This is a genomic window from Comamonas sp. BIGb0152 (genome assembly GCF_024809975.1).
In the GTDB taxonomy this organism is placed as follows: domain Bacteria; phylum Pseudomonadota; class Gammaproteobacteria; order Burkholderiales; family Burkholderiaceae_C; genus Comamonas.
Map to the genome: position 1 here is coordinate 57282 of NZ_JANUDY010000006.1, position 56057 is coordinate 113338.

Below are 56057 nucleotides of genomic sequence, written 5' to 3' on the forward strand. Positions count from 1 at the left end.
GAGAAGAACACCGCCGAGAACATGCTCGTCAAAATACCAATGCAGTGCACCACCGCAAAGCCGCGCACCGGGCCAGAGCCAAAAGCCAGCAAGGCCAGGCCCACGATCAAGGTGGTGACGTTGGAGTCCAGAATGGTGTGCCAGGCATGCTCATAGCCGGCATGGATCGCCGTTTGCGGCGATGCACCGGCACGCAATTCCTCGCGCACCCGTTCATTGATCAGCACGTTGGAGTCAATGGCCACCCCGATGGCCAGCGCCATAGCGGCAATACCCGGCAAGGTGAGCGTGGCCTGCAGCATCGACAAGATGGCCAGCAGCAGCAGCACGTTCACCGCCAGCGCGATGGTCGAGACCACGCCGAAGATCATGTAGTAGATGCACATGAACACGGCAATCGCGATAAAGCCGCCGACGATGCTCTTGATACCGGCTTCGACGTTCTCTTTGCCCATGCTGGGGCCGATGGTGTATTCCTCGATGATTTCCATCGGCGCGGCCAGCGAGCCGGCGCGCAGCAGCAGCGAGGTATCGCTGGCTTCCTTGGTGCTCATGCTGCCCGAGATCTGCACCCGGCCGCCACCGATTTCGGAGCGGATCACCGGGGCGGTGACCACCTGGCCCTTGCCCTTTTCAAACAGCAAGATGGCCATGCGCTTGCCGATGTTCTCGCGCGTGACTTCCTTGAAGATGTTCGCGCCCTTGCCGTCCAGGGTCAGGTTCACGGTGGCTTCATGGGTCTGGCTGTCAAAACCAGGCTGGGCGTCGTTCAGGTTCTCGCCGGTCAGGATGACCTGCTTTTTCACCACAATCGACTGGCCATGCGGGTCGCTGTACTTTTCAGAGCCAAAGGGCACCGGGCCGGAGCCTATTTCTGCGGCGCGCGCGTCCGAGCTTTCGTCGACCATGCGCACTTCCAGCGTTGCCGTGCGGCCCAGGATGTCCTTGGCCTGTGCCGGGTCCTGCACGCCGGGCAGCTGTACCACAATACGGTCAGAGCCTTGCTGCTGGATCACCGGCTCGGCCACGCCCAGCTCATTGATCCGGTTGTGCAAGGTGGTGATGTTTTGCTTGAGCGCCTGCTCCTGCACGCTGCGCAGCGATTCAGGCTTGATGCTGGCGCGCACCACATAGGCGCCGCCGCCGGAGCTGACCACATTGGCTTGCAGGTCCGGCATGGTGTCCACAATCAGGTTGCGCACGGTCGTGGCCGTGGCCTCATCCTGCAGGCGCACTTCCAGTGACTGGCCTTCGCGGTTCACACCGCCGTGGCGGATCTTTTTGTCGCGCAGCGCCAGACGCACATCGCTGGTCAGCGCCTCGGTGCGCTTGGTCAGCGCAGCCTGCATGTCCACCTGCAAGGTGAAGTGCACGCCACCGCGCAAGTCCAGACCCAGGTACATGGGCTTGGCATGCAAGGCGGTGAGCCAGGCAGGCGAGCGCGAGATCAGGTTCAGCGCCACCACATAGGAGGGGTCGCTGCTGTCAGGGATCAGAACGCGCTCCAGCACGCCCTTGGCCTTGAGCTGTTCGTCTTCCTTGTCAAAGCGGGCACGGATCGAGCCGTTTTCCAGCGCGATGCTCAGCGGTTTGACGTCGGCATCGGCCAGCGCCGTTTCCACACGCTGCTGCAATGCGGAATCGACCGTGACAGTGGCCTTGACCGAGGCAACCTGCACGGCAGGCGCCTCACCAAAAAAGTTGGGCAGGGTGTAAACAACCCCTACCAGAAGCGCGATCACAATGATCGCGTACTTCCAGACCGGATAACGGTTCATGATCGCGCTCTTACCTTACGCAAAATAGAAGGCGCAGCTACGCTGCGCCAATTGCTGATCCAATGAAGAATTACTTCAGCGTGCCCTTGGGCAGCACTTGCACCACAGCGCCGCGCTGCATTTGCACCACCACGCCCTGGGCCAGTTCCACTTGCAGGAACTGCTCGTCCAAACCAACCACGCGACCCACCAGGCCACCATTGGTCGCCACTTCGTCACCCTTGGCCAGCGCATCGATCATGGCACGGGCTTCCTTTTGGCGCTTCATCTGGGGGCGAATCATCAGGAAATACAGCACCACAAACATCAGCACCAAAGGCAGCATGCTGGTCAGGGTAGAGGTCATGCCGCCGGAGGCAGCAGCAGCCGGTGCGGTCTGGGCAAAAGCAGAAGAGATAAACAAATGAAGCTCCCAACGTGGATGCAGGCCTTGCCAGGTTTTCCTAAACCAAGGCCCAAAGAGAAGCATTGTATGCGTGGCCCCTGGCAGACACGCAGCCAATACCTTGGATGCCTCTGGTTTTTCCGGTTGTTTTCATGGAATTAAGCAGCTTTCATGCCAGGGCATTGGTAGAAGCCACTATAGGCAATAAGTTCGATTGGCTGTTGTTTCCATTCCCAAATACCCGACTGGCAGATGCTGAATGGCGAAATATGACAATTTTGTCACCCCGCCCAGGCTGGAGCGATGACAAAAAAGCCGCTTGGCACGGTGACCAAGCGGCTTGGAGTAATCGGCATTGCGCGCCCTGGAAGCGCAGCGCTGTCAGACCTGCGCGGCAGCTGGCACTGGGGCTGGCGCAGGAGATGCAGCCACAGCCTCCGGCGCGCGCCAGCGCAGCATCAGCTGCTGCCACTTGCTGCGGGCCGCCTTCAGATGGCGCTCCTTGACATGGCCGTAGCCCCGGATGTCTTCGGGAATGCTGGCGATCTCGACCGCCAGCGCCAGGCGCTCAGTGCTAAGGCCCTGCAGCAGCTCATCGATGCAAGCGCGGTACTCCACGATCAGCGCACGCTCGGTGCGGCGCTCTTCAGTGCGGCCAAAGATATCGAAGCTACCGCCACGCAGGCCCTTGAGCCCGGCCATCACGCCAAAGGCCTTGCGCATCCAGCCGCCATAAGCCTGCTTGACCAGCTCGCCCTTGTCGTTGCGCTTGGCCGTGATGGGCGGCGCCAGGTGGTGCACGATCTTGTAGTCGCCCTCGAACATGCTGGCAATCTTCTCGCTGAACTCGGCCGTGGTGTGCAGGCGCGCCACCTCGTACTCGTCCTTGTAGGCCATCAGTTTGAACAGGTAACGCGCCACCGCCTGCGACAGGCGGGTGCCGGTGCCCAGCTGGGCCTCAGCGGCATGCACCTTGTTCACAAAGGCCTGGTAGTCGGCCGCGTAGGCGCTGTCCTGGTAGTCGGTCAGGAAAGCCACGCGCTTGGCCAGCAGCTCTTGCAAGGATGGCTTTTTCACCAGCTGGATGACCTGCTGGGCCGCAAACATCGATTGCACCTGGGGCAGATTGGCCGCGCACTGGCGGCCCCATTCAAAGGCCGCCTTGTTGTTGTCCACCTGCACGCCGTTGAGCTCCATCGCACGCATCAGCGCCGCATGGGACAGCGGCACCCGGCCCTTTTGCCAGGCATAGCCCAGGATCAGCGGGTTGGTGTAGATGCTGTCGCCCAGCGCCTGGGTCGCAATGTGCTCGGCATCGAACATGCCCACGCCCTCTTGGCCCACGGCCGCCAGAATCGCCGATTCGCAACCCGCTTCGGGGAATTGCCAGTCCGGGTTGTGCACAAAGGCCGCCGTAGGCGCGCCATGGGTGTTGAGCGCCACAAAAGTGCGGCCCTGCTGCATGGCAGCCAGGGTGGTCTTGTTGGCCGCCACAATGGGGTCGCAGCCAATGATCAGGTCAGCCTTGGCCGTGTCCACCTTGGTGGTGTAGATGGCATCGGGCGAATTGGCGATCTGGATATGGCTCCAGGTCGAGCCGCCCTTTTGCGCGAGACCTGCCGCATCCTGCGTGACCACGCCCTTGCCTTCCAGGTGGGCGGCCATGCCCAGCAGCGAGCCGATGGTGATCACACCGGTACCGCCGACACCGGCCACCACAATGCCCCAGGCCTGGGTGGCCACGGGCAATACCGGATCGGGCAAGGCGGGCAGCTTGGCCATGTCGCCCTTTTTCTCCTTCTTGGCTTTTTTGAGCTGGCCGCCTTCAATGGTGACAAAGCTTGGGCAAAAGCCTTTGACGCAGGAGAAATCCTTGTTGCAGGTGCTTTGGTTGATCTTGCGCTTGCGGCCAAAATCGGTCTCCACCGGCTCGACCGACAGGCAGTTGGACTGCACCGAGCAGTCACCGCAGCCCTCGCAGACCGCCTCGTTGATGATGACGGTCTTGGCCGGCGTGGCCAGGGTGCCGCGTTTGCGGCGGCGGCGCTTTTCGGTCGCGCAGGTCTGGTCGTAGATGATGGCGGTGGTGCCCTTGAGCTCGCGAAACTCGCGCTGGATGCGGTCGAGTTCGTCACGGTGGTGCACAGTCACACCGGCACCCAGTTGCACGCCGTCGTATTTTTCCGGCTCGTCGGTCACGATCACCAGCTTCTTGACCCCTTCGGACAACAGGCTGTTCATGATCTGCAGCACCGAATGGCCTTCGGGGCGCTCGCCCACGCGCTGGCCACCGGTCATGGCCACGGCATCGTTGTAGAGCACCTTGTAGGTGATGTTCACGCCCGAGGCAATGCTCTGGCGGATGGCCAGCAGACCGCTGTGGAAGTAGGTGCCATCACCCAGGTTCGAGAAAATATGCTGGTCGGTGGTGAAAGGTGCCTGGCCCACCCAGGTCACCCCTTCGCCGCCCATCTGCGTGAAGGTACTGGTGTTGCGGTCGGGCATCCAGTTGACCATGTAGTGGCAGCCAATGCCGGCCACCGCGCGGCTGCCCTCGGGCACGCGGGTGCTGGTGTTGTGCGGGCAGCCGCTGCAAAACCAGGGCAGGCGGTCCACCGATTCCTGCTTGCTGTCCTTCAGACCCTGCTCACGCGCGGCAATCACCTGCAGGCGTGCATCCATGCGGCGCACGATGTCATCGGGCACGCCCAGCTTCTTGAGGCGCTTGGCCAGGGCCTGGGCAATCAGCGCCGGGGTCAGGTCGGCCTTGGGGCGCAGCAGCCAGTGGTCGCTGGGGTTGGGCACCGACCACTCGCCACCCGAATGGTCGCCATCGGTCTCGTCGAACTTGCCCAACACATGGGGGCGCACATCCGAGCGCCAGTTGTACAGCTCTTCCTTGAGCTGGTACTCGATCATCTGGCGCTTTTCCTCAATTACCAGAATCTCCTGCAGACCCATCGCAAAGTCGCGGGTGATGGAGGCTTCCAGCGGCCAGACCACGTTGACCTTGTGCAGTCGGATGCCCAGTTGGCGGCAGGTGTCGTCGTCCAGACCCAGGTCGATCAGCGCCTGGCGCGTGTCGTTGAAGGCCTTGCCACTGGCGATGATGCCAAAGCGGTCATTGGGGGTGGAGATAACGTTGTAGTTGAGCTTGTTGGCGCGGATATAGGCCAGGGCCGCATACCACTTGTAGTCCATCAGGCGTGCTTCCTGCTCCAGCGGCGCATCGGGCCAGCGGATGTGCAGGCCGCCGGGCGGCATCACAAAGTCATCGGGGGTGATGATGTTCACCCGGTCCGGGTCCACCGACACGCTGGCCGACGATTCCACGATCTCCTGGATGGTCTTCATGCCCGACCAGACGCCGGAGAAACGGCTCAGCGCAAAGGCATGCAGGCCCATGTCCAGGATGTCCTGCACGCTGGAGGGAAAGAACACCGGCGAGCCCACGGCCTTGAAGATGTGGTCGCTCTGGTGCGCCGCCGTCGAGGACTTGCTGATGTGGTCGTCACCCGCCAGCGCAATCACGCCGCCGTGCTTGGCGGTGCCCGCCATGTTGGCGTGCTTGAACACGTCCACGCTGCGGTCCACGCCCGGGCCCTTGCCATACCAGATGCCAAAGACGCCATCGAACTTCTTGCTCTGCGGGTACAGGTCGAGCTGCTGCGTGCCCCAGACGGCGGTGGCACCCAGCTCTTCGTTCACGCCGGGCTGGAACTCGATGTTGTTTTCCTTCAGGTGCTTTTTGGCCGCCCACAGCGCCTGGTCGTAGCCACCCAGCGGCGAGCCCCGGTAGCCGCTGATAAAGCCAGCGGTATTGAGTCCCTGCAAGGCATCGCGCTGGCGCTGCAGCATCGGCAGGCGAACGAGGGCTTGCACCCCGCTCATGAAGGCACGGCCGTGTGCCAGTGCGTACTTATCTTCCAACGTTACCGTTTCCAGCGCTTTGCGGACGGACTCGGGGAGTGAGGCATTCATCGTCTTGTCTCCTGGGGGGAGCACCCGGTGGCCGCTTGTGGCAGGTCCGGGATTGTGGGGCGTTATAAGAATCTGGAACCAAGTCCAGCGGGCACGGTAAAACACCAGGCCCTTCATCGCTGCAGTGTATGACGGGCGGTGAGAATAAAGTATTCTTTTCCTTGCCGGGATTTACCTAGTATTTGAAAGAATCTTGCTCAATAATGGCGATAAATGAACCAAATTGACAAATTCGACTGGGCCATTCTCTACGAGCTGCAAAAAAACGCCCGTTTGACCAATGCCGAGCTGGCCCAGCGCGTGGGCCTGTCGGCGGCGCCCTGCTGGCGCCGGGTGCGTGCGCTCGAAGAGGCGGGCTACATCACCGGTTACCACGCCACGCTGGATCGCCACAAGCTCGGCCTGGGCGTGCTGGCCTTTGTCCGCGTCGATGCGGCGCAGAACACCGCTGACATCACACTGCGCATGGAAGAGTCGATCCGCCTGCTGCCCGAGGTCACCTCCTGCCACTACATCAGCGGCGCGGGCACTTTCGAGCTGCAGGTGGTGGCCAAGGACCTGGAGAGTTTCTCCAGCTTTATCCGCAATGTGTTGCTGCACCTGCCCAACGTGAAAGACGTACACACCACCTTCTCGCTGGGCGAGGTCAAATCCAGCAGCGCCTTGCCGTTGCCCATGACGGCCAACCCCAAGGGCACACCCTTGCGTTGACTGTTTTCCGCATTCAGCAGCCGCCATGCAAAAGGCCAGCCGCAAGGCTGGCCTTTTGCAGGAAGCAGGCGCAGATCAGCGCTTGCCCATGCCCCGGGGCCAGAGCACCCACAGCCGCAGCGGCTGCTTGACCCGGCCGGCAAAGTCGCCCGCCTCATGGCCCCAGCCGGCAAAATAATCGGCGCGCACGGCTCCCAAAATGGCGCTGCCCGTATCCTGCGCCATTACCAGGCGGTTGAGCTGCACCGTGGGCCCGGTGGAAGACATCCACACCGGGGTGCCATAGGGGATGCTGCCCCGGTCCACGGCAATCGAGCGGCCGGGGGTCAGCGGCACACCCTGGGCGCCATTGGGGCCAAACTCAGCGTCCAGCGGCGACAGCGGCTCTTCCTTGAAGAACACATAGCGCGGGTTGCTCCAGAGCAGTTCGTTGACGCGGGCCGGATTGGCGGCAATCCAGGCCTTGATGCCCGGCCAGGTGGCATCGCGCACCAGGCCCTGGTCCAGCAGCCATTTGCCAATGCTCTTGTAGGGGTGGTCATTGGTGGCGGCATAGGCCACGCGAATCAAGCGCACCGAGCCATCGGCCTCCTGGATACGCACCCGGCCCGAGCCCTGGATGTGCAGCACCATCGCATCGACGGGGTCGTTGACCCAGGCAATCACCTTGTCCTGCAGTTCGGCCTGCACCTGGGGTGAGGTCTCGATCTGCTGGCGGCTAAACCAAGGCTTGCGCGTGCCCAGGCTGGCAGGCGACTTGTACAGCGGTATCGAATAGCCATTGCCCGGCTGGCGCGTGCCATCGAGCATGGGCTCGAAATAGCTGGTCAGCATGCCATCAGGGTTGCCATCCAAGGATTCGACGCGGTAGGGCTGAAAGCGCGACACCATCCAGGCGCGCTGCTCTTCGGTCGAGGCCAGGCTCATGCGCCGCACCTCGGAGCAGAACTGGGCAAAGGGCGCGGGCGGGCGGCCGCAGCTCTTGATCCAGGCGTTCCAGGCGTCGGCCAGGTTGTCCTGCTCCAGGCCGGGCACCGACGACCAATGCACGGGCACCCAGCGGCTCTTGGCCTGCTGGATCGCCGGGGGCAGCGGCTCATTGGCATCGGGCGGCAACACCTCGATGCTGCCCGATACCGGTGGGCGCGTGGTCGGCGATGACGGTGCATCCAAAGGGACTTGGGTGGAGCAGGCGGCCAGAATTCCTACAATCGCAGCCATCGACAGCATACGTAAGGAGCGGGCACCGATGGGACTGATATTGCTGGAAGCGCTATTGGCGTTGGTCATACTGGTGGCGATCGTCTGGTGGACGATGTTTGCCGGACGGAAAAAAGGGGAAATCGTAAGCAAAGATGAGCGGCCTCCTCGCGAGTAGCTTGCGCAAATCGTAGGACATGGCCGCTCATTGCCGTCATTTTTACCATTTTTGAACTTTGTCTCTGGTATTTGGCAGTTCTACTGCCCACAATTTGCATCTATGGCCTCCCACTTTTCAGGGAAGGCCCATGCACCAGAGGAGTTCAAGCATGCGTAAACAAATTCTAGTCTCTGCCGTTGCCAGCCTGGCCATTCTGAGCGGTTGTGCCAACATGTCCGACACCCAGCGCCAAACCGCCACCGGCGCCGGCGTGGGCGCACTGGGCGGTGCCGCCGTAGGCGCCATTGCCGGCGGCCATGCCGGCTCGGGCGCGGTGATTGGTGCCGGTATCGGCGCGCTGGGCACCTATATCTGGTCGCAGCACATGCAAAAACAAAAGCAGGAGATGGAGCAGGCCACCCAGGGCACCGGCGTGGTCGTGACCCAGACGCCGGACAACCAGCTCAAGCTCGACATCCCCAGCGACATCTCGTTCCAGACCAACCGCTCGGACATCCAGGGCAACTTCGCCCCGATTCTGGACCGCTTTGCCGACGGCCTGCGCAACAACCCCAACGCCCAGGTGCGCATCATTGGCCACACCGACAGCACCGGCAACGACGGCATCAACGACCCGCTGTCGCTCGCCCGTGCCGAGAGCGCACGCAACTACCTGACGCAACGCGGCGTCAATGGCGCGCGCATCCAGGTGCAAGGCATGGGCTCGCGCCAGCCTGTGGCCACCAACGACACACCCGCCGGCCGCGCGCACAACCGCCGCGTCGAGATATTTGTGGGTGAAGTGCAGCCAGGCCGCTAAACCCCGCTTGTCCTGAATGCAGCCGGGCGCCCGTTTAAAGGGCGCCCTTTTTTGTCGCAGCGCTGTGCTATTTAAGCCAGATCGCGCAGCAGGTTGGCCAGCTCGACCGCCGATTTCACCTGCATCTTGTCAAACACCCGGGCGCGGTGCACCTCCACCGTCCGCACACTGATCGTCAGCTCATCGGCAATCAGCTTGTTGGGCAGGCCATCGATCACCAGCCGCATCACCGCCTGCTCCCGGTCGGTGAGCTCGGCCACGCGCTCGCGCACGCCTTGCTGGGAGCGCAGGGTTTCCAGGTAATCGCTCGATGCCTGCAGCGCGTGCTCGATGCGGTCGACCAGCACATTGTCGGAAAACGGCTTTTCACAAAAGTCAAAGGCACCGCGTTTGACGGTGGCCACCGCCGTGGGCACATCGGCATGGCCTGTCAAAAAAATCACCGGCAAGGCGGCAATCGCGTCCATCTCGACCAGGCGGTCAAACAGCGCCAGGCCACTCATGCCGGGCATGCGCACATCCAGCAGTGCGCAGGCCGGGTCCACCTGGGGCGGGCGGCTGCGCAGCATGGCCTCAAAGGCCTCGGCCGAGGCAAAACCTTCACTCAGCAAGCGGCGCGAGCGCAGCAGCCAGGCCAGGGCATCGCGCACCTCGGCATCATCATCGACGATATACACGGTCGCATTCACTAGCGGCTGCATCTCTGAACTTTCAATCGTTGCGCCAGGTTGGCAGGGTAAAACTGAAGACGGTCCCGCGCGGCTGGTGGGGCTGGTAGCGCAAATGGCTGCCATGCTGCTCCACCACGGTGCGGCACAGGCTCAGGCCCAGGCCCATGCCCTCGTCCTTGGTGGTAAAGAACGGGGTGTAGAGGCGCGCCGCCACCTCCTCGGAGATGCCCTCGCCCACGTCGGCCACCACAAACTCCACCCAGGCCCGGCCATCGTCGCTGGGCGCCAGCCGCACCTGCATCTGCAGCACCCGCTGGTGCGTGCCGCCATAGTCCATGGCCTGCATGCCGTTGCGGCTGAGGTTGAGCAGCACCTGCTCGACCATGGTCCGGTCGCAAAACACCGCCGGCAAGCCAGGCGCCACCTCAGTGGCCACATCGACATAGAGTTTACGCGCCTGCAGCCGCACCAGCGGCAATACCGCATCCATCAGCTCGTTGGCCTGCACAAACTCGCGCGCCTGCGCCCGGCGGCGCACAAAGCCATGCACGCTTTTGATGACCTTGCCGGCGCGCTCGGCCTGGAACGCCATGCGCTGCACGGCCATGCGCACATCGGGCAGGTGCTGCTGCACCTCGCTGGCAGAGGCATCCTCGGGCAGCAGGTTCATGATGCCGGCGGCATAGCTGGAGATAGCCGCCAGGGGCTGGTTCAATTCGTGGCTGAGCAGGGAGGCCATCTCGCCCACCGTCGCCAGGCGCGCGGTGGCCTGCAGGCGTTCTTGCGATGCCCGCGAGAGCTCTTCAACCCGGCGCTGCTCGCTCATGTCGACAAAGGCGCTCATCCAGCCGGTGTGCAGGCCGGCGGCATTGATCAGCGGTGCCTCGAAAATCAGCACCGGAAAGCGCCGCCCATCCTTGTGCATGAACGTGGAGTCATAGCCCTCGCGCGGCGGCGGCAGCTGGCCCGACAGGCGGATGCGCTGGCGGCGCGCGTACTCGGGCGCCATCTCTGGCGGCCAGTAGGGCGTGGCCTTGCTTGGGTCCAGAATCTCCTCCGCAGAAAAGCCCACCATCTCGCAAAACGCCGGGTTCACATAGGTGGGCTGGCCATGGAGGTCGCGTGCACGCAGCCCCGTCACCAGCGAATCCTCCATCGCCTTGCGAAAGGCCAGCGCATCGCCCAGGTCGCGCTCGGCCTTCAAGCGGCGGCGGTTGTCGCGCACCAGCACCACCAGCACGGTGATCAGCGCAATCGACATGCCGGTGACCAAGGCCGTGAGCACATTCGGGAACACATTGGGTGCCGCATGCCAGCTGTCCACCCGCAGCATCAGCGCCACACCGGGCAGATCGAGCAGCTGGTTGGAGGTAAACACCCGCGTGCCGCGCCGAGGCGTGCTGACAATGGCCAGGCGCGTGCCATCGGTCTCGGTGAAGGACAGCTCATGGTTGCGGCGCAGGCTCTCGTTGACCAGGTCCGACAGCACGTTCTGCAGGATGTAGGTGGCCACGGCAAAGCCGTGCAGCTGGTTGCCGGTGATCACCGGCACGCAGAGTTCGAGCAGCTCCAGCCCCGTGCCATTGCCCTGCGACAAGAAATAGCTGCCCGCATACGAGGCCATGCCCGAGTTGCGGGCGCGCAGGCAGGCGGTATTGCTCTCGGTGTTCATGCCCGTGCGGTCAATCGCAGACCACTGCAGGCTCAAATAAGGCGACTCCTCGCTGGCCTCGATCTGCTGCTGCGGGTTGCGCCATTCGATATGGGCCAGGTCCCGCTGGTTGCGCAAGATGGTGGCCGCCGCGGACTGCCAGCCCATGGCATCGCTGTCATGGCGCGGCATGCTGCGCAGGCGGTTAACGTTGTCGTTGAACAGGCTGCGGATGTCGCTGACGGCATCCATGGCCTCGCGGTCCAGGCGCTGCTGCACCTCGGATATCTCATAGCGGCCGGCCAGCCAGACCTGGGTGACCAGGGTGCCTGCCACCAGCAGCACCAGCGCCGACCACAGCGACCAGCGCCGCCAGCTCTGGTGCCAGTGCTGCGCCAGCGAGCGCGCCCACTGCGCCGTCAGCATACGCGGTGTTGCAAGGCCGGCAGCTGCTGGCGCCAGCGCTGCAGCTGCGCCCAGTCCAGATCGGCCAGCACCACGCCGGGCTCGCTGGCCTGCAGCGCCATCACATCGCCCCAGGGGTTGATGGCCATGCTGTGGCCCCAGGTGCGGCGGCCGTTCTCATGCACCCCGCCTTGGGCAGCGGCCAGCACATAGGCCAGGTTCTCCACCGCCCTGGCGCGCAGCAGCAGCTCCCAGTGGGCTTGGCCGGTCGTGTAGGTAAAGGCGCTGGGCACCAGCATCAGCTGCGCGCCCGCCTGCGCATGCAGCCGGTACAACTCAGGAAAGCGCAGGTCGTAGCACACGCTCAGCCCGATGCGCCAGCTTTGGCCATCGCGGCTGGGCAGGTCAAAGTGAACCGGTTCATGGCCTGGCGCGATGACGCGGTGCTCGTCATAGGCCTCGCGCTCATTGGCATAGCAAAACAGGTGGATCTTGTCGTAGCGTGCCACGCAGTCGCCCTGGGGGTTGAACACGCAGCTGCTGTTGTAGACATGCGCGGCATCAGGCCCCTGCAAAGGCAGGGTGCCGCCCACAATCCACAGGCCCAGGCTGCGGGCGCTCTGGGCCAGAAACTGCTGCATGGGGCCATCGCCAAAAGGCTCGGCCAGCGCCAGCTTGTCGGTGTCGCGCTGGCCCATCAGGCAAAAGTACTCGGGCAGCACGGCCAGCTCCGCACCCAAGCCCGCCGCCTGCTGCAGTAATTGCCAGGCCTGCGCACGGTTGTGCTCCCAGTGCGTGCTGGTCACCATTTGAAGAGCGGCTACTTTCATCGATGCATCCTGCAAGAGTCTGGCGGCTATTATCCGCAAGCGCTGACCGGGCGTGGCGCTTGCGGATATCAACGCTGACTCAGGGCCTGGGACAAACCATCAATGGGGTGTGCCGACGGCGTTGGGATCAGCCTCCTGCCTGCGACTGAGACGTTTGACTTCGGGCTCCGACCAGGAGCCGCTGACCTCGAACTCCTGGGTCACCGCCTGGGTCAGCGGGCCTTTGAACAAGGCCTGCGCCAGGAAAGTGCCAATGCCGATGACCGGGTTGATGGCCGTGGTCACCAGCGCCATGGTGGTGGTGTTCAGCTCGGGGATGACGACCACATGCAGGTCCTGGGTCTCGTCGCGCAGGTTGGCATGGCCTTCGAGCAGCACGGCCGCGGTCACGCCCTTCATCTGCAAATTGGTGGTCGAGGCCAGGCCATCGCTCACCAGCACGTCGCCGCGCACAAAATCAAAGCCAAAGCCCGCGCTGAACACATCCTTGAAATCCAGCGTCAGCCGGCGCGGCAGCGCCTGCAGATTGAGCACGCCCAGCAGCTTGGCAGCGCCCGGCTCCACTTTCAGGAACTGGCCCTGGCCGACATCGATATGCAGCTTGCCGTCCATGCTGGTGTAGTCGGGGCTGACGGGGCTGCCCGTCCAGCCGATGCGGCCCTGCACCGCGCCCTTGCCCTGGCGCACCACACCGGCCATGCCCAGGCGGGCGAGCAAGGCGCCGGTGTCTTTCAGATCCAGCCGCATCTCCAGCTCGGTGCGGCGCCCTCCCGTGCTGCTGCGCTTGGCGCCCCAGTCACCACTGGCCTGTAGGCTGGCCGCATCGTTGGACAGCACCATGTTCTTCAGATGCCACCAGGAGCTGTCTGCCTGGCGCTGATTGACCGCCTGCAACTCCAGCCTTCCCACCGAATGCTGGCGCCAGCGCAGGTCCTCCACCACCACATCCAGGGCCGGCAGCTGGACGGGCTCCTGGCCGGACGGCTCCTCGTTGCTGGCGGCGGGTTTGCTGTCACTGCCCCCTTCCTGGCCCACGCGCAGCTGGCTCAGCCGGGCGCGGATGGTGCCCGGCCCCTTGGCCTCTTGCACGTAGTCCAGCTGGCCATCGAGCAGACTGGAGCTGACCTGGCTGCTCCAGCGCGGGCCCGTGCGCGAGCCGCTCAGGTGCAGCTTTTGGATCTCCATGCCGCGCACCTGCACCGTGTCCAGGCGGATATCCCAGTGGTCGGGCAAAAACGCCGCATAGGGGTCGCCCGCTGCTGCCGGCGCTGCGGCGGCATCCGTGGCGCCTGCCGGGGCGGGCGCTGCCATGGTCTTGATGCGCTGGGCCAGCGCCTGCCATTGCTGCACATCCAGCTGCGGCAGCTGCACCTCGGCAATCACCCCCTTGGCTGGCAGGGTGAGCGCGCCCGCACCCAGGCGCAGGGCGCCGCTCACCACCTTGTCAGGGGTGGCGCCATCGGGGCTGATGTCTCGCACATAGCGCAGCTGCAGGCGGCCGCCCACATCCAGCTGCATGTTCTGCCGCACCAGCGGCGTGGGCGCGCCTTCGGGCACGGTGCTGGCAAAGTGGGTCGGCCAGGCTGCGTCGGCAGCCTTGCTCAGCGGCGGCGGCAGGGCCAAGGCCATCCCGTTCAGATCGCTGCGCACCTCCACCAGCGGCACGCCCTGGGCCATGCTGATGCGCAGCTGGTACGCCGTCTGGCCCTGCGCCAGTTGGGCCAGCTGCACCACCGACCCCAGCTCCTTGGCCTGCAGCAGGCCTTCTGCCGTGGCAACGCCTTGGGCGCGCACATCCACACGGGGCCCATGGTCGGCGCCAGCGGGCAGGCCGCTGACATCCATGCCACCCGAGAACCTGACCGCACCGCCCAAGGCCTGGCCTTGCAGGTCCTGCAGCACAAAGCCATGTTCGGAGAACTGCACCGCGCCCGTGACCTTGTCCACAATGGGCGAGTCCGCATGGAACTGGATGCGGTTGCCCGGCAGCAGCACCTTGCCGTCCACCTTGGCGTGCGGCATGTCATGCACGGGCAAGTCCAGCTTGAGCTGCAACTGGCTCTCGCCATCGGCCTGGGTCTGCGCCAAGGCGTGCTGCACCAGCGCATCAATGGCGCTGCCGCGCACGGTGGTCAACATATCGGCCAGAGGCCCGTTGGCCTGCGCATTGACCTGCACGCGTGTGTCATGAAAGTCGGCAATCCGGGCACTGGTCTGGTCCACCACGATGCGCGTGTTGCCGTCCAGAATGCCCTTGGCCTTGTTGACCTGCATGCCATTGCCTTCAAACACCAGCTCGCCCGAGAGGCGGCTGAGCTCAGGCCAGGGCTTTTCGCCGGGGTGCAGGTGCGAGGCGGGCACATAGGCGTAGCGCACATCGCGCACCGGCGCCTTGATGCGGAACAGCCCGTGGCGCGAATCGGGGAAAGGCACTTCCCAGAGATCGCCATCGATCTCGAACTCCACATTGCTGGCCTGGCCGGCCAGCACCGCGTCGCGCACATAGTGGCGCGCATCGGCCGGAATGTGCAGCGGCAAATAGCGGTGCACCTGGGTGCCGTCGGCGCGGTCGAGCGCGCCCTTGAGCTGCAGGATCCCGGGAAAGCGCGACTTGGAACCCGTCTTTTGCGGATCGGCTGTCTGCCAGGACCAGCGGGCATGGCCGGCCGCATGGGCATTGGCAAACTCCAGCCGCTCGGACTGCATCTGGATGTGCTCGCCCTGCACCGTCCACTGCAGCTGGGTATGGGCCGAGGTGATGGGCAGCATCGGCTCTTCAAACACCGTAGGCAGGTAGAGCGCGCCATCGGCAAAACGCAGCTTGGCCTGGCCCCCGCCAGCCCGCGCATCGATCGCCACATCCAGCCCCCGAAAGCCGATATGCGGCTGACCGGCGGCCAGCACCAGGCCGCCATGGCTGTCGCGCGCGGCATTGGCGCGCGGCGCAGCCGCGGGCATGCCCAAGGCCAGCTGGCCCACATCGGCCTTGACCTGCCAGTCCTGCAAGCGGTCCATATCTCCGCGCCAATGGGCCGATGCGCTACGGATCAGGCCGGCGGGCCGGTTGCTCTGCAGCCACTGTCGTGCGTTGTCCGGTATGGGCAGCAGGCGTGCCAGCTCGGCCAGGGAGGCGATGTCGAGCGATTGCGCGCTGGCTTCCGTCTCGCTGGGCTGCGTGCCCCGGGCGTAGACATGGTTGATGCGCGCGCTGCCGCCGGGCCACTGCTGGCCGTTGGCCGATTCCACGGCCAGGTTTTCCGTCAGCACCCGAAAGCCGGTGTCGTCGGCCACGCCACCGATGCGGCCCTGCACCGAGCGCAGCAGCAGCACCGTGTCCTGGGCTGGTTTGCCATCCTGCGCCTCGCGGCGCACGCCCACATCGCGCAAGGCCACATCGGCCGTGCCGTTGCTGAGCTTGCCGCGCGTCACATCCAGCCATAAGCGCGCCGAGCCCTGGCCTTGCTGCAAGCCCACCGCCGGTGGCAGATAGGGGGCCATCGCAGCGGCGTTGAGCTGGAGCGCCTCCAGGTAGATCTGGCCGCTCCAGTGCTTCCAGCTGCCATCGTGCAGCGCCCACAGCGGCTGGTGCATGCGGCCGCGCAGCTCCAGCGCGTCCCCCCAGTCTTCGGGCGGGCGCACCCGCAGCTGCCATTCATGGCGCAGACCGGGGTTGCGCAGCAGCAGCTGCACATCGCTGAACGTGACGGGCGGCAGCCCGCGCAGTTGGTCGTCCCAGATGATGCTGCCGCCTTGCAGCAGCACCTCGCGCTGGCGAAACAGCCAGTCACCGGCACGGCTACTGTCTTGGTCTGGGGATGCCTCTACCAGCACCCCGGCAATGCGGACGCTGCCATCGGCGGCGCGCTGCACGGTCAGCTGCGGGGCATCGATGACGATCTGCTCAGTGCGCAGCCGCAGCAGCGAAGGCACCGACAAGGCCACCTTGACCTGGTTGAGCGTCAGCCCTGGCGAGCCGTCGGCCTGCAGAATGTGCAGGCCCTGCACCGCAATGGCCGGCACCAGGCCGTTGTCGCCATCGGCCTGCAGCTGGTCGATGCGCACCGGCACCCCCAGCGCCCGCGATAGCCTAGATTCCACTTGCGGGCGAAAGTCATTGATACGGGGCACAATCCACCAATGCAGCGCCGCCACGGCACAGGCCAGCAGCAGCACCATGCCCAGCAATAAGCGCAATGACCATTGCATCAGCTTGGCAGCCAGCTTGAGCAGTCGGGGCGCGCGCACAGTCAATCGAGTCCAATCAGTAGGGGGAAAGCGAAATTATGACCCGCGGCAAGTAGCTCGCTCGCGTTGCATATGTGAGCATTTGAACAGGTCGGCCGCAGGACATTGTCGATAAAGCGCTATGGCAAATACGGATATCACCCCCCCGCAGGCCAGCCTGCCTCTTTCTGCACATTCCCGCTTCGTCCAGCGCCTGCACCGCCGCTACGATGATTTGCTGGGTCTGCTGCCCGATGGCCCGCCAACCCATGCCACCATGGCCCCCACGCTCGCGGCCCTGCTGGCCAAGGGCCATGCGCTGGGCGCCGCGCTGCGCATACTGCGGCAATTGGTCATGGCGCGGCTGATCGATCTCGACTGCGACCAGCAGGCCGATCTGCAGACCATCACCCAGGGCGTGACCGAGCTGGCCGAGCTGACCTTGGACGCCGCCTGCACCGCCGCCCGCGCCGAGTTGGACAGCCGCCACGGCGCGCCCCGCGACGCCGACGGCCAGCCGGTGCAGCTGTGGATCATTGGCATGGGCAAGCTGGGCGCGCGCGAGCTCAATGTCTCCAGTGATATCGACCTGATCTATATCTATGAGCAAGAGGGCGAAACAGCGGGCCAGCCCGATGGCAGAGGCAAGCTCAGCAACCACGAATACTTCATCCGCGCCATCAAGCTGATCTACCAGCTGATTGGCGAGACCACCGAGCACGGCTTTGTGTTCCGCGTGGATCTGATGCTGCGCCCCCATGGCAACTCCGGCCCGGCTGCCATCTCGGTGGCGGCGCTGGAGGACTACCTGCAGACCCATGGCCGCGAATGGGAGCGTTTTGCCTGGCTCAAAAGCCGCATCGTGGCGCCGCTGGCCGATATCCGCAGCCCCAACGTGCAGGCGCTGCGCGGCGCGGTCTTGCCTTTTGTGTTCCGCCGCTACCTGGATTACGCCGTTTTCGATTCGCTGCGCAGCCTGCACCGCCAGATCCGCGAGCATGCCGCCAAGCGCAGTGCCGGCCACCCCGAGCGCGCCAATGACGTCAAGCTCTCGCGCGGCGGCATCCGCGAGATCGAGTTCATCGTGCAGTTGCTGCAAGTGGTGCGGGGCGGCCAGTTCCCAGAGCTGCGCTGCCGCGCCACCCTGGAGGCCCTGCCCCGCCTGGAGCGCGCCAGCCTGATGGCGCCCGAAACGGCGCAGGCCCTGGCTGATGCCTATATCTTTCTGCGCAAGGTGGAGCACCGCATCCAGTACCTGGACGACCAGCAAACCCATGTGCTGCCCACGCGCGATGACGACCTGCTGTGGATGGCGCAGACCCTGGGCTATGCCAATGAATGCCAATTCCTGCACCAGCTCGATGCCCACCGCGAGCTGGTAGCGCAGGAGTTTGACAAGCTGCTGGGCGGCAACGAAGCCTGCAAAGGCGGCCAGTGCGGCGGCGCCAAAGGCGCAGCGGCCAGCGCGCCCGAGCTGGACAGCGTTTTACCCCGCCTGCCCGAGGCGGTGCGCGAGCGCGTGCTGCAGTGGCAGCGCAATCCCCGCTACAGCTACCTGAGCGATGCCGGCACGGGGCGCCTGGTGCTGCTGCTGCAGCGCACCGCACAGTGGCTGAGCCAGGGCCTGGTCAGCGAGATAGCCGCCGTGCGCCTGGCCGACTGGATGGAATCGCTGCTGCGCCGCGAAAGCTACCTGGCCATGCTGCAAGAGCGCCCAGCGGTGCACGAGAAGCTGATGCACATGCTGGGTGCGGCCAAATGGCCGGCGCGTTACATGCTCCAGCACCCGGGCGTGATCGACGAGCTGGCCAGCGACGCGCTGATGCATGAGCGCTTCAACCCGCAAGAGTTCGAGGCCGACCTGGAGCGGCGCCGCGCAGCCCTGCAATCGACGGCGGAGGACGATGACGAGAACCTGCTCAACCTGCTGCGCCGCGCCCAGCATGCCGAAACCTTCCGCACCCTGGCGCGCGATGTCGAGCAGCAAATCACCGTCGAGCAGGTGGCCGATGACTTGTCAGCGCTGGCCGATGCCGTGCTGCGCGTGACCACCCGCTGGTGCTGGAGCCGGCTCAAGAGCGCCCACCGCGCCGAGCCGCAGTTCGGCATCATCGGCTACGGCAAGCTGGGCGGCAAAGAGCTGGGCTATGGCAGTGATCTGGACATCGTCTTCGTGTTTGACGACGACGACGAGCGCGCGCCCGAGGTGTATTCCGCCTTTGTGCGCAAGCTCATCAGCTGGCTGACCGTCAAGACCGGCGAAGGCGACCTGTTCGAGATCGACACCGCCCTGCGCCCCAATGGCAACTCCGGCCTGCTGGTGACCAGTTTTGACTCCTACGCCAACTACCAGCAGCAGCGCGGCAGCAACACCGCCTGGACCTGGGAGCACCAGGCCATGACACGATCGCGCTTTGTGCTGGGCAACCCGAGCTTGGCCGCGCGCTTCGACGCGGTGCGCGAGGCGGTGATCACGGCCCCGCGCGATGCCGCGTCACTGCGCAGCGAAATCGCCACCATGCGAGAGCGTGTGCGCAGCGCCCATCCGGTGCCCGCAGGTCTGTTCGATGTCAAACACAGCGTGGGCGGCATGATGGATGTGGAATTCGTCGTGCAGTACCTGGTCTTGCTGCATTCGGCTTGCAATCCCGCGCTGCGTCCCAACCTGGGGAATATCACGCTCTTGCGGCGTGCCGAAAGCGCCGGGTTGCTGCCCGCTGGCATGGGCGAGGAGGCAGCGAATGCCTACCGCGCGCTGCGCCGCGTGCAGCACGTTGCGCGCTTGAACGAGGCGCCCACCCAGGTGCCGGACACCGCTTTGCAGATCGAGCAACAAACCGTGCGAGCGCTGTGGGCGGCCGTGTTGCAAACCGGATGAGGGGCGCCGAAAGGCGAATGGAACTCGGGAATTAACAAGGGTTTATACTGTGTCACCACCCGTCGCTAGCATTCACTTACGCGTAAGGTCTCTCAAAACGATGTACTATCGACACACGAATGTCGATAAACTTAGTGAATGCTAACATAATGAGACAAATTATTTATTTGTTTACAATACATTTATGATGGTGGATGGAAACTAAAACCCGAGGCCTCACTCTTTGAAGAGGGTGGCGCCAGTAGGCGAAGTTTTCACCAAACCCTTTTCATGTTGCGAAGTCTTTCAGGCCGTATCAGGCATGACTGCAAACCTGGAGTGCTTCTCCTCCCTCCCTCTCTATCATTCACTTCGGGACGCTTCGCAACTTTTTTTATACCCAGGCCCAGTCCCCATGACTGGGCCTTTTTTTGTGCGCGTTTTGTCCCCGCCACTAGGGTCCGAGGCGGCGTGCCTTAGCCCTGGGGCTGTGTCGCGGCAAAGCTGGGCCGGGCCTCCAGGCGCTCCAGCAGCTGGGCCAGATTGGGGTAGCGCGTGGCCCAGTCAAGATCGGGAAAGCGAAACTGCAGCCAGGCGAGGCAGCAGCCCACGGCAATATCGGCCAGGCTGATGTGCACGCCCGTGCCGGCGAAATAGGTTTTCTGGCCCAGGCCCAGGCTCATGGCCTCCAGCCCCGCGCCGACCTTGCTCAGCTGGCGCTCCACCCAGGCAGGGCTGCGCTGCTCCGCCGAACGGCCAGTAAAAGCGTGCTCCATGCGCGCCAGCACAGCGGCATCCAGCACGCCATCGGCCATGGCTTCCCAGCTGCGGACCTCGGCGCGCTCACGGCCCAGGCCGGGGATCAATTTACCGACGGGCGACAAGGTATCCAGGTACTCGACGATCACCCGCGAATCGACCAGCACTGAGCCATCATCGAGCACCAGACAGGGCACCTTGCCCAGCGGGTTGACCGCCGCGATCGAGGCCTTGTCCTGCCAGACATCCAGCATCTCCAGACGGTAATCGAGTTTCTTCTCGGCCAATACCACACGCACCTTGCGCACATAGGGACTGGTCAGGCTTCCTAGCAATTTCATAGCAATAAAACCCATGCTTTCGGTGCCTACACTGGCCCAAGCCGCCCAACGCCCGGGGTGGGCGCATCGGCATCCTGGCTGTTGGCACCCCGAGATTGTAAATAGGCAAATCCAGACTGCCACCGCGGCAAACGGCCCGCTCCTACAATAGCGGCCCATGAGCCTGTCTTCCCTTACCGCCCTTTCTCCGCTGGATGGCCGTTACGCCTCCAAACTCGCCACCCTGCGCCCGATCATGAGCGAATTTGGCTACATGCATCGCCGTGTCCAGGTGGAGATCACCTGGTTTATCGCGCTGTCCGATGCCGGTTTTGCCGAGTTCTCGCCCTTGTCCGAGGGTGCACGCAGCTACCTGCACGGCCTGGTGAACCACTTCAGCGAAGCCGACGCCCAGGCGATCAAGGACATCGAGAAGACCACCAACCACGATGTCAAGGCGGTGGAGTACTGGATCAAGAGCAAGTTCGAGGCCCGGCCCGAGCTGCTCAAGGCCGCTGAATTTGTGCACTTTGCCTGCACCAGCGAAGACATCAACAACACCAGCCACGCGCTGCAGATCCGCGCCGGCCGCGACCAGGTGATCCTGCCGGGCCTGGACCGCGTGGTGCTCAAGCTGCGCGAGATGGCGCACCAGTACGCCGCCGTGCCCATGCTCAGCCGCACCCATGGCCAGACCGCCAGCCCCACGACCGTGGGCAAGGAACTGGCCAACGTGGTGGTGCGCCTGCAAGCGGCGATGGACCGCATTGCCAACGTCAAGCTGCTGGCCAAGATGAATGGCGCCGTGGGCAACTACAACGCCCACCTGTCGGCCTGGCCCGAGTTTGACTGGGAAAGCTTCAGCAAGCACGTGGTGGAAAAGCACGAGCCCCAGGGACTGGGCCTGACCTTCCAGCCCTACTCGATCCAGATCGAGCCGCATGACTACATGGCCGAGCTGTTCGATGCCATCGCCCGTGCCAACACCATCCTCATCGATCTGTCGCGCGACATCTGGGGCTATGTCTCGGTGGGCTACTTCAAGCAGCGCCTGAAGGCCGGCGAAATCGGCTCGTCGACGATGCCGCACAAGGTCAACCCGATCGACTTCGAAAATGCCGAAGGCAACCTGGGCCTGGCCAATGCCCTGTTGCGCCACCTGTCGGAAAAGCTGCCTATCAGCCGCTGGCAGCGCGACCTGACGGACTCCACCGTGCTGCGCAACATCGGCGTGGCCACCGGTTACGCCGCGCTGGCCTACACCTCGCTGATGACCGGTTTGAACAAGCTGGAGCTGAATGAAGAGCGCCTGGCCGACGACCTGGACAACGCCTGGGAAGTGCTGGCCGAGCCGATCCAGACCGTCATGCGCCGCTATGGCGTGCAAGGCGCTTATGAGAAGCTCAAGGAAGTCACCCGTGGCAAGACCGTGCGCGCCGAAGACCTGCACCAGCTGATCCACAGCCTGGAGATTCCGCAGGCTGACAAGGACCGGCTGCTGGCCATGACCCCAGCGAGCTACATCGGCAAGGCTGCCGAGCTGGCCCAGCGCGTTTAAGCACCTGCGTGCCCAAAGGCCAGGCGCCCTGCCCTGGCCTCTTACCCTCCCCTCTCACCGCCCGGCAGACCCGCAACGCGTCTGCCGGGCGCGCCGGATTCACCCCCGAAGCCAAGGCTTCGTCACCAGACACTGCCCCATGGCTATCAAATCCACCATCTACAAAGCCAATCTGTCGATTGCCGATATCGACCACAACTACTACGCCGACCACAACCTGACCCTGGCGCGCCACCCCAGCGAGACCGACGAGCGCATGATGGTGCGCCTGGTGGCGCTGGCCTTGAACGCCCACCAGCTGCAGGATCTGTGCAACGGTGACGGCACCCTGGGCTTTGGTGCCGGCCTGTCTGACCCGGACAACCCCGATGTGCACCTGACCGATTTCACCGGCGCCAAGCGCGTCTGGATCGAAGTCGGCCAGCCCGAAGAAAAGCCCATCACCAAGGCCTGCAACAAGTCGGACCATATGCTGGTGTACTGCTTCAACCACGCCGCAGAAATCTGGTGGAAGGGCCTGGAAGGCAAGCTGGCGCGGCAGGCCAAGCTCGAAGTGTTCCGCATTCCATCGGAGGTCTCGCAAGCATTGGCCGATCTGGCCGAGCGCAGCATGCAGCTGCAGGCCACCATCCAAGAAGGCCAGCTGAGCTTGTCCAGCGACAAGGGCACCGTCTTTGTAGAGCCTATTCGCTGGAAGTGATGCCACCTGCGGAGCGTGCACGCTCCGCATAGCGGTTGAAGCGCCAGGCCGTGCCCTGCGCGGTGATACGCCGCCACACCGCCCGCTTTTGCACCGGACTGTAGGCCAGCCAGTGCTGCACCTCGTCAAAACTGCGCCCGCAGCCCTTGCACACCGCATCACCCTGGCTGGTGGAGCAAATGGCAATGCAGGGCGTATCCGGTGTGCTTTCCCACCAGGCCAGCCAGGCCTGCATGGCCAGCGCCCCCATCTCGCGGGCATCTACTTCGTCCTTGCGCTGGTACACCAGCTGTGCATAAACCTCGGCCAAGGCACGGACCTCGGGCGACAAGGCCAGGCCATCACCACTGGGCGCGCGCTTGCGCCAGTGGTTGATAGCGGCTTCCAGATCGGTCAGGTGTATGCAGTCCATGGCAGCCAGAATGATAGACCCGGCGCATCCCAATCACCACACCCGCACCCGCCTTCACTTGTGCACAGCTTGTTATCCACAGATGTGGGCAAGTGCACACACCAGGGAATACTCTGTGCAGTGGCCCGGTCTTTGTCACCCCAAATGGCCTTGTTTGTGTTCCAATACGCGCTGACGAAGGGGAGTAGCTCCCGTTGTTGCCTTGCCAGCGGCAAGCGCAGCGACATGTAATGCGTCGTCAGTACGAAGCCTCACGGCTTCCGGCGCGTTAGGTTCATGGCCCACATGATCTGAGCAAGACCTTTGAAAACCATGGTGCCGCACCACAGGTCTTCGAAGCTACTGCCCGGCTGTTGGCTATTTCTAGCGCCAACGCTGAACAACGTCGCCTCCCTGACTTGTAACGACACCCCACCGGATGGCCTGTGCATGGTGCATGGGCTGCCTTTTAAAAATTAGGTGCTTACATGGACTTGGATTTTCTGACGCACGCGCCCTTCTGGATCGCACTGGGCCAAATCATCATCATCGACATCCTGCTTGGCGGGGATAACGCGGTGGTGATTGCGCTGGCTTGCCGCAAACTGCCCCCCGACCTGCGCCGCAAAGGCATTCTCTTTGGTACCGCCGGCGCGATTGTGCTGCGCGTCATCCTGATCGCGTTTGCGATGTTCCTGCTGGCCCTGCCTTTCCTGAAGTTTGTCGGCGCCATCTTGCTGTTCTGGATCGGCGTCAAGCTGCTGGTGCCTGAGGACGAAGAACACGGCAACATCCAAGGCAGCGACCGCCTGTTTGCCGCCATCAAGACCATCATCGTGGCCGACCTGGTCATGAGCGTGGACAACGTCATCGCCATCGCCGGTGCCGCACAGAACGCCGGTGAAGAACACCACATGCTGCTCATCATCCTGGGCCTGCTGATCTCGATCCCGATCATCGTCTGGGGCAGCCAGCTGGTCATCAAGCTGATGGAGCGCTTCCCCATGGTCATCACCGCCGGCGGCATGCTGCTGGGCTGGATTGCGGGTGGCATGCTGATCTCCGACCCCGTGTTTGCCAACCCCGACAAGTGGACCTGGATGTTCAAGATCGACCAGGGCAAGACCTTGCACTACGCAGCCGCTGCTGCAGGCGCACTGTTTGTGCTGGCGGTGGGCAAATGGCTGGCCAACAAAAAAGCCAAGGAACTCCCGGCGGCCAACGTACACTAAGCCCATACCCGCCCTCTATCACCACTGCTGGCAGCCCCACGCTGCCAGCCCCACTTAGGCCACTTGGATGAACGTAAAGATAGTCTTTGTAGATGATGCCGCCTTTGCCCTGCAGCGCTTGAACGAGTGCGCAACCATCAACGACGAGCACTGGGTGCTGGTGGCTTGCGCCCCCAAGATCACCCGCAGGGCCAGCCGCTGGGGCAATCGCAGCACCCTCGAAAAGTGGCGCAACAAGTGGGCCAAGAACCTGTTTGAGGGCCTGATCCCGCAAAGCACGCAACTGCAGCGCGCCCGCGTCTCGACCCACATCTCGGAAGTCAGCGTTCAGCAAATGACCGCCCAACTGCATGCCGAGTACCCCCAGGCCGAAGTCCTCGACTGGCGCCGCCCCAAAGCCATCTCGGAGCCGCCATCGGCCGACTTTGTGCCGCGTCCAGCCAAGCTGGCAGGGTCGTTGTTGGGGATTTTGGGTGTTTGCTTTACGTTGGCGCTGGATTAATTCACTGCGCGTACAGCAACAACTGCCACCACACCAAGCACCTTCGGGTGCTTTTTTCATGGCCATGCAGCCTCGCTGACCTTGCGTTTGATCTCGCCTCATACACAGCCAGTCCGCTATCCGCTATGCTGCAAGCCATGAAACTCATCCTCAAATGGCTGCTCTCCGCAGTCGCCCTGCTCTGTGTCGCCTACCTCTACAGTGGCGTGGAAATCCGCAGCTTTGGCGCGGCGCTGATTGCGGCGCTGCTGATAGGGCTGTGCAATGCCATCGTGCGCCCGGTACTGATCGTGCTGACCCTGCCCGTCACCATCCTCACCTTGGGCCTGTTCATCTTTGTCATCAATGCATTGATGTTCTGGGCCGCGTCCGGTATCGCGGGCAGCGGTTTCGTGGTGCACGGCTTTTGGGCCGCACTGATCGGCTCGGTGCTCTACTCCATCATCAGCCTGGTCATCGAATCACTTACGGGCCGCCTGCTCCTTGGCAAGTGATTGCATCTCGCGCAAGCGGGTGTCGATGATCGAGGCCTCGTAGTAGTCATTGCGGTTCTGGCTGCTTCGCGCCATGTCCTGGCCGGCGCGCAGTCGGTCTACTGCGGCGGCATAGTCATACTGTGCGGCGCGGCTTTCGGCCTCGGCACGGATGGCACGCAGCGGCTGGCTCTGCTGGCGCAGCACCCATGACAGTGCCAACCAGGCGCCCACATCCTTGGGCCACTGCGCCACCAAGGTTTGCAACCGGCTGCTGGTCTGGTGCAGCACATCACCATAAGCAGCCACCTCTGATGCAGGCAGCTGTGCCAGCGCTTGCGCCGCAAGCATCAACGCTGGCCGGCCGGCATCATCCGCCACCACCGCCTTCACTTCCGGCAGCAGCACATCATTCGTGCTGTCCTGGATGCTCAGCGACTTGTCCGATCCCCGCGTGATGACCGCATCGTTGACTAGCCCGGTCATCGCGTTGCTCACCGTTACCGAAGTGCTGCCAGCCTTGCCGGGCTGCGCCTTGGCCGGCTGCATCTTGGCCAGCGCCGCCAGTGCTGCCAGTGCCTCTTGGGGCTGGCGTTGGTGCACCGCCAAATCAGCGCGCAATAACTGCGCCTCACGCAAGGCATCCGGAAAGGCCTGCACCAGGCGATCGAGCTGGTCCAGCGCGGTACGCGCCTCCGCCTGGCGCCCCAACTGGCTCTGCGACATGGCAGCCAGGTACCAACCACCGGCTTGCTGGTCGGCAGATCGGCCGGCAAATTCGGCCGTTGCCGTCAGATCCACCCATTGCTGCAATACGCGGGGCTCGGGCTTGGACAAAACCCGTGCGCGGGCCGACATCATCTGCGCCACCATGCCCGTGTCCTGAGGCTTGCGCGCCGCCCCCGCTGGCAGGCGCGATTGCATATCGGCAATGCGCTCGGTCGTCAGCGGGTGGCTGCGCAAATACGGCCAGCTGCCATTGTCATTCATGCGGTTGGCTTGCTGCAGCTTCTCGAACATACTGACAAAACCGGCCTGCGAATAGCCTGCAGGCGGCATCAGGCTCATGCCAGTGCGGTCGGCCTCTCGTTCCATATCGCGAGAAAAGTTCAGCTGGGACTGAATCACCGCCGCCGAGCTGCCTACCATCAAGGCCTGCGCGGCCGCCGGGTTTTTGCTGGCCGCCAGCGCTCCGAGAATCATGCCCGCAATCATCACTGGCGTCATCCGCGACTGGCGGGCCAGCATGCGCGCAATATGGCGCTGGGTGATGTGGCTCATCTCGTGGGCCAGCACAGAGGCCAACTCATCGCGGCTGCCCACAACGCCCACCAAACCGGTCTGCACGCCCATAAAGCCTCCCGGCAATGCAAAGGCGTTCACCGTTGCATCCTGGATCAGCATCACCTGCCAGGCAAAGCGCTCCTGCAGTTCAGACGTCAAGGTGCCGCGCTGCCGCGCTGCCAGCATCAGCTCCTGCCAGATGCCGTTGACGTATTCATAAAGGATCGCGTCATCGAGAAACTGCGGATCGCGATAGATCTCGCGCGCAATGTCATCGCCCAGGCGCCGCTCCTCGCTGGTAGTCATCTCGGCGCCCTCGCCCATCGCTGGCAAGCTCGTGTCGGCCCGCGCCTGCATGGGGGCCAGTGCCGTGACTGCAACCATATGGGCTGCCAGCAGGGCAGACGCTGTGCGTTTAAAAAACCATGTATTCATTCAAAATTCCGTGCGGCAGCAGATGCTGAATCTGAATCAAGCCAGAGGGAGGCCAGAGCGGGCTCCTGACCATCAGGCATGAACGCCAACACGTATGATGAAGCACCATTGCACAAGTTGCACCCTGTATTGCGGCTTGTGACGTTTTGAACCCGGAAGCACCATGACTGAACTCACCCATTTTGACGCCCAGGGCCAGGCCCATATGGTCGATGTAGGCGCTAAGCCTAACACCCATCGCATTGCGATTGCAGAGGGCTTTATCACCATGCAGGCTGCCACCTTGGACATCATTGCCGCGGGCACCGCCAAAAAAGGGGATGTGCTGGGGATTGCGCGCATCGCCGGCATCATGGCGGCAAAGAAGACCAGTGAGCTGATACCCCTGTGCCACCCGATTGCGCTGACCAAGGTGGCGGTGGATTTTGAGCTGTTACCTGAAAAGAGTGCTGTGCGGTGCGAAGTTAGAACAGAAACCGTCGGCCCCACTGGTGTTGAAATGGAAGCCTTGACCGCTGTGCAAGTAGCGTTGTTGACTATTTATGACATGTGCAAGGCTGTGGATAAGGCGATGACGATAAATGACGTGATTTTACTGATAAAGCAGGGCGGGAAATCAGCATCTGCAATATCCAAATAAATATAATTAATTAAGTTATCATTTAAAATAAATTCAAAGAATTTATTTTTACCACCCATTAATTTGCATATATCCAACAATTTCTGTAGTATTTTTATTCAACAATACAACCCAATCAACATCATTAAACCCCACCAATGGAATATAAATAATACCACTAATATCTAATTTCGATCCCCCCTTCAAAAACTGATTAATCTGCTCTTTCTCTTTCAATAGATTTAGCAATGGCTTACCAGACTTTTTTAACTGAATATCTACATCTCTATAAGGAATCCATCGATCAGGTTGATATGCGGGGTGTATACCGTTCAGCGCGTCCCTAACACTATTCATGAAATTTGGATCAGTTCCTTGATATATCTTCACCCCTATTGGTTTTGGCCCCGACCAACTTAATTTAGGAATATCTTGGGATGTCAAACTCATTTTGGAAAAATCAATATCTGCCATACTAACAACGCGAAATCTGTTGCCCTCAAAGGCAATATACACAGGCCGAGATTTAGCAAGAGCATACACCCCATAGGTCAACGCGCTAATCTGAATCAATACAATTACCGCCATATCTCGCGCAAGCTCAGATCTTGTCTTCGATGACTTCCATATAACCAAGGTCAAAATAGGTCCGCAAATAATATCAATTACCACCATCAGAAAAAATAAATCTTTTCCACCTTGAATATCATAAAATGGCCGAGGATACCAAACTAAAAAAATTACAGCTGCAATTGCGGCCACCACTAATACACTAGCAATGAAATGTAAACCTGCGACTCTAAAAGCGGATTTAATACGCATTTGTAAAATAATAAAAAAAAGCGCCCAAAGGCGCTTTTTGTATTTATAAGAAATTTTACTTGCACTCGGAAGGTGCATATTTCGCCAACAAGGTACCTGCAGTTACACCAGTAAAACCAGCTGCACCAGCACCCGCAGCTGCGCAACGCCAAGCTACCGATTCTGCGGGTGGGGTGAACGCAGCACCTGCTGCTGCAGGCAAAGCCGTACCAATAGGAGCATTAGGCGTAAAAGTAACGGTACCGGCACCAGCTGCAGCGGTCGTAGTCATCGTGATAATACCAGTATCGGCAGCGATCGTCACGTCTTGAGTATTTTTCGTAGCCGTACCAAATGCCCATTGACCAGCATAACCTTGTGCATCGGCATTTGAGTTACCTGCAGCCAACACATCAGCCACTTGCCCCTTAGCTGCTCCAGCTTGAACCAGACCTTCAGCTACACGAGCGCGAACAGTGTAATCTTGGTAAGCAGGCAGCGCCACAGCAGCCAAAATACCGATAATCGCCACAACGATCATCAGTTCGATCAGGGTGAAACCCTTTTGCATCTTACGCAGCATGTTGAATCCTCTCTATGTAACCAGTGATTAGGTAGCCTTGTCGAGCGACTTGGCGTGCATCACTTATTGCAAGTGCTGTGCCAACTTTTAGCGCCAACGCATCTTGCGGCTTCGACTGACAAAAGTGCGGCGTTTTGTTAACTTATTGTGCAAGATGTTCATAAATGTCATCAATCTAAGTTTTCTGCCATTTTTGTCACCTTTTGGCAGCCATGTGCATGGGACTCGAAAACAGAAACGGCACCCGAAGGTGCCGCCGTCGCTGTGATACGCACTACAAACGCGAGCCTTGGGTCCAGAGCCCTACCCCCAAAACTCATAAGCCATCCCCGCCAGCTCAATCCGATCCCCCTTGCGCATCGACAGCCCCACGCCATTCAGCGCCTGCCCGTTCAACACCACATCGGCCGAGCCATCCACCTTGGTAGCGATATAGCCTTTGCCGCGCTTGGTCAGCGCAGCGACGGCGATACCAGGGCGGCCGACGGTGGTGACGACTTTGGACAGCATGATGTCTTCACTGGCACCACTGATGGCGCGCAGATAGGGGCTGGGGGTGTAGGGCTGCTCTTCGGCAGGGGGAAAGTCTGCAGGGACGGTGGGGGTGTCTTCGCCATGATCCGCATGCGCGGGCTTGGCCGTCAGGCTGCCGGCTTCGCTGGCGTGCATGAAGTGGCTTTCGGGCACGAGGGAGTTCATCAAAAAGCGGATGCGGCATTTGCCGATGTCGAGCAGATCACCGCTTTGCAGCACCTGGCGGCGCACTTTGAGGCCGTTGACGCGGGTGCCGTTGGTGCTGCCCAGGTCTTCGACGACGACGATGCCGATCTTTTTCTCATAGGTGAAGGCCACATGCTCGCCGCTGACCGCCATGTCGGTCAACACGATGTCGTTGGTGGAACGACGACCAAGGGTTGCCCTGGACTCTGTCAGCACGTAGTCCTGAACCACCACACCATCCAACGAAACTATGAGTCTTGGCATATTGATAAACCTCGTTTCAATTATATGCAGATAAGCTATACAAATGACGTTTTCGATATACGGTTGACAAAGGATCACGATGTGTGGGGTGCTCCCGGTTTTTGGTTAAGGGTTTACCCTTTTCATGCCATCTGACTGACGCTGATCAATGTGCAGAAAGTTCGCGCTTGCCCCTGCGATCTTGCCGTGGCCCACGTGCACAGTCCGGCCCAGCAATGCGAAAAGCGCCCGAAGGCGCTTTGCTCTTGAGTGATGAGTAGGGAGTGGACTATCCCTGCGCAGGCACCGTATTGCGCTTTTGCAGCCACAGCCCCAGGCCCACCACCAGTGCGGCACCGGCAGCAGCGGCCAGGTAGTGCAAGGCGGGGTTGGCTTCGACAAAGCCGTGCAGCAGCCTGTCGTTCATGATGGTTTCGCCGCCCACCCAGCCGATGAGGCCGGCGCCCAGGATGATGATGACCGGGAAGCGCTCCATCAGCTTGATCATCAAGGTGGAGCCAAACACCACCAGCGGGATGGAGATGGCCAGGCCCAGGATCAGCAGCAGCATATTGCCGCCAGCCGCTGCGGCCACCGCAATCACATTGTCCAGGCTCATCACCAAGTCGGCGATCAGGATGGTGCGGATGGCGGCCATCATCGTGCCGGTGCCCTTGCCCGCGCCCTCTTCCTCGTCATGGCTGGTCAGCAGCTGCAGGCCAATCCACAGCAGCAGGCAACCGCCAACGATCTGCAGGAAGGACAGCTCCAAGAGCTTGGCGGCGACCACGGTCAGCAAGATGCGCAGCACCACGGCGGCGCCTGAGCCGAACATGATCGCTTTTCTTTGTTGTTCTGGGGGCAGGGAGCGCGCTGCGAGCGCGATGACAACGGCGTTGTCGCCCGAGAGAATGATGTTGATCCAGATGATCTTCACCAGCCCGATCCAGAAGTCGGGATGATTGACGTAATCCATAGGTGCTCCGTAGTTATGAATAAAGACGCCAGACCGGTACGATCTGGCGTCTTCTTTTTATGGAGTACGCAGTTTAGCGGGGCATGCCGCCCCTGGCATGCGTAATTTTGCTTACTTCAGCAGGCCTTGCAGCAGGCGGCCCATTTCGGATGGGTTGCGGGTGATGGTGAAACCACACTCTTCCATGATCGCCAGCTTGGCATCTGCCGTGTCGGCGCCGCCGGAGATCAGCGCGCCAGCGTGGCCCATGCGCTTGCCGGGGGGAGCCGTCACACCAGCAATGAAGCCCACAACCGGCTTCTTCATGTTGGCCTTGCACCAGAGAGCCGCTTCGGCTTCGTCCGGACCGCCGATTTCGCCGATCATGATCACCGCGTCGGTGTTCGGATCGTCGTTGAAGGCGCGCATCACGTCGATGTGCTTGAGACCATTGATGGGGTCACCACCGATACCGACGGCCGACGACTGGCCAATGCCCAGCTCGGTCAGCTGTGCCACGGCTTCATAGGTCAGGGTGCCCGAACGGCTCACCACACCGATACGGCCTGGCTTGTGGATGTGACCGGGCATGATGCCGATCTTGATTTCACCGGGGGTAATCAGGCCTGGGCAGTTAGGGCCCAGCAGCAAGGTCTTCTTGCCGCCAGCCGATTCCTTGGCCTTCATCTTGTTGCGCACTTCCAGCATGTCGCGCACAGGGATGCCTTCGGTGATGCAGATGGCCAGGTCCAGGTCGGCTTCCACCGCTTCCCAGATGGCAGCTGCAGCGCCAGCCGGTGGCACATAGATCACGGACACGGTGGCACCGGTGTCCTTGGCAGCGTCCTTGACCGAACCGTAGATTGGGATGTCGAAAATCTTTTCGCCAGCCTTCTTGGGGTTCACGCCAGCGACGAAGCAGTTCTTGCCGTTCGCGTATTCCTGGCACTTTTCAGTGTGGAACTGGCCGGTCTTGCCGGTGATGCCTTGGGTAATGACTTTGGTGTCTTTATTGATATAGATAGACATGTGTGTTCTCCAGGGCTTACTTCACTGCGGCAACGATCTTGGTGGCGGCTTCGGCCATGGTGTCGGCCGAAATGATGGGCAAGCCCGATTCGGCCAGCATCTTTTTGCCCAGCTCTTCGTTGGTGCCCTTCATGCGCACCACCAGTGGCACGCTCAGGTTGACGGCCTTGCAAGCGGTGATCACGCCGGTAGCGATGGTGTCGCACTTCATGATGCCGCCGAAGATGTTGACCAAAATGCCCTTGACCTTGGGGTTCTTGAGCATGATCTTGAAGGCTTCGGTGACCTTCTCGGGGGTGGCACCGCCGCCCACGTCCAGGAAGTTGGCAGGCTCGCCGCCGAACAGCTTGATGGTGTCCATGGTCGCCATGGCCAGGCCAGCGCCGTTCACCAGGCAGCCGATGTTGCCGTCCAGGCTGATGTAAGCCAGGTCGAACTTGGAAGCTTCCACTTCTGCTGGATCTTCTTCGTCCAGATCGCGGAAGGCCACCAGCTCTGGGTGGCGGAACAGCGCGTTCGGGTCGAAGTTGAACTTGGCGTCCAGCGCAATCACGTTGCCCTTGGAGTCACGGTTGAGCGGGTTGATTTCAACCAGCGATGCGTCCGTGTCCATGTAGCACTTGTACAGCTTTTGGCAGATATCGATGAACTGGGCCACCGAATCAGCAGGCATGCCGATGCCCTTGGCCAGCTCGTCGCCGTTGGCTTGCGTGAAGCCAGCAATCGGGTCAACCAGCACGGTGATGATCTTTTCGGGGGTGCTGTGTGCCACTTCCTCGATGTCCATGCCGCCTTCGCTAGAAGCGATGAAGGCCACCTTCTGCGTGCCGCGGTCGGTCACGGCAGACAGGTAGTACTCCTGCTGGATGTCCGCACCGTCTTCGATGTACAGGCGACGCACCTTCTGGCCTTCTGGGCCGGTTTGGTGGGTGATCAGCTGCATGCCGAGGATTTGCTCGGACAGGGCCTTCACGTCGTCGATGGTCTTGGCAACCTTCACGCCGCCGCCCTTGCCGCGGCCGCCTGCGTGAATCTGTGCCTTCACCACCCACACGGGGCCGCCCAGCTTCTGTGCTGCTTCCACTGCTTCTTGCACAGTGAAGGCGGGGATACCGCGCGGAACGGGCACGCCGAACTGACGCAAGATTTCCTTGCCTTGGTATTCATGAATTTTCATGATGTCTCTCAGTAAAACAAAATGGGAAAAAACCCGGCGGCCGAGCGCGCAGAACAAAGAATTCGCAAACAAGGCAGAAGGCCTGGCAGTCCGCGAATTTACCATGCTGCACTGCGCCATGGGAGGCAGCGCCTACAGGAGCCCCAACAGGCCTCCGGGGTTTGACGCCCGCCCGGAATGCTTATAGCTATTATTTGTATAGCTAACTAGCCAAGTCGGGCAGCGATCTCCATCCAATCCGTCTGTCAGCCAAGGCGTTTTTCGTCTGTCAGCGCTTGGCGCAAAAGATGTCGTTAAATACCCGAGCAGTGCAGGATTTTTGGCACAGCAGCCAGGTGCTGACACATTTTTGCGCTAGTACACACTGCGCTTGTGCGCTGCGCCGCGCCAAGCCAGCACCTTCAAACGGCAGGCACACCGCATCCGGCCTGCCACTGACAAGCGCCGATGGGGCAAATTTGCCATCCGCCCACACACAAAGCAGCGCTTTGTATGACAATAAGCACTTTCCCGAACCCAAGCGCCCGCTGCCCACGCAGGGGCCACCGCACAGCAGGAGTGATGGCAATGGCAAAAGTGTTTATCGACGGCGAAGCTGGCACCACCGGTTTGCAGATTCGCGAACGCCTGGTGGACATGCCCGGCGTGGAGTTGGTAAGCATTGCGCCTGAGCTGCGCAAGGACCCTGCGGCCAAGCGCGCGCTGATCGCTGGCGTGGATCTGGTCATCCTCTGCCTGCACGACGATGCCGCCAAGGACACCACGGGCATGGTCGATGCCATCGAGCAGGAAACCGGCCGCAGCATCAAGATCATCGATGCCTCCACCGCCCACCGCACCAACGACCAGTGGGTCTATGGCTTCCCCGAGCTGAGCGCCGGCCAAAAGAGCGCCGTGCAAGCGGGCAAGCGCGTCTCCAACCCGGGCTGCTACGCCACCGGGGCGATCGCCATTCTGCGCCCGCTGATCGACGCTGGCCTGGTCCCCGCCGATGCCGCGCTGGCACTGCCCTCGGTATCCGGCTACTCGGGCGGCGGCCGCCAGATGATGGAAGCCTACGAGGCCGGCGGTGCCGCGCCTTATGAGGCTTATGCCCTGGGCCTCACGCACAAGCACATCCCCGAAATCCTGAAATACACCGGCCTGACCCGCCGCCCCGTGTTCATCCCCGCCGTTGGCAATTTTGCCCAGGGCATGCTGGTGCAGCTGCCGCTGCACCTGGATGACCTGCCCGGCAAGCCGCTACTGAGCGACCTGCACAACGCCTTGGCCGCCCACTACGCCAAAACCAACCAGGCCGAGCAATGGGTAGAGGTGTTGCCACCGACCGAAGACAGCAAGCTGGCCGCCGATACGCTGACAGGCACCAACAAGCTGGAAATCCGCGTGTTTGGCAACGAGCAGCTGCGCCAGGCCGTGGTCATCGCCCGCCTGGACAACCTGGGCAAGGGCGCCAGCGGCGCAGCGGTGCAAAACCTCAAGCTGATGCTGGGCCTGTAACCCTCACCCGTACCGCTCAACCCATCAAAGCCGCTACCCAGCGGCTTTTTTTATGTGCGCCGGGGTGCCGCACAGGGGGCATTGGCCGACACCGCCGGTGGCGCTTTATGCCTACCATGGCTCCAAACTACAGCCATAACACGATGAGACACCACCCTATACGCCTCTTGCGCCGGCTTGGCGCTGCTTGGCCATTGGCGCTGCTGCTCTGCGCCGCCGCCCAGGCCCAAACGGCCAATCCCCAACAAGGCGAGCGGATCGCCAACAACGGCTTACCGCCCACGGTCGCCTCTTGCGCAAGCTGCCATGGTGCCCAGGGCCAGGGCATGGCCGTGTTCCCACCGTTGGCGGGCCAGGGCGCGGCGTATTTGCGCAGCCAGTTAGAGGCGTTTGCCGATGGCTCGCGCAGCAACCCCATCATGGCGCCCATCGCCAAAGCTTTGAATGCGCAGGAGCGTGCCGATGTAGTGGCTTACTTTGCCAGCCTGCCAAACGGCATAGCCGCCACCGCAGGCAAGGCCGATGCCAAAGACAAAGGCGCCTGGCTGGTGGAGCGTGGTCGGCAGCAAGATGGCGTGCCCGCTTGCGCCAGCTGCCACGGGCCAGGCGGCGCAGGGGTGGGCGCGCATTTCCCGGCCATTGCCAAGCTCAGCGCCAGCTATATGCAAGCGCAGGTCGATGCCTGGAAACAAGGCAGCCGCCCGCCCGGGCCGTTGGGCTTGATGGAGGGCATTGCCAAAAAGCTCAGCGCCGACGATGTCAGCGCCATCGCCCAGTACTACGCCGGCACATCCGGCACGGCCAAGCCTTGAGCGGAGCACACCATGGATTACCAACGCCCCAACCATGTGGAAACGCCTGAGGAACAGGCCCGCACCCAGCACAACGAATGGCAGGCCCTCAAGATCTTTGTGGTGATCGTCACCGCCATCGTGCTGGTAGCGGCCATCCGCTTTGGCATGGAGGTGAGCCACAGCATGCGCGAGCTGACAGATCCACGCCCTGCAGCAGCGGCCCCTGCGCCGGCCGCCCCGCCGGCAGACGCAAAACCGGCTGCGGCAAGCGCCAGCCCTGCACCCGCAACGCCTGCAGCTTCGCCATCGGATGCCGCGAAAACGGCTACCGCAGCCGCCACGGCAGCTGTCGCAGCACCCGCAACCGCAAGCACCGCCGCCTTCAAGCCGCCTGCCGCCGATGCCATCCCCGAAGGCCCCATGGGCGATGTGATACGCCGGGGCGAGCAGATTTTTCTGCACACCAGCACGCAGGCCAAGGCCTTTGTCGGCAACACGCTCAACTGCGTCAACTGCCACTTGGATGCCGGGCGGGCCGCTCATTCCGCGCCGCTGTGGGGCGCCTACACCCAATACCCCGCCTACCGCAGCAAAACCAAGAGCGTGGATACCTTCTCCGAGCGGCTGCGCGGCTGCTTTATGTACAGCATGAACGGCAAGGCCCCACCCCATGGCGATGAGGTGCTGGTGGCGCTGGAGGCCTATGCCTACTGGATGTCCAAGGGCGCGCCGGTGGCAGAGAAGCTGCCCGGCGCCAGCTACCCCAAAGTAGCCAAGCCCGCGCAGGCACCCGACTACGCACGCGGCCAAAAGGTGTTTACCGCCCAATGCGCGCTGTGCCACGGCGATGACGGCCAGGGCCAGCGCAGCGGCGATGTGCAGGTTTTCCCGCCGCTGTGGGGCAAGCAGTCGTACAACTGGGGCGCCGGCATGCATGAGGTGGACAAGGCCGCCGGCTTTATCCAGGCCAATATGCCGCTGGGCAAGGCCAATACCCTCAGCGACCAGGACGCCTGGGATGTGGCGACCTACATCAACAGCCACGAGCGCCCGCAAGACCCGCGCTTTACCGGCAATGTTGCGGACACGCGCAAACAGTTTCACGACAGCGCATTCTCGCTCTACGGCCAGACCGTGAATGGCCAGCTGCTGGGCCAAGGCGCCAAGTAAAAAAGCTGCCAACGCCGCCCAGACGAGGGCATGCGTTGGCAGCTCTTCAGACCTCTCCGACCAGGTATCAGCGCTCCACCGTGCGGTTCCAGCGCTTGTTCCATTCGGGGCGGTCGGCATTGACCACATCCCAGTCCACCGCCACCGCGTTCTTCAAGATGGCGTTCATCTTGTTTTGCTCTTCGGCGGGCTTGCCTTGCAGCTTGGTCTTGGGGTTCACGGGGTTGTAGCTGCCGTTTTCCATCGCCAGGGCCTGGGCTTCAGGGCTCACCAAGTATTCCACCAGCTTTTGCGCCAGCTCGGACTCGGGGTTGTTGTTGAGCGCGCACATGGCGGTCATCAGCACCACGGCGCCTTCCTTGGGCGCCACATATTCCATGGGGATGCCCTTGGACTTCATCAGCTCGGCCTGCGTCAAGGTGTAGGGGAAGATGGCGGCATCACCGGCCTGCATCATCTCCACCACCTTGGACGAGTTGGGGATGTACTCCACCACATTCGGGCCAATCGTGGTCGGCCAGGCCTTGAAAGCCGGGTCCACGTTCTTCTCGTTGCCGCCCTTGATGCGGTTGAACATCAAAAACGCATGCAGACCAAAGGACGATGCTGGCATCGATTGCACGACCACCTTGCCCTTGAGCTTGGGGTCCGCCAGGTCGTTCCAGGAGGTGGGCGCGGCCCAGCCCTTGTCGGCAAACATCTTGGTGTTGTAGGCCAGGCCGGTCAGGCCCATCGACAGGCCAATCGCGCTGTCCTTGATCTTGGCGATGTCCGGAATCTCGCTGTAGCCGGCAGCGGGCTTGAGCTTTTCGCACAGGCCCATGCTGATGGCGCGGTACATCACGCCGTCATCCAGGGTCATGACCTGCATCTGGGCCTTGTCCTTGGAGGCCTGGGCCTTGGCCAGGATGTCGGTCGAGGTGCCGGGCACCACGACGACCTTGACATTGTTGGCCTTCTCGAACGCGGGGAACACGAACTGCGAGTAGGTGCGCTCCATGTTGCCGCCATTCATGCCGATGTAGATGGTTTTGGTCTGCGCCTGCACCGCGCTGGCCGCAGCCACCACAGAGGCCATCAGGGCGATGGCACGCACAGGGGTTTTGAGGGTCGTCGTCCAAGAAGACATGTGGATTCCTTTCAGGTTGAACATGCGGTGTCGCTAAAACGGTCTATACGGAAAGCATCGATCGGCGTGCTGCTGCGGCCCTGGTCAATCAGCTCGGCCATCACATCGCCCACACCCGGGCCCAGCTGAAAGCCCCCACCGGCAAAGCCAAAGGCATGGTAGAGGCCGGCCTGGCGGCTGCTGGCGCTGATGATGGGTTCGTGGTCGGGCAAGGCACCCTCGTTGCCGCTCCAGGTGCGGATCAGCTGGGCGTTCTTCAACTGGGGCAGCAGCTCCACCAGCTGCGGCAGCTGCGCCCAGACGGTGGTGTGGCGGTTGCGGGCGCGGGTGTCGTCCAGCACCAGGCCGGGCCCGCCGCCAAACACCACATTGCCCCGGCGCACCTGGCGGCAGTAAATGCTGCCGCCCTCCACGCCCAGGCTCCAACGCAAAAAATAGGGCAAGGGCTCCGTCACGCCCATGGCCGGCGGGCGTATGCGCATGGGCACGGCTTCGCCGCACTGCTCGGCAAACTGGCCGGCCCAGGCGCCTGCGGCGTTGACCACCACATTGGCGCGGATCTCCATCTCGGGCGTGCGCACCACAAAGCGCTGGCCATTGTGTGCCACCTCCAGCACGGGCGTGTGCTCCAACACCTGGGCCCCCGCCCGGGCAGCGGCCGTGGCAAATGCGGGCGACAAGATACGCGGGTTGGCCTGGCCGTCATGGGGGCAGAACGAGCCGCCCACCACCTTGGCGCCGCCCACCGGAAAGCGCTTGTGCAGCGCTGCGCCATCGAGCAGCTGCAGATCCAGCCCGCAGTCGCGCGTCTTGTCGGCATAGTGCAGCAGCGCATCCATATCCGCCTGCGAACGGGCAATCTTGAAGTGGCCCGAGCGCTCGTACTCGGCCTCGGTGCCGATCAGCGCGGTCAGCCGCCCCCAGTGCTGGTGGGCGCGCTGCGACAGCGGCAGCATCGCCAAGGACCGACCCTGGCGGCGCACGCCACCAAAGTTGACGCCGCTGGAGCGGGAGCCACAGAGATCGCGCTCGACCACCGTGACCTGGATGCCACGCTGGCGCAAAAACAGCGCCGTGCTGGCGCCCATGATGCCGCCGCCAATCACCACCACCTCAGTGGCCAGTTGCTTAACCATGGCTGGCCTCCTGGTCGTGCTGCACCACGGTCATGTCCAGCGGCAAAGGCTTGATCGGCGCCTGGCCCCGGATGCGGCCTATCTGCGCTACCGGCACTTTTAAGGTATCGGCCAGGATCTCGGTCGCCGCCACGCCGCACATGCGGCCCTGGCAGCGGCCCATGCCCACGCGGCACAGCGCCTTGATGCGGTTGATATCGCCCTGCGGCTGGGTGGCAGCGGTAGCGCGCAGCTCACCCGCCGTGATGTTCTCGCAGCGGCACACCACCAACTCATCGGGTGCGCGCGCAGCCCAGTCGTCGGGAAAGGGAAACGCCACCTCCAGCGCCTGGCGGAACTGCTGGGTCTTGTCCAGCTGCTGGCGCAGTTTGGCCTGGCGCGCCGCATCGGTGGCAATGCCCCGGTCCTGCAACAAAGCCAATGCGGCCAGCTCGCCGGACATCTCGGCCGCGTCAGCCCCCATGATGCCGGCGCCATCGCCCGCCAGGTAGACGCCGGGCACAGTGCTGCGCCGATCGGCATCGATCTGCGGCACATAGCAGCGGTGCAGCGGTGCAAAGGCAAACTCGCATCCCAGCAGGTCAGCCAGCTGCGTCTCGGGCCGCAGCGCATAGCCCAGGCCGATGGCGCTGCAGGTGGTGCGCTGCTCGGCGCCCTGCGCATCCTTCCACACAATGGCATGCACCCGGTCGGCGCCTTCGGCGCGCAGCAGCTGCACCCCGTGGTGCACCGGCACATCGTGGAACATCAGCCAGCTCAAAAAATACACGCCCTTGGCCGCCACCGCAGGCTGGGCCAGCATCGCCGGTGCCGCCTTGTAGCGCTGCGCCGCCGGGGCGGTGTCCAGCACCGCCAGCACCCGGCCGCCGGCCTTGGCATATTGGTAGGCCACCAGGTAGAGCAAGGGGCCGGTGCCGGCAAACACCACGGCGTCGCCAATCACACAGCCCTGGTACTTGAGGGCCACCTGGGCGCCGCCCAAGGTGTAGACACCGGGCAGGGTCCAGCCCGGCAGGGGCAGCACGCGGTCGGTGGCACCGGTGGCCACAATCAGATCGCGCCAGCGCAGGGTATCTGCCGTGCGCCACGCCGTGTGCAGCAGGTCCAGGGTATGGCCCTGGGCGTTCCAGACGAGGGTGTCGGGCCGGTAGTCCAGCTGCGGGCGCAGGCGGTCAAAGCTCTGGTGCAGGTCGCTGGCGCGGCCGGCCTCAAAGCCATACAGTTCCTTGGCACTGCGGCCAAAGCCCTCGGGCTGGCGGCGGTAGATCTGGCCACCGGCCTGGGGCGCCTCGTCAATGACGACCGGGCGCAGGCCGTGGGCCAGCAAGGTCTGTGCGGCACGGATGCCGGCTGGCCCGGCACCCACGATAACGGGCGGGCCGTCGGCGGGCCGGGGGTCATCCAGGTAAAAATCGCTGCCGATCATGGGTGCACCTGGCTGGCATTGCTGGCGTTCGCAGCGGCTACGGCCTCTGCACTGGTACACACCTGCATGCCCGCTTGCAGCAGGGTGGAGCAGGCGCGCAGCTTGCGGCCGGCCTGTTCGCCGCCCAAGGTCACCCAGCAATCCTGGCAGGCGCCCATCATGCAAAAACCGGCGCGCGGGGTATGGGCAAACTCGTGGCTGCGCAGCTGGGCCGACTGGGTGAGCACGGCGGTCAGCACCGTGTCGCCCTGCAGCGCCTGGGCCGGCTGGCCGTTGAGCACAAACTGCAGCGGCGGGCGGCCCTGCTCCTTGAGGCGCACCAGCTGGCCGGCTGGCAAAAGGGGGCTTGCGTGTGCCATGTCAGTGCTTGCCGATCAAGATGCGGTCCAGGCCATAGACTTTGTCAAGCAAGAGCATCAGCCCCAGGGTGACGAAGACAATCAGCGCCGATACCGCTGCCATCATCGGGTCCAGCGACTCGGTGGCGTACATGTACATGCGCACCGGCAAGGTCACCGTGCTGGGCGAGACCACAAAGATCGACATGGTCAGCTCGTCAAAGCTGTTGATAAAGGCCAGCAGCCAGCCGCCGGTGATGCCGGGCAGGATCATCGGCAGGGTAATGCGCTGGAACACCTTGGCGTTGCTGGCACCCAGCGAGTAGGCGGCCTGCTCGGCGCTGCGGTCAAAACCGATCAGCGCGGCCATCACCAGGCGCATGGTGTAGGGCATTACCACCAGCGCATGGGCAAAGATCAGCCAGCCAAAGCTGCCCTGGCCACCCACCAGCGAGAACATGCGCAGCATGGCCACCCCCAGCACCAGGTGGGGGATGATCAGCGGCGACAGGAACAGCGCCTGCAGCGCGCCACGGCCGGGGATCTCATAGCGCACCAGCGCAATCGCAGCGGGCACGGCCAGCGCCGTCGAGATGGAGGCGGCCGCCACCGCCAGGCCCAGGCTGTTCCAGAACGACTGGACAAAATCGGCATGGTGCAGCACCTGCTCAAACCAGCGCAGCGAGAAACTCGTGGTGGGCAGGGTCAGGGTTTCGGCCGGGGTGAAGGCCACCAGGCAGACAATCACCAAGGGCGCCAGCATGAAGATGATGACCAGCGCGTTGAAGATCAGGGCAATGGGTCCGTTTTTTTGCATGTCAGTTACCTCGCCTCTCAGCCCAGGGTCTTCTTGTAGCGGCCTTCAACCATGCGGTTCCAGCCCAGCATGATCACCAGGTTGGCGGCCAGCAGCACAAAGGCAATGGCAGCGCCCAACGGCCAGTTCAGCTCGTGCAGGTACTCGTCATAGATCAGGGTGGCAACCATCTTGACCCGGCGACCGCCCAGCAGGCCGGGAATCGCAAACGAGCTGGCCGCCAGGCCAAACACGATCAGGCTGCCCGAGAGAATGCCGGGCAGCACCTGGGGAAACACCACGCGGCGCAAGGTGGTGAAGTGCGAGGCACCCAGCGACAGCGAGGCGCTCTCAACCGAAGGGTCGAGCTTTTGCAGCGAGGTCCAGACGGGGATCACCATGAAGGGCAGCATCACATGCACCAGTGCAATGACGATGGCCGTCTCGTTGTAGAGCAGCTTGACCGGGCCGATGCCCACCAGGCGGAAGATATCGTTGATCAGGCCCTCGGGGCCCAGCAGCATGCTCCAGCCAAAGGCCCGCACCACCACCGAAATCAGCAGCGGCGCCAGGATGATCAGCAAGAAGATGGAGCGCCAGGGCGCGCGCATCTTGCTCAGGATGTAGGCCTCGGGCGCGCCGATGGCGATGCAGATCAGGGTGACCAGGCCCGAGATCCACAAGGTGCGCCAGAAGATCTCGTAGTAGTAGCTGTCGGTGACGATGTGCACATAGTGCTCAATCGTGAAGCTGCCGGCGACCGGACCGGTGTCCACGTTGTAGGCATTGAAGGACAGGATGGTGGTCAGCAGCAGCGGCACGGCCAGCATCACCGCAAACAGCAGCAGCGCCGGAGCGCTCATGGCCCAGGGGGCCCAGGTGCGGCGCTCGCTCATGCGGCCACCCCGTCACCGGCGATCAGGCGCACATTGCGGTCGGACCAGTCGATACCCACCTGGCTGCCCACCTGGTGGGGCGCCTCGCCATCGTTGGCCGCCGTCACGGTGATGCTGCCCAGCGGGCATTCCACCGTGTAGAGCCAGAGGTTGCCCAGGAAGAAGCGCTCGCGCACGGTGCCCTGGGTGCGGCCGGCCGAGGTGGCTGACAGCTGGATTTTCTCGGGCCGCAGGCCCAGCAGCAAGCGCGTGCCGTGGCTGGCCGCTGCGGCTGGCACATCCTGCACCGCCATCTGCACATCGCCCACATGGGCCAGCCATTGGTCGCCCTGGGCATGCACGGTGGCCTGCAGCAGGTTGGCCTTGCCGACGAAGGTGGAGATAAAGGCATTGTGCGGGTGCTCGTACACCGTGTGCGGCGTGTCCACCTGGGTGATACGGCCGGCCTCCATCACCACCACCCTGTCGCTGATCGACATGGCTTCGCTCTGGTCATGGGTGACCATGATGGTGGTCGTGCCCACCTTGCGCTGGATCTCGCGCAGCTCGAACTGCATCTCTTCGCGCAGTTTGGCATCCAGGTTGGACAGCGGCTCGTCGAGCAGCAGCACCGGCGGCTTGATGACCAGCGCCCGGGCCAGGGCCACGCGCTGGCGCTGGCCACCGGACAGCTCACGCGGGTAGCGGTCGGCGTAGGGGCCCAGGTGCACCAGGGCCAGCGCCTCGCTGGCACGCTCGCTGCGCTCGGGCTGCGCCACTTTGCGCATCTCCAGGCCAAACTCCACGTTCTCGCGCACCGTCATGTGCGGAAACAGCGCATAGGTCTGGAACACGATGCCCAGCCCCCGCGCATTGGCCTTGGCGTGGGTGATGTCCTTGCCGTCCAGCTCAATGCGGCCATCGGTCACATCCACAAAGCCGGCAATCATCTGCAAGCTGGTGGTCTTGCCGCAGCCCGAGGGGCCGAGTAAGGAGACGAACTCGCCCTTTTGCACTTCCAGGTTGAACTGGCTGACGACCCGGTTGGGGCCGTACTGTTTGGAGACGTTGTGGAGACGCAGAAAACTCATGGAAATCACCTCGGTGGCACGTGGTTGCGGGGCCCGTCAGCCATGGCGCCGGGATGGGCGACACTTGCAACTATTTGTCTATTTTCGGAATGTGGTTTGAATCCATACACGGTACAAACACTGATAATGGAAGATAAATTTGATTTATTCCGGTAAATGGAATAAAAATCGAATTCAATGCAAATTTATTCCGCCAAGCTATGACTACCGACACCCCGGACGACGCCAGCCACCAGCGCGGCACCTTGCACCGCAGCTTTTTGGTAATGCGCGCGCTCGCTGCGCACCAGACCGAGGGCGTGCGCGTAACCCACCTGGCCAAAGAGATCGGCCTGACCCAGGCCACTACGCACCGGCTGCTGCAGGGCCTGATCCAGGAAGGCATGGTGGAGCAGGACCAGGTGCACAAGCTCTACCGGCTGAGCCTGGATTTGTTCTCGCTGGCGGCCCAGGCCGGCGCGGTGAGCGATCTGCGCAGCCTGGCACGCCCGGTGCTGCTGCGCCTGTGCGCCAGCCTCAATGACACGGTGATCCTGATGGTGCGCTCGGGATTTGATGCGGTCTGTCTGGACCGTATCGAGGGCCAGTTCCCCATCCGCACCTTTACCGGCGATATCGGCGGGCGCGTTGCGCTGGGCGTGGGCCAGGGCTCGCTGGTGATTTTGGCCAACCTGCCCGAGGCCGAGCGCGAAGAAGTGCTGCGCTTTAACCTGCCGCGCATGCAGCACTACAACGTCTATGACGAGGTGTACATGCGCACCGAAATCGACAAGGCCCACCGCCAGGGCTATACCGCCAAGAACTCCGGCCTGCTCGAAGGCATGGCCGGCCTGGCCGTGCCGGTGTTTGACCGCAGCGGACAGGTGGTCGCCGCCCTGTCGATCGGCACGCACACCGCGCGCCTGAGCGATGAGCGCCTGCCCATCGTGCGCGACATGCTGCTGCGCGAGGCACGCGCGCTGAGCGCGCAGGTCAACCCCTTTGACCCGACCTTGCGCCACCCCATGCATGCGCTCTCCACCGGGGACCGCACCCGCTCGATGTAATCCGTTCGCCTTTCTTCCGCCTTCCCACCTTTCTAGCGCTACCGCCCCCCGCCATGGCCTCCAGCACCCCTTTGCACCTCATCATCAAAAGCGGCGGCAGCGCTGCGATCCCGGAATGGACGGCTTTGTTTGCCGAGTTCGCACCCCATGTGGTCGTGCATGACTGGCACACGCCGCCCGCAGACAGCAGCCTGGTGGACTTTGCGATGGTCTGGGAGCCCGACACGGGCGGGCTGGCGCGCTTTCCGCAGCTCAAGGCCATCTTCAGCTCGGCTGCAGGCGTGGACCATATCCTGGCCGACAGCCAGTTGCCCGCGCACACGCCCATCGTGCGTATGGTGACGGGCGAAACCCAGCAACGCATGGCAGAGTTCTGCCTGATGGCCACCTTGATGCTGCAGAAAAACATACCCCGCGCCCTGGCCCAGCACCGCCAGCAGCAGTGGATCGAGTTCAACCCGCCGTTTGTGGCCAGCGAGCTGCGCGTGGGCATTCTGGGCCTGGGCACCTTGGGAGCCGCTGCCGCGCAGATGCTGCGCGCCGTGGGCTACAAGGTGCAGGGCTGGTCACAAACGCGCAAGCAGATCGACGGGGTGACCAGCTACTGCGGCCAGGCCGAGCTACCCACGTTTTTGCGCAGCAGCCAGGTGCTCATCTGCCTGTTGCCCGATACGCCGTCGACGCGGGGCATTCTGAATGCCGCACTGTTTGCCCAGCTGCCAGCCGGTGCCCAGCTGGTCAACGCCGGCCGGGGCAGCCAGCTGAACAGCACCGATCTGGTCGCAGCGCTGGACAGCGGGCAGCTGGGCGGCGCGCTCTTGGATGTGACCGAGCCCGAGCCCTTGCCGGCCGATTCGCCGCTGTGGACGCACCCGCGCGTCATCCTCACGCCCCACATCGCCGCCAGCGCCAGCCGCCGCGCCAAGGCACGCCAGGTGGCCCTGTCGATGGCGCAGTGGCAGGCCGGGCAGGCGCTGGACAACTGCTTTGACCGGGTGCGCGGCTACTGATCCAAGCAGGTAAATGGGGACGGCCAAGCTGCCGAACGCCGGGCCGCTGCAAGGCCGCAGCCTGCGCCATATCCGAGTGTTTTGCGATGCCAAGCCCTTGGCCCCATCAGGGCCGCCCAATAGCCGCTAGGATGCGAGCCGCCCTCGTCTGCATCCCCTCCTCTCCATGTCCACCCCTTCTCTTGTGCCCAGCCAGCGCGCCACGCTGATTGGGCTTTCTGCCGTGCTCTGCTGGTCGGCCCTGGTGAGCCTGTTCCGCAGCGTTGCCGAGCACCTGGGCGCCATTGGCGGGGCTGCCTGCGTCTTCTCGCTCAGCGCCTTGCTGGTGACCTGGCGCTTTGGCCTGCCGCGCGCCGCGCAGCTCAAGGCCATGCACCCGGCCTATGTGCTGGGCTGCGGTCTGCTGTTTGTGCTCAATGAGATGGCCTTCTCGCTGTCCCTGGGCTGGGCCAGCCACCGGGGCCAGACCCTGGAGCTGGGCATGATCAACTACCTCTGGCCCAGCCTGACCCTGGTGATGGCCACGGTGCTGGGCCTGCAGCGCTTTCGCGCCGGCCTGGTGCCAGGGGTGCTGCTGTCGATGGCGGGCATTGTGCTGGTAGTCAAGGGCGACAACGCGCTGTCGCTGGCCAGCCTCTGGGCCAATGTGCAAAGCAACCCGCTGGCCTATGCGCTGGCCTTGTGCGCCGCCTGCCTTTGGCCTTGCTATTCGGTGGTCTCCAAGCGCTACACCCAGGGCGCCAATGCGCTGCCCGCCTTCCTCTGGGCCGTGGCCGCCGTGCTGTGGATCAAGTACGCACTCAGCCCCGAGCCGCCTTTGCATTTCTCAGCGCCGGCGTTGCTGCAGCTGGTATTGCTCAGCAGCCTCACCGCCTTGGGCTACAGCTGCTGGGACCATGGCCTGCGCGCTGGCAACCTGACGGTGATGGCCGTGGGCTCGTACTTCACGCCCGTGCTGTCGGCACTGGTGGGCACGGTCTGGCTGCAGGTGCAGCCTTCGTGGAGCTTTTGGCAAGGGGTGCTGCTGGTCACGCTGGGATCCTTGGTCTGCTGGTGGTACACCCGTAGCCCCACCGTGGCCGATGGCAAAAAGCTGGCCGGATAAAGGGGCAGCTGCCGCATGGATGCCGGTTTGGTATACACATGCAAACACCTAGGTAGCGCGCAGTGCCCCAAGCGGCCCGGCGCACTATAGTGGCTGGGTTGCCTTTCTCCATAGACTTCTCTGCGAACTGCCCATGGACTATTCCCGCCCCAACCATATCCCCACCTCCGCTGAGCAAGAGGCCGACAAGCGCCTGGAGCTGCGCGGCTTGATCGCGTTTGCGGTACTCACCGTGGTGGCCACCATCGCCGCCGCCTTGGTGTTTGGCAGCCACATCGCCTAAGGACACTCTGCAAAACTCCCTGCCGTGGTCTGAACGCGGGCTCGGGCGATCCGCTGCGTTGTCTTCCTTGTCAATAGCTACGGCTCGACTGCAAAAGACGCCTTGCGTCTCATCCCGTTCCGCGTCCATCCCGCTTGGCGAGGGTTATGCAGAGGATCCCTAAGCGCCGGCCCGCTCGCTGAGCGCGGTCTAGGGCGGCACCCCGGCGCCTTCATGGGGTCACGCCAGGCTGGCAGCATCGCCAGCAGGGCTGCCGGTTTCTCGCTAGCATGCGGGGCGCGCCTACTGCCCCTGCCCTTTCCCATGTCTTCTTCCCTGATGCCCCCCTCCCCCGTCCCTTCGCAACGGGCCACCTGGATTGGCCTGTCGGCCGTGCTGTGCTGGTCCACCTCGGTGGGCCTGTTCCGCAGCGTCGCCGAGCACCTGGGCCCCATTGGCGGGGCCGCTGCGGTGTTCACACTGGGGGCCTTGCTGGTAACTCTGCGCTTTGGCATGCCGCGCCTGGCCCAGCTGCGCGCCATGCACCCGGCCTACCTCTGGGGCTGCGGCCTGCTGTTTGTGCTCTATGAGATAGCGCTGTCGCTGTCGCTGGGCTTTGCCAGCAACCGGGGCCAGACCCTGGAGCTGGGGATGATCAACTACCTCTGGCCCAGCCTGACGATTGTGCTGGCCACCGCCTTTGGGCTGCAGCGCTTTCGCGCAGGTCTGGTGCCCGGGGTGCTGCTGGCCATGGCCGGCATTGTGCTGGTGCTCAAGGGCGACAGCGCCCTGTCCATCGCCAGCCTCTGGGCCAATGTGCTGAGCAACCCGCTCGCCTATGGCCTGGCGTTCTCGGCCGCCTGGCTCTGGCCTTGCTATTCAGTCCTGGCCAAGCGCTATGCGCATGGTGCCAATGCGCTGCCGGCCTTTCTCTGGGCCGTGGGCGCGGTGCTCTGGGTCAAATACGCGCTCAGCGATGAGTCGGCCATGCACTTTTCGCTGCCCGCGCTGCTGCAGCTGTGCATGCTCAGCGGGCTGACTGCTCTGGGCTACAGCTGCTGGGACCACGGCTTGCGCGCCGGCAACCTCACGGTGATGGCCGTGGGCTCCTACTTCACCCCCGTGCTGTCCGCGCTGGTGGGCACAGTCTGGCTGCAGGTCCAGCCATCGTGGAGCTTCTGGCAAGGGGTGGCGTTGGTAACGGCAGGATCGCTGATCTGCTGGTGGTGCACCCGGGGCAAATAGCCCCGCCTCCCGCCCGGTCAGCCTTTGCGGGCCGCCTCCAGCACCGCAATATCAATCTTGGTCATCCCCATCATGGCCTCGAACACCCGTTTGGCCGCTGCGCGGTCGGGGTCGGACATGGCAGCGGTCAGCATGCGGGGCGTGATTTGCCACGATATGCCCCAGCGGTCCTTGCACCAGCCGCAAGCACTTTCCTGCCCGCCATGGCCGACGATGGCGTTCCACAGGCGATCGGTCTCTGCCTGGTCATCGGTGGCGATCTGGAAGGAAAAGGATTCGTTGTGCTGAAAATGGGGCCCGCCGTTGAGCCCAATGCAGGCGATGCCCGCCACAGTGAACTCCACCACCAGCACATCGCCTTGCTTGCCATCGGGGTAGTCGCCCGGCGCGCGGTGCACGGCGCCCAGCTTGCTGTCGGGGAAGGTCTGGGCATAGAACTGCGCGGCATCGAGCGCATCACCCTGGTACCACAGGCATACGGTATTTTTCGCGGTCATCGTCGGTCTCCTGCTTGCACAGACGACTAGCCTAGCGCCTGACAGCGGGCCTGCGGGTAGGACAGCGCTGCACAGCGGTGCGCAGCCCCGCTGTTGGCGGACAGCCCTCAGCCGCCGCTGCGCCTTTTCTCGCGCAGCATGAACAGGTACAGGCCCTCGACCTTTTCACGTGCCCAGGGCGTTTTGCGCAAAAACCGCAGGCTGGAGTTGATGCTCGGATCCAGGCAAAAGCAACGCACCGGAATGCGCTCGCCCAGCTCTTCCCAGCCAAAGTACGCGACCAGCTCGTTCAAGATGCCCTCCAAGGTCAGGCCATGGAGGGGGTTGTTGGGCTGTTCGGCAGTACTCATGGGCGCCATTGTCGCCCAGCAGGGGCGCAGTGTGCGGGGCTGGGTCTTTGGCTCCTAGCAGCAGGCGGCAGGCACTTGTGGCCGGCTAATCCTCGTCCGCGCCGCGCAGCACTTTGCGCACGACATCGCCGCCAAAGCCGCGACCGGCCAGAAAACGCATCTGCTTGGCCCGCTCTAGTGGGCTCTCGGGCGGTGTGCCAAAGCGGCGCTGCCAGACCGCGCGGGCACGCTGCAGCTCGGTGCTGCGCAGGCGCTCGCGGGCATCGGCTACCAGTTCGGCATCCACCCCTTTGTGGCGCAATTCCTGCAGCACGCGGTTGGCACCGTAGCGGGCGGCCTTGGTGTGGAGCACGCTGTCCACAAAGCGCTCGGCGCTGATAAAGCCCTTGGCTTCCAGCTCATCGAGCACGGCAGGCAGGTCCTCGCCTTCTTCCACATGGGGGCCGAGCTTGGTCAGCAGCTCGGCGCGCGAATGCTCGCGCTGCGCCAAGTAGCGCAGCGCCCGGCCTTTGAGGGAGAGTTTGCTAAACGACATGGATCCAGATTGCTATAAAACAAATAGCTGCTTGCGCACATCGTCTGTGCACAAGCAGCTATTTCAGACCTCGCGCTTAAAGGCGATCAGCCTTCCGTGCCGGTCGCGGCCGGGCCTTCCACCACACCGTCCTCGGCGGGGCGCAGGCTGATGTTCAGGCTCTCACGCACCTTGTTCTCGATCTCGATGGCGAGGTCCGGGTTCTCACGCAGGAACTCCCGCGAGTTGTCACGGCCCTGGCCGATCTTCTCGCCGTTGTAGGCATACCAGGCGCCGCTTTTCTCGATGATGCGGGCAGTGACGCCCATGTCCAGGATTTCGCCTTCACGCGAGATGCCTTCGCCAAACAGAATGTCGAACTCGGCGGTCTTGAACGGGGGCGAGACCTTGTTCTTGACCACCTTGACCTTGGTCTCGTTGCCGATGGCCTCATCGCCGCGCTTGATGGTGCCGGTGCGGCGAATATCGAGGCGCACGGAGGCGTAGAACTTCAGCGCATTGCCGCCGGTGGTGGTTTCAGGGCTGCCGAACATCACGCCGATCTTCATGCGGATCTGGTTGATGAAGATGACCATGCAATTGGCCTTCTTGATCGTGGCGGTGAGCTTGCGCAGCGCCTGGCTCATCAGACGGGCCTGCAGGCCGGGCAGTTGGTCGCCCATCTCGCCTTCGATTTCGGCCTTGGGGGTGAGGGCGGCCACCGAATCGATGACGATCAGGTCCACTGCGCCGGAGCGCACCAAGCTGTCGACGATTTCCAGCGCTTGCTCACCGGTATCGGGCTGGCTGATCAGGATATCGCCCAGGTTCACGCCCAGCTTTTGGGCATAGCTGGTGTCCAGCGCATGTTCCGCATCGATGAAGGCGCAGGTGCCGCCGAGCTTTTGCATCTCGGCAATCACCTGCAGGGTCAAGGTGGTCTTGCCCGAGGATTCAGGGCCGTAGATCTCGATGACCCGGCCGCGTGGCAAGCCGCCCACGCCCAGCGCAATGTCCAAGCCCAGCGAGCCGGTCGACACCACCTGGATGTCCGAGATCGCTTCGCCTTCGCCAAGCTTCATGATGGTGCCCTTGCCGAACTGCTTTTCGATCTGGGCCAGTGCGGCGGCCAGGGCCTTGGCTTTTTCGCTGTTGGATTCGGGCTTGGTGGCGGTGGCGTTCATGGATTTCTCCTTGCGTTTAATGGTCATGTCTTCGATCTGGAGATCCAACTGTTTGCATATACAGCCTGGATGCTTGAACAGTAGTTTATGGGATGGGTATATTTTATAGAAGCATTTTTTTAGTCAGTTTACTTGACTATATGCACAATAGCGACTCTGCACTTTTTCAGCTGCCGGAGCCCCTCTGACCATGCCCATTCTTCTGCCCCATTTGCCCGACGACAGCTGGCGCCTGACCCATCTGGGCCGCTTGCTGGGCCACGCGATGCGCCGTTTTGATGCCCGGGTGCTGCAGCTGATGGCCCAGGATGAGGCCGTGCCGCTGGCGCTGTCGCACCTGGCCGAGCGCGACCAGGTCAGCGCCGCGCATATCCACATCACCCGGCACCTGTCGCTGGCCGGCGACCGCCTGGTGGACCTGGCTGCGCGCGCGGGCATGAGCAAGCAGGCCATGGCCCAACTGGTGGACCAGTGCGAGGCCTGGAACCTGGTGACCCGCGAGCCCGACCCGCGCGATGCCCGCGCCCGCACGGTGCGCTTTACCGATACCGGCCTGCTGTGGCTGCAGGCGTTTGAGCGTGCGGTGACGCAGGCCGAGGCCGAGTTCCGCATGGAGGTCGGCGAGCAAGTCGCCACCGTGGTCAAGCTGGGGCTGGAGGTGTATGGGGCGGACAGCTGAACGGGTGGCGCTCAGGCTCGGGCTTGCTCAGCTGCGCTTGCGTTCGAATTTGTAGAAGAGGTTGGGCTCGGACACCACATAGATGTTGCCGGCCGGGTCCATGGTCAGCCCTTCGGGCTGTGGAATCGTGTTTTTCAGCCCGCTCATGTCGGCCCACAGCGGCATCACGCTGAGCAAGTCACCGGCACGGCTGTACTCGTACAGCACCGATGACTCTTCGCCCAGCAGCAGCAGGTTGCCGCTGCGCGGATCCACCTCAACGGCGGCCAGGTCCGTGCTGGACAATCCTTCCAGCGCACGCACATCCCAGCCGCTTACCTTGGCATCAACCATACCCGGCTTGGCCTTGGAGAGCGGTACATCCACCATCAGCACCTGCATGGGCCATTTCTCGGTCACGGCCACCAGTTGCTGCCGTTCGCGGTCCCAGCCCAGGCCTTCAACTGCAAAATTTTTAATGGAGATATCTCCCAGCTGAATGTAGGGGCTGCCCTGCAGGGAGACCTCGCGCACGTCTGGGCCAAACTCCACCCAGTGGATGCGGTTGCTGCGCTCGTCGGCAATCGCAAACCAATCGCCCTCGATATGGGCGATGCCTTCGGTGTCATCGGCACCCAGCAAAGGCGCCAGGCGCAGCAAACGGCCATCGGTGCTCAGCTCGGCAATCTGGGGCGGCCGGTTGGTCACGGCAAACAGGGTCTGGGTCTTGGTACTGAAGGTCAAACCCGAGAGGTTGTCAGCAATACCGGCAACGGGCTTGGCCTCGATGCTGACCCGGTAGTGGGGCAATACCCCCGCAGGCTCCCCCGCGACTGCGGAGGGCGAGGCATGGGCATGCCAGGGCAGTGCCACGATATGCGGCCATTGCAGATACAAAGCGGCCAACACTGCCAAGACCACCACCATCGCCGCCAGGCGCCGCTGCCGCAGCGACGCGCGCCATTTCTCCCGTAACGGGGACCCTGCTTTCATGACCACCTTGCTGCTCCAACATCTCCACCAACTGCGGGCCTGTTGCCCGTATACCCAGGTCAGGACGAGGCGCCATCGTAAGTGAGCTACACCAACGCTTGATGACATCTCCACAAGCTTTACATCGTTGCAACAACCGGCAAGGCACTTCGAGGAAGTGTATCTGCCGCCGCCCCTTCATCACTTGGATCTATCCCAGTGCGACCATCAGGGTCATGGGCTGACCTAGAATCATTGGCAGCATCCAAATCACGACTACAACACCGATAGGAGACCGCATGCGAATACTGATTGCAGAAGACGACCAAGTGCTGGCCGATGGCCTGCTGCGCAGTCTCCGTAACTCCGGCGCCGTGGTGGACCATGTCGCCAGCGGCAGCGAAGCCGATGCCGCCTTGATGGCCAACAACGCCTTTGACCTGCTGATCCTGGATCTGGGCCTGCCCCGCATGCATGGCCTGGAGGTGCTCAAGAAGCTGCGCGCCCGAGGCTCGGCCATTCCGGTGCTGATCCTGACCGCCGCCGAGAGTGTGGACGACCGCGTGCAGGGCCTCGATCTGGGTGCCGACGACTACATGGCCAAGCCCTTTGCGCTGTCCGAGCTGGAAGCCCGCGTGCGAGCCCTCACCCGCCGGGGCGTGGGCATGAGCACCAGCCTGATCCAACACGGCCCGCTGGCCTACGACCAGGCCGGGCGCGTGGCCACGTTTGATGGCCGCATGCTGGAGCTGTCGGCCCGCGAGTTGGGCCTGCTGGAGGTGCTGCTACAGCGCTCGGGGCGCCTGGTCAGCAAGGACCAGCTGGTCGAGCGCCTGTGCGAATGGGGCGAGGAGGTCAGCACCAATGCCATCGAGGTCTACATCCACCGTCTGCGCAAGAAGATAGAAAAGGGCCCCATCCGCATTGCCACCGTGCGCGGCCTGGGTTACTGCCTGGAGAAAATCCAGCCACCCGCACCCCACTGAGCCCCAGCCAGCCACCCACCCGGCCGCAGTGGGGCGATGACCGCCCCCGGCCCCCATCCACGCAAGGACAGCCTTGGCCCTGTTTCGCAGCGAGCAGCGTTCTTTGTTCGGTGAGATCCTCGATTGGATGCTCACGCCGCTGCTGCTTTTGTGGCCCGTATCACTGGCGCTGACCTGGCTGGTGGCCCAGGACCTGGCCAACAAGCCCTTTGACCGCGCGCTCGAGTACAACGCCCATGCACTCGCCCAGCTCGTCGGTGTGCAAGGCGGCAAAACCTACTTCAACCTGCCCCAGCCCGCCAGCGAGATCCTGCGCGCCGACGACGCTGACACCGTTTACTACCAGGTGACCACGCCGGCCGGCATATTTCTTGCCGGTGAATCGGCGCTGCCGCTGCCAGGCAAGGACCTGGAGCGCAGCATCGGCATCGTGCAGTTGCGCGATAGCGAGCTGCGCGGCATGGATGTGCGCATTGCCTGGATCTGGGTGCAGCTGTCCCTGCCCGAGCCCAATCTGGCGCTGATCCAGGTGGCAGAGACCCGCGAAAAGCGCAGTGTGCTGGCGACAGAAATCATCAAGGGGGTCATGCTGCCGCAGTTTGTCATCCTGCCGCTGGCGGTGCTGCTGGTCTGGCTGGCACTGGCGCGCGGCATCAAGCCGCTGCACCTGTTGGAAGAGCGCATCCGCGCGCGCAAGTCCGAGGACCTCTCGCCCATCCACCACAAGGATGTGCCACTGGAAGTGGTGCCCCTGGTGGACTCCGTCAATGGTTTGCTGGAGCGCCTCAACCACTCGCTGGCCACCCAAAAGCGCTTTCTGGCCGATGCCGCGCACCAGCTCAAGACGCCGCTGGCTGGCCTGCGCATGCAAGCCGAGATGGCCCAGCGCGCCGACGCCAAGGAGGACGACCTCAAGCTGTCCCTGCAGCAAATTGGCCGATCGAGCATGCGCGCCACGCACACCGTCAACCAGCTGCTGTCGCTGGCCCGTGCCGAGGGGCCCAGCGCGCTGTTGCAGCGCACGCCCTGCAACCTGGCAGAGATCGTGTTGGACGCCATGCATGACGGCATCGACCGGGCCCTGGCCAAGCACATCGACATGGGCTACGAAGGCATGCAGGTCGATGACCGCGAGGTCTGGGTCCATGGCAATGCCACCTTGCTGGGCGAGCTGGTGCGCAACCTGCTGGACAACGCCATCAACTACACGCCGTCCAGCGCCAGTGCGCCGGGCATCATCAATGTGCGCCTGATGGCCGACCGCTTTGGCCATGTGATCGTGCTGCAGGTCGAAAACTCCGGCCCCGGCATCCCCGAGGAAGAGCGCGAACGCATCTTCCAGCCGTTCTACCGCGTGCTGGGCAGCGAAGTGGATGGCTCCGGGCTGGGCCTGCCCATCGTGCAGGAGATCGCCCGCCAGCATGGCGCCAGCGTCACGCTGGACGATGCCCACCCGCGCCAGCCGCTGCGTGGCGTGGTATTCAGCGTCTGCTTTCCCACCACGCTGGCACCCCCCAGCTCCGACTGATCCGATCTGCGATCAGGAGCAGCTGCGCAGGTCCTTGCCGTCCATCACATGCCAGCTTTGCACGCGCTTTTTGGTAGCGGCATCGAGCTTGGGCAGCCGCAGGCTGTAGCTGACGGTCTCGGGCCGCTCGACCACCACCTTGGCACCGCCCACGCCTTTTTTGCCGATCGCGGCCAGATGGCGCTCGGCCGCCTCTTCGCTGGAAAAGCGCCCCAAAGAGATGCCGGGCTCCAGGCTGGCGACCCGCGCCCGGTCGGTGCTGACATCGAGTGCGCGCAGCTCATCGCGGCGCGTATCGAGCGCCTCCTGGCTGCTGAACTTGCCGACATAGACCATCCAGCGGCCGGCGCTGGTGCTGGAATCCAGCCGCCAGCTGCCCTCGGGCAATTTGGCCAGTTGCAGGCGCAGCGCATCGACCTGCTTGGCATCAAAGCTGCCAGCCACCAGGCATTCCTTTTTCTCGGGCTTCTCGGGTTTGTCTGCCGGTTTGTCCTGGGGCTTGTCTGCGGGTTTGGCGGCCAACTTGTCCGGCTCGGCTGTGGCCTTGGCCGGCGTCTCGGCCGGCTGCTCGGCAGCGGGGGCAGGCTCGGGCAGCGATGCGGCCTCGGCGGTGGCATTGCGCGCCTGCAGCTGTTGCGTGTCCTTGGCCTCTTTGGCTTCTTTCGCCTCCTGCGCGCTCAGAATGCGCAGCGCATCGGGCTTGACCTGTTGCTGCACCCGCTCGGGCTCGGAGGGGTTGTCCGGCGCCCATCCCAGGCTGCGCAGCATGCCTTGCGAGAACGCGTAGTAGCCTGCATTGGCCAGCAGCAGCAGCACGATGGCAAAACGAATCATCTGCTCTCCCTGTGTGTGTTCAAACAGCGCTGGCCTGGGGCCGCACGCTGATCTCCGAGCTGGTCACGTCGACCATACCCGCAGCGGTCAGCACGCGCAAAGCGCCATCGGCGGCCACGCCCTGGGCCAGGCCAGTGCTGCCGTCGCTCAAAGCCAC

The 56057-nt window shown here is 63.2% G+C and carries 51 protein-coding genes (2 of these 51 cut by a window edge); 20 read left to right on the forward strand and 31 right to left on the reverse strand.

The window, feature by feature from the left end:
• From secD to M2375_RS13195, 3 genes are all read right to left on the reverse strand, one after another.
• Positions 1–1778, reverse strand: partial view of a protein translocase subunit SecD gene (secD, locus tag M2375_RS13185; RefSeq protein ID WP_259167829.1) — the 5' portion only. 118 nt of this gene lie to the left of the window's left edge; 1778 of the gene's 1896 nt are visible here — the first part of the coding sequence; its start codon is at positions 1776–1778; its stop codon lies off the left edge, out of view.
• Between the two features lie 70 nt (positions 1779–1848).
• A complete protein-coding gene (yajC, locus tag M2375_RS13190; protein ID WP_182326470.1) occupies positions 1849–2181 on the reverse strand; it encodes a preprotein translocase subunit YajC in 333 nt (110 codons plus the stop codon).
• A 363-nt stretch (positions 2182–2544) separates the two neighbouring features.
• Positions 2545–6144: an indolepyruvate ferredoxin oxidoreductase family protein gene (locus tag M2375_RS13195; protein ID WP_259167833.1), complete on the reverse strand. Its 3600-nt coding sequence runs from the start codon at positions 6142–6144 to the stop codon at positions 2545–2547.
• Between the two features lie 213 nt (positions 6145–6357).
• Between M2375_RS13195 and M2375_RS13200 the strand changes: the two genes are divergently transcribed.
• On the forward strand, positions 6358–6855 hold the full coding sequence (locus M2375_RS13200) for an Lrp/AsnC family transcriptional regulator (protein ID WP_259167836.1): 498 nt from the start codon (positions 6358–6360) through the stop codon (positions 6853–6855).
• 75 nt (positions 6856–6930) lie between these two features.
• Here the strand turns inward: M2375_RS13200 and M2375_RS13205 are convergent, their stop codons facing one another.
• On the reverse strand, positions 6931–8145 hold the full coding sequence (locus tag M2375_RS13205) for a murein transglycosylase A (RefSeq protein ID WP_259167839.1): 1215 nt from the start codon (positions 8143–8145) through the stop codon (positions 6931–6933).
• Between the two features lie 239 nt (positions 8146–8384).
• On the opposite strand from M2375_RS13205, the gene M2375_RS13210 reads away from it, so the two are divergent.
• Complete coding sequence (locus tag M2375_RS13210; RefSeq protein WP_259167840.1) at positions 8385–9035, forward strand: OmpA family protein; 651 nt, start codon at positions 8385–8387, stop codon at positions 9033–9035.
• A 71-nt stretch (positions 9036–9106) separates the two neighbouring features.
• Here M2375_RS13210 and M2375_RS13215 read toward each other — a convergent pair whose 3' ends face one another.
• From M2375_RS13215 to M2375_RS13230, 4 genes are all read right to left on the reverse strand, one after another.
• Positions 9107–9736, reverse strand: a complete 630-nt coding sequence (locus M2375_RS13215) for a response regulator transcription factor (RefSeq protein WP_259167843.1) — start codon at positions 9734–9736, stop codon at positions 9107–9109.
• 10 nt (positions 9737–9746) lie between these two features.
• Complete coding sequence (locus tag M2375_RS13220) at positions 9747–11783, reverse strand: sensor histidine kinase (RefSeq protein ID WP_259167847.1); 2037 nt, start codon at positions 11781–11783, stop codon at positions 9747–9749.
• The gene (locus tag M2375_RS13225) at positions 11777–12592 is read right to left on the reverse strand and encodes a carbon-nitrogen hydrolase family protein (protein ID WP_259167849.1); all 816 of its coding nucleotides are present in this window, start codon (positions 12590–12592) and stop codon (positions 11777–11779) included. The genes M2375_RS13220 and M2375_RS13225 overlap by 7 nt, the downstream gene beginning before the upstream one ends.
• A gap of 99 nt (positions 12593–12691) precedes the next feature.
• Positions 12692–16837 carry a YhdP family protein gene (locus M2375_RS13230; protein ID WP_259167851.1) on the reverse strand — a complete coding sequence of 1382 codons (4146 nt, stop codon included), beginning with the start codon at positions 16835–16837 and terminating at the stop codon, positions 12692–12694.
• Positions 16838–16958: 121 nt separating this feature from the next.
• Here M2375_RS13230 and glnE point away from each other — a divergent pair, with 121 nt between their 5' ends.
• Positions 16959–19694, forward strand: coding sequence for a bifunctional [glutamate--ammonia ligase]-adenylyl-L-tyrosine phosphorylase/[glutamate--ammonia-ligase] adenylyltransferase (glnE, locus tag M2375_RS13235; RefSeq protein ID WP_259167854.1), 2736 nt, complete (start codon positions 16959–16961; stop codon positions 19692–19694).
• 455 nt (positions 19695–20149) lie between these two features.
• Here the strand turns inward: glnE and M2375_RS13240 are convergent, their stop codons facing one another.
• A complete protein-coding gene (locus M2375_RS13240) occupies positions 20150–20773 on the reverse strand; it encodes a glutathione S-transferase family protein (protein WP_259167856.1) in 624 nt (207 codons plus the stop codon).
• A 157-nt stretch (positions 20774–20930) separates the two neighbouring features.
• Between M2375_RS13240 and purB the strand changes: the two genes are divergently transcribed.
• Together purB and M2375_RS13250 are read left to right on the forward strand one after the other, a co-directional pair.
• Complete coding sequence (purB, locus tag M2375_RS13245) at positions 20931–22310, forward strand: adenylosuccinate lyase (protein ID WP_259167857.1); 1380 nt, start codon at positions 20931–20933, stop codon at positions 22308–22310.
• Between the two features lie 139 nt (positions 22311–22449).
• Complete coding sequence (locus M2375_RS13250; protein WP_259167859.1) at positions 22450–23010, forward strand: YaeQ family protein; 561 nt, start codon at positions 22450–22452, stop codon at positions 23008–23010.
• On the opposite strand, the gene M2375_RS13255 is transcribed toward M2375_RS13250, so the two are convergent.
• Positions 22994–23422 carry a DUF3717 domain-containing protein gene (locus M2375_RS13255; protein WP_259167860.1) on the reverse strand — a complete coding sequence of 143 codons (429 nt, stop codon included), beginning with the start codon at positions 23420–23422 and terminating at the stop codon, positions 22994–22996. The genes M2375_RS13250 and M2375_RS13255 overlap by 17 nt on opposite strands.
• Before the next feature lie 467 nt (positions 23423–23889).
• On the opposite strand from M2375_RS13255, the gene M2375_RS13260 reads away from it, so the two are divergent.
• From M2375_RS13260 to M2375_RS13270, 3 genes are all read left to right on the forward strand, one after another.
• Positions 23890–24633, forward strand: coding sequence for a TerC family protein (locus tag M2375_RS13260; RefSeq protein ID WP_259167863.1), 744 nt, complete (start codon positions 23890–23892; stop codon positions 24631–24633).
• Positions 24634–24700: 67 nt separating this feature from the next.
• A complete protein-coding gene (locus M2375_RS13265) occupies positions 24701–25135 on the forward strand; it encodes a hypothetical protein (RefSeq protein ID WP_182326455.1) in 435 nt (144 codons plus the stop codon).
• 137 nt (positions 25136–25272) lie between these two features.
• Positions 25273–25629: a phage holin family protein gene (locus M2375_RS13270; protein ID WP_021026611.1), complete on the forward strand. Its 357-nt coding sequence runs from the start codon at positions 25273–25275 to the stop codon at positions 25627–25629.
• Here the strand turns inward: M2375_RS13270 and M2375_RS13275 are convergent.
• Positions 25597–27276: a M48 family metalloprotease gene (locus M2375_RS13275; protein WP_259167871.1), complete on the reverse strand. Its 1680-nt coding sequence runs from the start codon at positions 27274–27276 to the stop codon at positions 25597–25599. The two genes, M2375_RS13270 and M2375_RS13275, sit on opposite strands and share 33 nt — an antisense overlap.
• A gap of 214 nt (positions 27277–27490) precedes the next feature.
• Here M2375_RS13275 and moaC point away from each other — a divergent pair, with 214 nt between their 5' ends.
• Positions 27491–27967, forward strand: a complete 477-nt coding sequence (gene moaC, locus M2375_RS13280; protein ID WP_259167874.1) for a cyclic pyranopterin monophosphate synthase MoaC — start codon at positions 27491–27493, stop codon at positions 27965–27967.
• A gap of 48 nt (positions 27968–28015) precedes the next feature.
• On the opposite strand, the gene tfpZ is transcribed toward moaC, so the two are convergent.
• From tfpZ to sucC, 6 genes are all read right to left on the reverse strand, one after another.
• On the reverse strand, positions 28016–28846 hold the full coding sequence (gene tfpZ, locus M2375_RS13285; RefSeq protein ID WP_259167877.1) for a TfpX/TfpZ family type IV pilin accessory protein: 831 nt from the start codon (positions 28844–28846) through the stop codon (positions 28016–28018).
• Positions 28824–29330, reverse strand: coding sequence for a pilin (locus M2375_RS13290; protein WP_259167878.1), 507 nt, complete (start codon positions 29328–29330; stop codon positions 28824–28826). Before M2375_RS13290 ends, tfpZ begins: the two co-directional genes overlap by 23 nt.
• A 303-nt stretch (positions 29331–29633) precedes the next feature.
• On the reverse strand, positions 29634–30314 hold the full coding sequence (locus M2375_RS13295) for an FHA domain-containing protein (protein ID WP_259167880.1): 681 nt from the start codon (positions 30312–30314) through the stop codon (positions 29634–29636).
• 268 nt (positions 30315–30582) lie between these two features.
• The gene (locus M2375_RS13300) at positions 30583–31269 is read right to left on the reverse strand and encodes a TerC family protein (RefSeq protein WP_259167882.1); all 687 of its coding nucleotides are present in this window, start codon (positions 31267–31269) and stop codon (positions 30583–30585) included.
• A 111-nt stretch (positions 31270–31380) separates the two neighbouring features.
• Entirely contained in the window at positions 31381–32277 is an 897-nt protein-coding gene (sucD, locus tag M2375_RS13305; protein WP_259167884.1) for a succinate--CoA ligase subunit alpha, read from the reverse strand.
• A 16-nt stretch (positions 32278–32293) separates the two neighbouring features.
• Positions 32294–33454 carry an ADP-forming succinate--CoA ligase subunit beta gene (gene sucC / locus M2375_RS13310; protein ID WP_259167885.1) on the reverse strand — a complete coding sequence of 387 codons (1161 nt, stop codon included), beginning with the start codon at positions 33452–33454 and terminating at the stop codon, positions 32294–32296.
• A 567-nt stretch (positions 33455–34021) separates the two neighbouring features.
• On the opposite strand from sucC, the gene argC reads away from it, so the two are divergent.
• From argC to M2375_RS13325, 3 genes are all read left to right on the forward strand, one after another.
• Complete coding sequence (argC, locus tag M2375_RS13315) at positions 34022–34954, forward strand: N-acetyl-gamma-glutamyl-phosphate reductase (protein WP_259167888.1); 933 nt, start codon at positions 34022–34024, stop codon at positions 34952–34954.
• Positions 34955–35097: 143 nt separating this feature from the next.
• Entirely contained in the window at positions 35098–35766 is a 669-nt protein-coding gene (locus tag M2375_RS13320; protein ID WP_259167890.1) for a c-type cytochrome, read from the forward strand.
• A gap of 12 nt (positions 35767–35778) precedes the next feature.
• Positions 35779–36918: a c-type cytochrome gene (locus tag M2375_RS13325; protein WP_404979323.1), complete on the forward strand. Its 1140-nt coding sequence runs from the start codon at positions 35779–35781 to the stop codon at positions 36916–36918.
• A gap of 67 nt (positions 36919–36985) precedes the next feature.
• Here the strand turns inward: M2375_RS13325 and M2375_RS13330 are convergent, their stop codons facing one another.
• Genes M2375_RS13330 through M2375_RS13360 form a run of 7 tightly spaced genes read right to left on the reverse strand, consistent with a single transcriptional unit; the run spans position 36986 to position 43709 of the window.
• Positions 36986–38047, reverse strand: a complete 1062-nt coding sequence (locus tag M2375_RS13330) for an ABC transporter substrate-binding protein (RefSeq protein ID WP_259167892.1) — start codon at positions 38045–38047, stop codon at positions 36986–36988.
• 11 nt (positions 38048–38058) lie between these two features.
• Positions 38059–39183, reverse strand: a complete 1125-nt coding sequence (locus M2375_RS13335) for an FAD-binding oxidoreductase (RefSeq protein ID WP_259167895.1) — start codon at positions 39181–39183, stop codon at positions 38059–38061.
• Positions 39176–40609, reverse strand: a complete 1434-nt coding sequence (locus M2375_RS13340) for an NAD(P)/FAD-dependent oxidoreductase (RefSeq protein WP_259167896.1) — start codon at positions 40607–40609, stop codon at positions 39176–39178. Before M2375_RS13340 ends, M2375_RS13335 begins: the two co-directional genes overlap by 8 nt.
• Entirely contained in the window at positions 40606–40968 is a 363-nt protein-coding gene (locus M2375_RS13345; RefSeq protein ID WP_259167898.1) for a (2Fe-2S)-binding protein, read from the reverse strand. Before M2375_RS13345 ends, M2375_RS13340 begins: the two co-directional genes overlap by 4 nt.
• 1 nt (position 40969) lies before the next feature.
• Positions 40970–41764 (reverse strand): ABC transporter permease, encoded by a 795-nt coding sequence (locus M2375_RS13350; protein WP_259167900.1) that lies wholly within the window; start codon positions 41762–41764, stop codon positions 40970–40972.
• Between the two features lie 17 nt (positions 41765–41781).
• A complete protein-coding gene (locus M2375_RS13355; RefSeq protein WP_133856288.1) occupies positions 41782–42639 on the reverse strand; it encodes an ABC transporter permease in 858 nt (285 codons plus the stop codon).
• Positions 42636–43709, reverse strand: coding sequence for an ABC transporter ATP-binding protein (locus tag M2375_RS13360; protein ID WP_259167908.1), 1074 nt, complete (start codon positions 43707–43709; stop codon positions 42636–42638). Before M2375_RS13360 ends, M2375_RS13355 begins: the two co-directional genes overlap by 4 nt.
• A 200-nt stretch (positions 43710–43909) precedes the next feature.
• Here M2375_RS13360 and M2375_RS13365 point away from each other — a divergent pair, with 200 nt between their 5' ends.
• From M2375_RS13365 to yddG (M2375_RS13385), 5 genes are all read left to right on the forward strand, one after another.
• Positions 43910–44755: an IclR family transcriptional regulator gene (locus tag M2375_RS13365; RefSeq protein WP_259167910.1), complete on the forward strand. Its 846-nt coding sequence runs from the start codon at positions 43910–43912 to the stop codon at positions 44753–44755.
• Between the two features lie 53 nt (positions 44756–44808).
• Positions 44809–45765: a glyoxylate/hydroxypyruvate reductase A gene (locus tag M2375_RS13370; protein ID WP_259167914.1), complete on the forward strand. Its 957-nt coding sequence runs from the start codon at positions 44809–44811 to the stop codon at positions 45763–45765.
• A gap of 166 nt (positions 45766–45931) precedes the next feature.
• Positions 45932–46870 (forward strand): aromatic amino acid DMT transporter YddG, encoded by a 939-nt coding sequence (gene yddG / locus M2375_RS13375; RefSeq protein ID WP_259167915.1) that lies wholly within the window; start codon positions 45932–45934, stop codon positions 46868–46870.
• Between the two features lie 133 nt (positions 46871–47003).
• The gene (locus M2375_RS13380) at positions 47004–47153 is read left to right on the forward strand and encodes a hypothetical protein (RefSeq protein ID WP_259167917.1); all 150 of its coding nucleotides are present in this window, start codon (positions 47004–47006) and stop codon (positions 47151–47153) included.
• 303 nt (positions 47154–47456) lie between these two features.
• Positions 47457–48377: an aromatic amino acid DMT transporter YddG gene (gene yddG / locus M2375_RS13385; RefSeq protein WP_259167919.1), complete on the forward strand. Its 921-nt coding sequence runs from the start codon at positions 47457–47459 to the stop codon at positions 48375–48377.
• 17 nt (positions 48378–48394) lie between these two features.
• On the opposite strand, the gene M2375_RS13390 is transcribed toward yddG (M2375_RS13385), so the two are convergent.
• From M2375_RS13390 to recA, 4 genes are all read right to left on the reverse strand, one after another.
• Positions 48395–48874 (reverse strand): VOC family protein, encoded by a 480-nt coding sequence (locus M2375_RS13390; protein WP_259167922.1) that lies wholly within the window; start codon positions 48872–48874, stop codon positions 48395–48397.
• 107 nt (positions 48875–48981) lie between these two features.
• Positions 48982–49233 carry a VF530 family DNA-binding protein gene (locus M2375_RS13395; protein ID WP_182328106.1) on the reverse strand — a complete coding sequence of 84 codons (252 nt, stop codon included), beginning with the start codon at positions 49231–49233 and terminating at the stop codon, positions 48982–48984.
• Positions 49234–49309: 76 nt separating this feature from the next.
• Entirely contained in the window at positions 49310–49759 is a 450-nt protein-coding gene (recX, locus tag M2375_RS13400; RefSeq protein ID WP_259167928.1) for a recombination regulator RecX, read from the reverse strand.
• 86 nt (positions 49760–49845) lie between these two features.
• Positions 49846–50922, reverse strand: a complete 1077-nt coding sequence (gene recA / locus M2375_RS13405) for a recombinase RecA (RefSeq protein ID WP_259167931.1) — start codon at positions 50920–50922, stop codon at positions 49846–49848.
• A 190-nt stretch (positions 50923–51112) separates the two neighbouring features.
• Between recA and M2375_RS13410 the strand changes: the two genes are divergently transcribed.
• Positions 51113–51601 carry a MarR family winged helix-turn-helix transcriptional regulator gene (locus M2375_RS13410; RefSeq protein ID WP_259167933.1) on the forward strand — a complete coding sequence of 163 codons (489 nt, stop codon included), beginning with the start codon at positions 51113–51115 and terminating at the stop codon, positions 51599–51601.
• 27 nt (positions 51602–51628) lie between these two features.
• Here the strand turns inward: M2375_RS13410 and M2375_RS13415 are convergent, their stop codons facing one another.
• On the reverse strand, positions 51629–52573 hold the full coding sequence (locus M2375_RS13415) for an SdiA-regulated domain-containing protein (RefSeq protein ID WP_259167935.1): 945 nt from the start codon (positions 52571–52573) through the stop codon (positions 51629–51631).
• Positions 52574–52851: 278 nt separating this feature from the next.
• On the opposite strand from M2375_RS13415, the gene M2375_RS13420 reads away from it, so the two are divergent.
• Both M2375_RS13420 and M2375_RS13425 read left to right on the forward strand, forming a co-directional pair.
• Positions 52852–53538 (forward strand): response regulator transcription factor, encoded by a 687-nt coding sequence (locus M2375_RS13420; protein ID WP_259167937.1) that lies wholly within the window; start codon positions 52852–52854, stop codon positions 53536–53538.
• A 73-nt stretch (positions 53539–53611) separates the two neighbouring features.
• The gene (locus M2375_RS13425; RefSeq protein ID WP_259167939.1) at positions 53612–55066 is read left to right on the forward strand and encodes a sensor histidine kinase; all 1455 of its coding nucleotides are present in this window, start codon (positions 53612–53614) and stop codon (positions 55064–55066) included.
• 12 nt (positions 55067–55078) lie between these two features.
• Here M2375_RS13425 and M2375_RS13430 read toward each other — a convergent pair whose 3' ends face one another.
• Together M2375_RS13430 and M2375_RS13435 are read right to left on the reverse strand one after the other, a co-directional pair.
• Positions 55079–55900 carry an SPOR domain-containing protein gene (locus M2375_RS13430; RefSeq protein WP_259167940.1) on the reverse strand — a complete coding sequence of 274 codons (822 nt, stop codon included), beginning with the start codon at positions 55898–55900 and terminating at the stop codon, positions 55079–55081.
• A 19-nt stretch (positions 55901–55919) separates the two neighbouring features.
• On the reverse strand, positions 55920–56057 hold the end of the coding sequence (locus M2375_RS13435; protein WP_259167942.1) for a biotin--[acetyl-CoA-carboxylase] ligase. Its footprint extends 714 nt past the window's final position; 138 of the gene's 852 nt are visible here — the last part of the coding sequence; its start codon lies off the right edge, out of view; it ends in the stop codon at positions 55920–55922.

Bases quoted from the DNA above. Each gene is read 5' to 3' on its own strand.
- M2375_RS13195 (WP_259167833.1), bottom strand. From the start codon at position 6,144: ATGAATGCCTCACTCCCCGAGTCCGTCCGCAAAGCGCTGGAAACGGTA.
- M2375_RS13200 (WP_259167836.1), top strand. From the start codon at position 6,358: ATGAACCAAATTGACAAATTCGACTGGGCCATTCTCTACGAGCTGCAA.
- M2375_RS13205 (WP_259167839.1), bottom strand. From the start codon at position 8,145: ATGACCAACGCCAATAGCGCTTCCAGCAATATCAGTCCCATCGGTGCC.
- M2375_RS13210 (WP_259167840.1), top strand. From the start codon at position 8,385: ATGCGTAAACAAATTCTAGTCTCTGCCGTTGCCAGCCTGGCCATTCTG.
- M2375_RS13215 (WP_259167843.1), bottom strand. From the start codon at position 9,736: ATGCAGCCGCTAGTGAATGCGACCGTGTATATCGTCGATGATGATGCC.
- M2375_RS13220 (WP_259167847.1), bottom strand. From the start codon at position 11,783: ATGCTGACGGCGCAGTGGGCGCGCTCGCTGGCGCAGCACTGGCACCAG.
- M2375_RS13225 (WP_259167849.1), bottom strand. From the start codon at position 12,592: ATGAAAGTAGCCGCTCTTCAAATGGTGACCAGCACGCACTGGGAGCAC.
- glnE (WP_259167854.1), top strand. From the start codon at position 16,959: ATGGCAAATACGGATATCACCCCCCCGCAGGCCAGCCTGCCTCTTTCT.
- M2375_RS13240 (WP_259167856.1), bottom strand. From the start codon at position 20,773: ATGAAATTGCTAGGAAGCCTGACCAGTCCCTATGTGCGCAAGGTGCGT.
- purB (WP_259167857.1), top strand. From the start codon at position 20,931: ATGAGCCTGTCTTCCCTTACCGCCCTTTCTCCGCTGGATGGCCGTTAC.
- M2375_RS13250 (WP_259167859.1), top strand. From the start codon at position 22,450: ATGGCTATCAAATCCACCATCTACAAAGCCAATCTGTCGATTGCCGAT.
- M2375_RS13255 (WP_259167860.1), bottom strand. From the start codon at position 23,422: ATGGACTGCATACACCTGACCGATCTGGAAGCCGCTATCAACCACTGG.
- M2375_RS13260 (WP_259167863.1), top strand. From the start codon at position 23,890: ATGGACTTGGATTTTCTGACGCACGCGCCCTTCTGGATCGCACTGGGC.
- M2375_RS13265 (WP_182326455.1), top strand. From the start codon at position 24,701: ATGAACGTAAAGATAGTCTTTGTAGATGATGCCGCCTTTGCCCTGCAG.
- M2375_RS13270 (WP_021026611.1), top strand. From the start codon at position 25,273: ATGAAACTCATCCTCAAATGGCTGCTCTCCGCAGTCGCCCTGCTCTGT.
- M2375_RS13275 (WP_259167871.1), bottom strand. From the start codon at position 27,276: ATGGTTGCAGTCACGGCACTGGCCCCCATGCAGGCGCGGGCCGACACG.
- moaC (WP_259167874.1), top strand. From the start codon at position 27,491: ATGACTGAACTCACCCATTTTGACGCCCAGGGCCAGGCCCATATGGTC.
- tfpZ (WP_259167877.1), bottom strand. From the start codon at position 28,846: ATGCACCTTCCGAGTGCAAGTAAAATTTCTTATAAATACAAAAAGCGC.
- M2375_RS13290 (WP_259167878.1), bottom strand. From the start codon at position 29,330: ATGCTGCGTAAGATGCAAAAGGGTTTCACCCTGATCGAACTGATGATC.
- M2375_RS13295 (WP_259167880.1), bottom strand. From the start codon at position 30,314: ATGCCAAGACTCATAGTTTCGTTGGATGGTGTGGTGGTTCAGGACTAC.
- M2375_RS13300 (WP_259167882.1), bottom strand. From the start codon at position 31,269: ATGGATTACGTCAATCATCCCGACTTCTGGATCGGGCTGGTGAAGATC.
- sucD (WP_259167884.1), bottom strand. From the start codon at position 32,277: ATGTCTATCTATATCAATAAAGACACCAAAGTCATTACCCAAGGCATC.
- sucC (WP_259167885.1), bottom strand. From the start codon at position 33,454: ATGAAAATTCATGAATACCAAGGCAAGGAAATCTTGCGTCAGTTCGGC.
- argC (WP_259167888.1), top strand. From the start codon at position 34,022: ATGGCAAAAGTGTTTATCGACGGCGAAGCTGGCACCACCGGTTTGCAG.
- M2375_RS13320 (WP_259167890.1), top strand. From the start codon at position 35,098: ATGAGACACCACCCTATACGCCTCTTGCGCCGGCTTGGCGCTGCTTGG.
- M2375_RS13325 (WP_404979323.1), top strand. From the start codon at position 35,779: ATGGATTACCAACGCCCCAACCATGTGGAAACGCCTGAGGAACAGGCC.
- M2375_RS13330 (WP_259167892.1), bottom strand. From the start codon at position 38,047: ATGTCTTCTTGGACGACGACCCTCAAAACCCCTGTGCGTGCCATCGCC.
- M2375_RS13335 (WP_259167895.1), bottom strand. From the start codon at position 39,183: ATGGTTAAGCAACTGGCCACTGAGGTGGTGGTGATTGGCGGCGGCATC.
- M2375_RS13340 (WP_259167896.1), bottom strand. From the start codon at position 40,609: ATGATCGGCAGCGATTTTTACCTGGATGACCCCCGGCCCGCCGACGGC.
- M2375_RS13345 (WP_259167898.1), bottom strand. From the start codon at position 40,968: ATGGCACACGCAAGCCCCCTTTTGCCAGCCGGCCAGCTGGTGCGCCTC.
- M2375_RS13350 (WP_259167900.1), bottom strand. From the start codon at position 41,764: ATGCAAAAAAACGGACCCATTGCCCTGATCTTCAACGCGCTGGTCATC.
- M2375_RS13355 (WP_133856288.1), bottom strand. From the start codon at position 42,639: ATGAGCGAGCGCCGCACCTGGGCCCCCTGGGCCATGAGCGCTCCGGCG.
- M2375_RS13360 (WP_259167908.1), bottom strand. From the start codon at position 43,709: ATGAGTTTTCTGCGTCTCCACAACGTCTCCAAACAGTACGGCCCCAAC.
- M2375_RS13365 (WP_259167910.1), top strand. From the start codon at position 43,910: ATGACTACCGACACCCCGGACGACGCCAGCCACCAGCGCGGCACCTTG.
- M2375_RS13370 (WP_259167914.1), top strand. From the start codon at position 44,809: ATGGCCTCCAGCACCCCTTTGCACCTCATCATCAAAAGCGGCGGCAGC.
- yddG (WP_259167915.1), top strand. From the start codon at position 45,932: ATGTCCACCCCTTCTCTTGTGCCCAGCCAGCGCGCCACGCTGATTGGG.
- M2375_RS13380 (WP_259167917.1), top strand. From the start codon at position 47,004: ATGGACTATTCCCGCCCCAACCATATCCCCACCTCCGCTGAGCAAGAG.
- yddG (WP_259167919.1), top strand. From the start codon at position 47,457: ATGTCTTCTTCCCTGATGCCCCCCTCCCCCGTCCCTTCGCAACGGGCC.
- M2375_RS13390 (WP_259167922.1), bottom strand. From the start codon at position 48,874: ATGACCGCGAAAAATACCGTATGCCTGTGGTACCAGGGTGATGCGCTC.
- M2375_RS13395 (WP_182328106.1), bottom strand. From the start codon at position 49,233: ATGGCGCCCATGAGTACTGCCGAACAGCCCAACAACCCCCTCCATGGC.
- recX (WP_259167928.1), bottom strand. From the start codon at position 49,759: ATGTCGTTTAGCAAACTCTCCCTCAAAGGCCGGGCGCTGCGCTACTTG.
- recA (WP_259167931.1), bottom strand. From the start codon at position 50,922: ATGAACGCCACCGCCACCAAGCCCGAATCCAACAGCGAAAAAGCCAAG.
- M2375_RS13410 (WP_259167933.1), top strand. From the start codon at position 51,113: ATGCCCATTCTTCTGCCCCATTTGCCCGACGACAGCTGGCGCCTGACC.
- M2375_RS13415 (WP_259167935.1), bottom strand. From the start codon at position 52,573: ATGAAAGCAGGGTCCCCGTTACGGGAGAAATGGCGCGCGTCGCTGCGG.
- M2375_RS13420 (WP_259167937.1), top strand. From the start codon at position 52,852: ATGCGAATACTGATTGCAGAAGACGACCAAGTGCTGGCCGATGGCCTG.
- M2375_RS13430 (WP_259167940.1), bottom strand. From the start codon at position 55,900: ATGATTCGTTTTGCCATCGTGCTGCTGCTGCTGGCCAATGCAGGCTAC.